Source organism: Actinomyces provencensis (assembly GCF_900155435.1).
Classification (GTDB): domain Bacteria; phylum Actinomycetota; class Actinomycetes; order Actinomycetales; family Actinomycetaceae; genus Pauljensenia; species Pauljensenia provencensis.
The window spans coordinates 1523154-1573814 of record NZ_LT700212.1 but is presented as its reverse complement, the minus strand read 5'-3'; the positions used below and the strand labels follow the sequence as shown (position 1 = coordinate 1573814).

Annotated in this window: 43 protein-coding genes, 3 tRNA genes and 3 pseudogenes; 28 read left to right on the top strand and 21 right to left on the bottom strand. The window is 69.9% G+C overall.

The window, feature by feature from the left end; all coding sequences use genetic code 11:
* Positions 1 to 176 precede the first annotated feature (176 nt).
* Positions 177 to 881: a YggS family pyridoxal phosphate-dependent enzyme gene (locus BQ9890_RS07000; protein ID WP_075890363.1), complete on the bottom strand. Its 705-nt coding sequence runs from the start codon at positions 879 to 881 to the stop codon at positions 177 to 179.
* A 510-nt stretch (positions 882 to 1391) separates the two neighbouring features.
* Between BQ9890_RS07000 and BQ9890_RS06995 the strand changes: the two genes are divergently transcribed.
* Both BQ9890_RS06995 and ybaK read left to right on the top strand, forming a co-directional pair.
* Positions 1392 to 1781: a YccF domain-containing protein gene (locus BQ9890_RS06995; RefSeq protein ID WP_075892866.1), complete on the top strand. Its 390-nt coding sequence runs from the start codon at positions 1392 to 1394 to the stop codon at positions 1779 to 1781.
* Between the two features lie 8 nt (positions 1782 to 1789).
* Positions 1790 to 2302: a Cys-tRNA(Pro) deacylase gene (gene ybaK, locus BQ9890_RS06990; protein ID WP_075890361.1), complete on the top strand. Its 513-nt coding sequence runs from the start codon at positions 1790 to 1792 to the stop codon at positions 2300 to 2302.
* Positions 2303 to 2619: 317 nt separating this feature from the next.
* On the opposite strand, the gene BQ9890_RS06985 is transcribed toward ybaK, so the two are convergent.
* Positions 2620 to 3627: a LacI family DNA-binding transcriptional regulator gene (locus BQ9890_RS06985; protein WP_075892864.1), complete on the bottom strand. Its 1008-nt coding sequence runs from the start codon at positions 3625 to 3627 to the stop codon at positions 2620 to 2622.
* A gap of 588 nt (positions 3628 to 4215) precedes the next feature.
* On the opposite strand from BQ9890_RS06985, the gene BQ9890_RS06980 reads away from it, so the two are divergent.
* The 4 genes from BQ9890_RS06980 (at position 4216) to BQ9890_RS06965 (ending at position 9590) form a co-directional block, all read left to right on the top strand.
* Positions 4216 to 6405, top strand: a complete 2190-nt coding sequence (locus BQ9890_RS06980; protein ID WP_230297863.1) for an alpha-galactosidase — start codon at positions 4216 to 4218, stop codon at positions 6403 to 6405.
* A gap of 86 nt (positions 6406 to 6491) precedes the next feature.
* Positions 6492 to 7760, top strand: a complete 1269-nt coding sequence (locus BQ9890_RS06975) for an ABC transporter substrate-binding protein (protein ID WP_078062292.1) — start codon at positions 6492 to 6494, stop codon at positions 7758 to 7760.
* Positions 7761 to 7841: 81 nt separating this feature from the next.
* A complete protein-coding gene (locus tag BQ9890_RS06970) occupies positions 7842 to 8768 on the top strand; it encodes a carbohydrate ABC transporter permease (RefSeq protein WP_078062291.1) in 927 nt (308 codons plus the stop codon).
* 3 nt (positions 8769 to 8771) lie between these two features.
* The gene (locus BQ9890_RS06965) at positions 8772 to 9590 is read left to right on the top strand and encodes a carbohydrate ABC transporter permease (RefSeq protein WP_075890355.1); all 819 of its coding nucleotides are present in this window, start codon (positions 8772 to 8774) and stop codon (positions 9588 to 9590) included.
* A gap of 258 nt (positions 9591 to 9848) precedes the next feature.
* On the opposite strand, the gene BQ9890_RS06960 is transcribed toward BQ9890_RS06965, so the two are convergent.
* The 11 genes and pseudogenes from BQ9890_RS06960 to BQ9890_RS15630 form a co-directional block, all read right to left on the bottom strand.
* The gene (locus tag BQ9890_RS06960) at positions 9849 to 11495 is read right to left on the bottom strand and encodes an enterochelin esterase domain-containing protein (protein WP_075890353.1); all 1647 of its coding nucleotides are present in this window, start codon (positions 11493 to 11495) and stop codon (positions 9849 to 9851) included.
* Complete coding sequence (locus BQ9890_RS06955; RefSeq protein ID WP_075890351.1) at positions 11492 to 12421, bottom strand: siderophore-interacting protein; 930 nt, start codon at positions 12419 to 12421, stop codon at positions 11492 to 11494. Before BQ9890_RS06955 ends, BQ9890_RS06960 begins: the two co-directional genes overlap by 4 nt.
* A complete protein-coding gene (locus BQ9890_RS06950) occupies positions 12418 to 13239 on the bottom strand; it encodes an ABC transporter ATP-binding protein (RefSeq protein ID WP_195907642.1) in 822 nt (273 codons plus the stop codon). The genes BQ9890_RS06955 and BQ9890_RS06950 overlap by 4 nt, the downstream gene beginning before the upstream one ends.
* A 253-nt stretch (positions 13240 to 13492) precedes the next feature.
* Positions 13493 to 14704, bottom strand: coding sequence for a FecCD family ABC transporter permease (locus BQ9890_RS06945; protein WP_230297862.1), 1212 nt, complete (start codon positions 14702 to 14704; stop codon positions 13493 to 13495).
* A complete protein-coding gene (locus BQ9890_RS06940; protein WP_075892858.1) occupies positions 14701 to 15732 on the bottom strand; it encodes a FecCD family ABC transporter permease in 1032 nt (343 codons plus the stop codon). The genes BQ9890_RS06945 and BQ9890_RS06940 overlap by 4 nt, the downstream gene beginning before the upstream one ends.
* Positions 15733 to 15949: 217 nt before the next feature.
* Positions 15950 to 16981 carry a Fe2+-enterobactin ABC transporter substrate-binding protein gene (fepB, locus tag BQ9890_RS06935; RefSeq protein ID WP_075890346.1) on the bottom strand — a complete coding sequence of 344 codons (1032 nt, stop codon included), beginning with the start codon at positions 16979 to 16981 and terminating at the stop codon, positions 15950 to 15952.
* A 332-nt stretch (positions 16982 to 17313) separates the two neighbouring features.
* A pseudogene (locus tag BQ9890_RS06930) lies at positions 17314 to 18580 on the bottom strand (IS256 family transposase).
* Positions 18581 to 18824: 244 nt separating this feature from the next.
* Complete coding sequence (locus tag BQ9890_RS06925; protein ID WP_075890344.1) at positions 18825 to 21554, bottom strand: DEAD/DEAH box helicase; 2730 nt, start codon at positions 21552 to 21554, stop codon at positions 18825 to 18827.
* A gap of 29 nt (positions 21555 to 21583) precedes the next feature.
* Entirely contained in the window at positions 21584 to 22054 is a 471-nt protein-coding gene (locus BQ9890_RS06920) for a hypothetical protein (protein WP_075890342.1), read from the bottom strand.
* Positions 22051 to 22209, bottom strand: a complete 159-nt coding sequence (locus BQ9890_RS15635; RefSeq protein WP_154671903.1) for a hypothetical protein — start codon at positions 22207 to 22209, stop codon at positions 22051 to 22053. Before BQ9890_RS15635 ends, BQ9890_RS06920 begins: the two co-directional genes overlap by 4 nt.
* Before the next feature lie 121 nt (positions 22210 to 22330).
* On the bottom strand, positions 22331 to 22504 hold the full coding sequence (locus BQ9890_RS15630) for a hypothetical protein (RefSeq protein WP_154671902.1): 174 nt from the start codon (positions 22502 to 22504) through the stop codon (positions 22331 to 22333).
* Positions 22505 to 22835: 331 nt separating this feature from the next.
* Here BQ9890_RS15630 and BQ9890_RS06910 point away from each other — a divergent pair, with 331 nt between their 5' ends.
* The 4 genes from BQ9890_RS06910 to BQ9890_RS06895 all read left to right on the top strand — a co-directional run bounded on the left by BQ9890_RS06910 (position 22836) and on the right by BQ9890_RS06895 (position 26957).
* Positions 22836 to 23612 (top strand): fumarylacetoacetate hydrolase family protein, encoded by a 777-nt coding sequence (locus BQ9890_RS06910; RefSeq protein WP_075890338.1) that lies wholly within the window; start codon positions 22836 to 22838, stop codon positions 23610 to 23612.
* 297 nt (positions 23613 to 23909) lie between these two features.
* A complete protein-coding gene (locus tag BQ9890_RS06905) occupies positions 23910 to 24182 on the top strand; it encodes a hypothetical protein (protein ID WP_143226267.1) in 273 nt (90 codons plus the stop codon).
* Between the two features lie 409 nt (positions 24183 to 24591).
* Positions 24592 to 26160 carry a purine-cytosine permease family protein gene (locus BQ9890_RS06900; protein WP_407638910.1) on the top strand — a complete coding sequence of 523 codons (1569 nt, stop codon included), beginning with the start codon at positions 24592 to 24594 and terminating at the stop codon, positions 26158 to 26160.
* The gene (locus BQ9890_RS06895) at positions 26157 to 26957 is read left to right on the top strand and encodes a purine-nucleoside phosphorylase (protein ID WP_075890334.1); all 801 of its coding nucleotides are present in this window, start codon (positions 26157 to 26159) and stop codon (positions 26955 to 26957) included. The genes BQ9890_RS06900 and BQ9890_RS06895 overlap by 4 nt, the downstream gene beginning before the upstream one ends.
* 326 nt (positions 26958 to 27283) lie before the next feature.
* Here BQ9890_RS06895 and BQ9890_RS06890 read toward each other — a convergent pair whose 3' ends face one another.
* Entirely contained in the window at positions 27284 to 28459 is a 1176-nt protein-coding gene (locus BQ9890_RS06890) for a MalY/PatB family protein (protein WP_075890332.1), read from the bottom strand.
* 47 nt (positions 28460 to 28506) lie between these two features.
* Between BQ9890_RS06890 and BQ9890_RS16880 the strand changes: the two genes are divergently transcribed.
* The gene (locus tag BQ9890_RS16880) at positions 28507 to 29361 is read left to right on the top strand and encodes a transaldolase family protein (RefSeq protein WP_078062289.1); all 855 of its coding nucleotides are present in this window, start codon (positions 28507 to 28509) and stop codon (positions 29359 to 29361) included.
* Between the two features lie 786 nt (positions 29362 to 30147).
* Here the strand turns inward: BQ9890_RS16880 and rpiB are convergent.
* A complete protein-coding gene (gene rpiB / locus BQ9890_RS06880) occupies positions 30148 to 30600 on the bottom strand; it encodes a ribose 5-phosphate isomerase B (protein ID WP_075890328.1) in 453 nt (150 codons plus the stop codon).
* Positions 30601 to 30830: 230 nt separating this feature from the next.
* On the opposite strand from rpiB, the gene gltX reads away from it, so the two are divergent.
* From gltX to BQ9890_RS06865, 3 genes are all read left to right on the top strand, one after another.
* Entirely contained in the window at positions 30831 to 32390 is a 1560-nt protein-coding gene (gene gltX / locus BQ9890_RS06875) for a glutamate--tRNA ligase (RefSeq protein WP_075890326.1), read from the top strand.
* 357 nt (positions 32391 to 32747) lie between these two features.
* Positions 32748 to 32819: transfer RNA gene (locus tag BQ9890_RS06870), tRNA-Gln, on the top strand.
* 39 nt (positions 32820 to 32858) lie between these two features.
* Positions 32859 to 32934, top strand: a tRNA-Glu gene (locus tag BQ9890_RS06865).
* A 388-nt stretch (positions 32935 to 33322) separates the two neighbouring features.
* Here the strand turns inward: BQ9890_RS06865 and BQ9890_RS06860 are convergent.
* A complete protein-coding gene (locus BQ9890_RS06860; RefSeq protein WP_075890324.1) occupies positions 33323 to 34462 on the bottom strand; it encodes a glycosyltransferase family 4 protein in 1140 nt (379 codons plus the stop codon).
* A gap of 86 nt (positions 34463 to 34548) precedes the next feature.
* Between BQ9890_RS06860 and BQ9890_RS16875 the strand changes: the two are divergent.
* Positions 34549 to 34908, top strand: a pseudogene (locus BQ9890_RS16875) (SdpI family protein); the annotation flags it as partial.
* Positions 34909 to 35095: 187 nt separating this feature from the next.
* Here the strand turns inward: BQ9890_RS16875 and BQ9890_RS06850 are convergent.
* Entirely contained in the window at positions 35096 to 35830 is a 735-nt protein-coding gene (locus BQ9890_RS06850) for an IclR family transcriptional regulator (protein ID WP_075890322.1), read from the bottom strand.
* Positions 35831 to 35953: 123 nt separating this feature from the next.
* On the opposite strand from BQ9890_RS06850, the gene leuC reads away from it, so the two are divergent.
* The 6 genes and pseudogenes from leuC to BQ9890_RS06820 all read left to right on the top strand — a co-directional run bounded on the left by leuC (position 35954) and on the right by BQ9890_RS06820 (position 42590).
* Complete coding sequence (leuC, locus tag BQ9890_RS06845) at positions 35954 to 37354, top strand: 3-isopropylmalate dehydratase large subunit (protein ID WP_075890320.1); 1401 nt, start codon at positions 35954 to 35956, stop codon at positions 37352 to 37354.
* Positions 37355 to 37384: 30 nt separating this feature from the next.
* Positions 37385 to 38044 carry a 3-isopropylmalate dehydratase small subunit gene (gene leuD, locus BQ9890_RS06840; protein WP_075890318.1) on the top strand — a complete coding sequence of 220 codons (660 nt, stop codon included), beginning with the start codon at positions 37385 to 37387 and terminating at the stop codon, positions 38042 to 38044.
* A 620-nt stretch (positions 38045 to 38664) separates the two neighbouring features.
* Positions 38665 to 39102, top strand: a pseudogene (locus BQ9890_RS06835) (ISL3 family transposase); the annotation flags it as partial.
* Positions 39103 to 39324: 222 nt separating this feature from the next.
* Complete coding sequence (gene murA, locus BQ9890_RS06830) at positions 39325 to 40659, top strand: UDP-N-acetylglucosamine 1-carboxyvinyltransferase (protein WP_075890316.1); 1335 nt, start codon at positions 39325 to 39327, stop codon at positions 40657 to 40659.
* The gene (locus tag BQ9890_RS06825; protein WP_075890314.1) at positions 40656 to 41690 is read left to right on the top strand and encodes a diacylglycerol/lipid kinase family protein; all 1035 of its coding nucleotides are present in this window, start codon (positions 40656 to 40658) and stop codon (positions 41688 to 41690) included. Before murA ends, BQ9890_RS06825 begins: the two co-directional genes overlap by 4 nt.
* A gap of 111 nt (positions 41691 to 41801) precedes the next feature.
* Positions 41802 to 42590, top strand: coding sequence for a lysophospholipid acyltransferase family protein (locus BQ9890_RS06820; protein WP_078062288.1), 789 nt, complete (start codon positions 41802 to 41804; stop codon positions 42588 to 42590).
* Between the two features lie 116 nt (positions 42591 to 42706).
* On the opposite strand, the gene BQ9890_RS16275 is transcribed toward BQ9890_RS06820, so the two are convergent.
* Positions 42707 to 43408 (bottom strand): AMIN-like domain-containing (lipo)protein, encoded by a 702-nt coding sequence (locus tag BQ9890_RS16275; protein ID WP_075890312.1) that lies wholly within the window; start codon positions 43406 to 43408, stop codon positions 42707 to 42709.
* Positions 43409 to 43813: 405 nt separating this feature from the next.
* Here BQ9890_RS16275 and BQ9890_RS06810 point away from each other — a divergent pair, with 405 nt between their 5' ends.
* Both BQ9890_RS06810 and BQ9890_RS06805 read left to right on the top strand, forming a co-directional pair.
* Positions 43814 to 44833: an NAD(P)H-dependent glycerol-3-phosphate dehydrogenase gene (locus tag BQ9890_RS06810; RefSeq protein WP_075890310.1), complete on the top strand. Its 1020-nt coding sequence runs from the start codon at positions 43814 to 43816 to the stop codon at positions 44831 to 44833.
* Positions 44834 to 45041: 208 nt separating this feature from the next.
* Positions 45042 to 46181: a D-alanine--D-alanine ligase family protein gene (locus BQ9890_RS06805; protein ID WP_075890308.1), complete on the top strand. Its 1140-nt coding sequence runs from the start codon at positions 45042 to 45044 to the stop codon at positions 46179 to 46181.
* Positions 46182 to 46227: 46 nt separating this feature from the next.
* Here BQ9890_RS06805 and BQ9890_RS14790 read toward each other — a convergent pair whose 3' ends face one another.
* Together BQ9890_RS14790 and BQ9890_RS16870 are read right to left on the bottom strand one after the other, a co-directional pair.
* The gene (locus BQ9890_RS14790; protein WP_195907641.1) at positions 46228 to 46377 is read right to left on the bottom strand and encodes a hypothetical protein; all 150 of its coding nucleotides are present in this window, start codon (positions 46375 to 46377) and stop codon (positions 46228 to 46230) included.
* Positions 46307 to 46648: a DUF2000 family protein gene (locus BQ9890_RS16870; RefSeq protein ID WP_195907640.1), complete on the bottom strand. Its 342-nt coding sequence runs from the start codon at positions 46646 to 46648 to the stop codon at positions 46307 to 46309. The genes BQ9890_RS14790 and BQ9890_RS16870 overlap by 71 nt, the downstream gene beginning before the upstream one ends.
* 181 nt (positions 46649 to 46829) lie before the next feature.
* On the opposite strand from BQ9890_RS16870, the gene BQ9890_RS06795 reads away from it, so the two are divergent.
* The 5 genes from BQ9890_RS06795 to BQ9890_RS15855 all read left to right on the top strand — a co-directional run bounded on the left by BQ9890_RS06795 (position 46830) and on the right by BQ9890_RS15855 (position 49429).
* Positions 46830 to 47348 (top strand): Lrp/AsnC family transcriptional regulator, encoded by a 519-nt coding sequence (locus BQ9890_RS06795; RefSeq protein ID WP_195907699.1) that lies wholly within the window; start codon positions 46830 to 46832, stop codon positions 47346 to 47348.
* Between the two features lie 46 nt (positions 47349 to 47394).
* On the top strand, positions 47395 to 48309 hold the full coding sequence (locus tag BQ9890_RS06790; RefSeq protein WP_075890304.1) for an ATP-grasp domain-containing protein: 915 nt from the start codon (positions 47395 to 47397) through the stop codon (positions 48307 to 48309).
* A gap of 42 nt (positions 48310 to 48351) precedes the next feature.
* A complete protein-coding gene (locus tag BQ9890_RS06785) occupies positions 48352 to 48702 on the top strand; it encodes a metallopeptidase family protein (protein ID WP_230297860.1) in 351 nt (116 codons plus the stop codon).
* A 245-nt stretch (positions 48703 to 48947) separates the two neighbouring features.
* Positions 48948 to 49023, top strand: a tRNA-His gene (locus tag BQ9890_RS06780).
* Between the two features lie 100 nt (positions 49024 to 49123).
* A complete protein-coding gene (locus BQ9890_RS15855) occupies positions 49124 to 49429 on the top strand; it encodes a hypothetical protein (protein ID WP_195907639.1) in 306 nt (101 codons plus the stop codon).
* A gap of 146 nt (positions 49430 to 49575) precedes the next feature.
* Here BQ9890_RS15855 and BQ9890_RS06770 read toward each other — a convergent pair.
* On the bottom strand, positions 49576 to 50661 hold a 1086-nt coding region (locus BQ9890_RS06770), incomplete at its 5' end, for a transposase (RefSeq protein WP_078062286.1).

Genomic DNA, 50661 nt, shown 5'->3' with positions numbered 1-50661 from the left:
GGGTGCACCGCCTGCCGTGACGCCCCTCCATTGACGAGGGCGACGCCCCTGGGTGAGGGGCACGTCGCGAGCGGCGGTGCCCCGGCGCGTGTGGGGGCGGAGCGGGTGCTCGGGGTGGACCGGAAGCACGGGCGCCCCGGGCAGGGCCCGTGTGAAGGGGAGGCGGTTCGGTCGGGTCAGGGGAGAGGTGGCCGGGGGCCGAAGACGGCGCTCCCGACGCGCACGATGGTCGCGCCCTCGGCGATCGCCCACTCCAGGTCGGCCGACATCCCCATGGACAGTGCGAGGTCACCATCGGTGGTGCACAGGCGTTCGGCCGCGCTGTCGCGCACGTGGCGCAGGCGCGCGTAGCTCTCCCGCACCGCGGACTCCTCCGCGGAGTGCAGTCCGACGGTCATGAACCCGTGCAGGTAGAGGTGCGAGGCCATCTCCACGGCCGCGACGATGCCGGGTATGTCCTGGGGCGCGCATCCGTGCTTGGAGGGCTCACCGGAGGTGTTGACCTGGACGAACACGGGGAAACGACGTCCCACGCGGTGGTCGAGGCGTTCCACCAGCTCCGTGGAGTCCACGGTCTCGATGAGGTCCACGGCTCCCAGCGCCTGGTTGACCTTGTTGGACTGGAGGGGGCCGATGAGGTGGATGCGGGCCCCGGGGACCTCCCGGATCGCCTCGGCGGTGGCCCGTGCCTCCTGGACGCGGTTGTGGCCCAGCAGCACCGGGAGCTCGCGCTCGGCGAGCAGGCGGGCGGCTTCACGGCAGGTGTCGGGGGTGCGGGTCTTGACGGCGAGCTCAAGGACGCACCGGTCCCTGCGCCCGCACGCGTCCATGGCTGCCGTGATCCGACCACAGGTGTGATCGATGCGCTGTGCCAAGGTCATCCGACGATGTTACGCGGAACCCGTGCACGCATGCGCATCACGCAGGTCGCAGTGCCCGAGGAGCCGCTCACGTTCCCGGAGGCGTCGCCCGGGTCGTGCGGGGAGGACCCGGCGGGTCCGTCGGGGAGAGCTGCGGGGGAGGGAGGGCGACCGTGCCGGGGAGGGCCAAGGGGGAGGGACGGCGACCGTGCCGGGGAGGGGCGCGGGAGAGAACTGAGGGGGAGGGAGGGCGACCGGGCTGGGGAGGGGCGTGGGAGAGAACCGAGGGGGAGGGACGGCGACCGGGCCGGGGAGGGCCGACGGGGGAGGAGCATCGATCCCGCCGGGACAGGTCTGCGGGCATGGCCTCTTGTATCGGGCCGGGCAACCCGGGACAGGTCTGCGGGCGTGACCTCCCGTATCGGGCCGGGCGACGTCCCCCCAGCAGTGGGCTCCGGGGATGGGACAATGGACCAGCGCGGTACGACACCGTCCGGTGCGAGTGACGCACCGGCAGAGAAGGAGATCCTGATGCGCACCCTGCTCAACGTCATCTGGTTCCTGTTCGCAGGACTGGAGCTGTTCATCGCCTACGTGTTCTTCGGTGTGATCGCCTGCGTGTTCATCATCACCATCCCCGCAGGTGTCGCCTGCTTCCGGATGGCGGGGTACGTGGTGTGGCCCTTCGGACGTGTGGTGGTGGACAAGCCGGGCGCCGGCGTGGGTTCCGCCCTCATGAACGTCGTGTGGTTCCTGGTGGCGGGCCTGTGGCTCTCCATCGGACACCTCCTCACGGCCTTCGCCCAGGCGATCACCATCATCGGGATCCCCCTGGCCATCGCGAACGTCAAGCTGATCCCGGTCACCTGCTTCCCCTTCGGCAAGCAGGTCGTCGAGTCCCCGGGCGCGCGCCTGTTCTGAGGTCCGTGATGGCGAAGAAGAACAAGACCTCCGGCCCCACCCACGCCATTGAGGCCCTCGAAGCCGCAGGCGTGGCCTACACCGTCCACGAGTACGTCCACTCCGCGCGCTCCCGGTCCTTCGGGGAGGAAGCCGCGGAGCAGATCGGTGGTGACCCGGGGCGGATGTTCAAGACACTGCTCGTGCACTGCGCGGGCGGCTCACCCCACGAGGAGTACGTCGTGGCCGTCGTCCCCGTCGACCACCACCTCTCCATGAAGGCGATCGCGCGGGCCGCGGGTCACAAGAGTGCAGAGATGGCCGAGCCACAGGTCGCCCAGCGGCGCACCGGCTACGTGGTCGGTGGGATCTCCCCCCTGGGGCAGACCACCGCCCACCGCACCTTCATCGACGACTCCGCGCTCGACCACGAGACGGTGATGGTCTCGGGTGGGAAGCGGGGGATGTCGGTGGAGCTCTCGCCCCTGGACCTGGCCGAGGTCACGGGTGCCGACACCGCGGACCTGCGGGCCCTCGACTGAGAGAAGCGTGTCCGCGGGCCCGGAGCGACCACCCCGACGGGATCCGGCCCCACCTCGGACTGGACATGCCGCACCCGCCACGTCCGAGCCCAGTGCTCCCGGCCCTCCCAGTCCGAACCCAGCCCGACCACCTGTGACGCAGGGCCCGTCGCCGTGTGCCCCACGCACCGGGGTCGCGCCGCGCACTGGTACCGCCCCACGGGCAGCCACGTCGCCTCCGCCCGCTCCCACACGACGGGGCGCGTCTCCCCCTCTCGTTACGGGCTGGCACCGGCTGTAGGGGCACCCGGGTCTCGAACGGGACCCCGTCCCCCTCCTCAGCACCCACACGAGGCGCGGATGATCAGCTCCATCGGGAGGATCTGGGACGCGGGCCTCTCCCCGGGATCGAGGAGGGTGTCCAGTGCGGTCGCTGAGACCGCCTCGAAGGGCTGCCGCACCGTCGTCAGGGCCGGCCAGGAGAACTGGGACTCGCTGGTGCCGTCGATGGAGATGACGGCGACGTCCTCGGGGCAGCGCCGTCCCATCTCGTGGATCGTCTGGAGTGCGCCGATGGCGATGAGGTCAGAGCCCGCCAGGATCGCGGTGGGCGGGTCCTCTCCCTCCAGGAGCCGACGTGCACCTTCCGAGCCCCCACGCCTGTCCCACGTCGTCAGCGCGTAGGCGTGCGCGGGGAGTCCCTCCCGGTTGAGCACGGACTCCCAGGCGATGCGCCTGAAGTCGATCCTGGGCGCGGGCATCGCTCCGCCGATGTAGGCGATGCGCCTGTGACCGTGGTCGATGAGGTGACGGGTCGCGGCCTCCGTGCCCTGGCCCAGGTCGGGCCCGACGATGGGGAAGGCGTGTCCGACCGCGGCCTCGTGGATGACCACCCGGGGGACCCAGGTGTCGGCGATCGTGTAGCTCCTCTTGTTGTGGAGGAAGGCGAGGACGAGCAGCCCGTCGACACCGTGGTCGACGAGGTTGGTGATCATCTCGTACTCGCGGTCCGGGTCCTTGTTCGTCAGGGCGAGGAGGACGGAGCGATCGCGGCTGTGGGCGGCTGCGTCGATCGCACCGACGAACTCCGCGTAGAAGGGGTTCTCGATGTCGGGGACGACGACCCCGAGGAGGTGGGTGGCTCCCCGCTTGAGGGCGCGGGCGCTGCTGTTGGGACGGTAGTCGAGGACCTCGATGGCCCGGAGAACCCTCTCCCGCGTGGCCGGGGCGACGCCCCTGGGGCCACCGTTGACGACGTAGCTGACGACAGCTGTGCTCACCCCTGCCAGACGCGCGACATCGGCACGCGTGGTGGGGCGGCTTCGATCAATCGGGAGGGGATCCATCATCGGCACGCTAACACGGTCGATGCGGCCGGGAGGGCACCGCGGTGGCCATGGCGTCCGGTGCCCGTGTCAATCGGCGGACACAGTCGGCACAGGGGCTCACGAGGCGCGTGAGCGCGCCGTGTGGGTCGCCCTGTGTGCTCTGCCGAGGGATGCGATGACTGCGGTGACCGCCAGGGGGTCGGTCGGCCCGATGGGGACGACGGGCCGGGACGGCGCGACCGGGCCGGGTGGGTCCGACGCGCGAGGGCGCGCCTTCCCGAGGATGCCTGCACGTGGGCGACAAGTGCCATCGTTCCTCCCCATGACCGGGTCGAGAATCCACGAGAAGTCCGACGGCCACCGTTGGCGCGCGGGTGTGGACGTACGCAGAAGTCTACACGAGGAGAACTGGAGATATCGACACCAAATCGTTATCCACCGGCCGCGCGTGTGCGCGGATCTATTGCAGTAGATTGACGAGCACCGGTCGATCGGAGGGTTCATCCGGGGGCAAGGACGTCCCCGGGGCCGGGGGAGGGACCAGAGTCGGTTCCACCCACCCACACACTGACGCGAGACGGAATTGGGGCGATGATGCAATCTGACGTGAGCCTGGTGCATGGACGTGCGGGAGGCACCTCGCTGGTGCTCGCCGTCGATCCTGACGTCGCACCGCAGGTCATCTACTGGGGACCGGACCTGGGCGAGCTCCCGGGCGCCCTCGTCGAGGCCGTGGCGATCGCGAACACCGAGGCCCTGAGCGGCAACGCCCCGGGGGTCCCCGTGCGCGTGCCCGTCATCCCCGAGAACCGCACCGGATGGAACGGCAGACCCGGGCTGGTCGGGCACCGTGGGGCAGGCCGGGCCTGGAGCCCACGCCTGCTCACCGAGGACATCGACCTCGGGTGCGACCACGTCACCCACGACGGCAACGGCGTCGTCACCACGGGCCCGGGCACCTGGCGGGTCCTCACCCGCGATCCGCGCAGTGCCCTCAGCGTCCTCACCGAGATCGACCTCATGCCGGTGGGAATGGTGAGGATCCGGGCCCGGGTCGTGAACGAGGGAACGGAGGACTACGAACTCGAGGAACTCTCCGTCGCCCTCCCCCTGCCCCTGGAGGCGAAGGAACTCCTGGACTTCTCGGGACGGTGGGGACGGGAGCGTGCGCCCATCAGGGTGCCCTTCGAACTCGGGTGCAGGCTGCACGAGCAGAGGCGTGGGCGTACGGGCTTCGACGCGCCGATGATGATGTTCGCCGGCGAGGAGGGCTTCGGCTTCCGGAGCGGACAGGTCTGGGGCATCCACGCCGCCTTCTCCGGCAACCAGAGGGTGTGGGCCGAGAAGTGCCCCGACGGGCGCCAACTCATCGGCGGCGGGGAGCTGCTGCTGGCAGGGGAGATCTCACTGGGCGACGGAGAGGCCTACTCCTCGCCCTGGGTCTACTTCTGCCAGGCCCAGGGACTCGACGCCGCGGCCGGGCGCATACACTCCTGGCTGCGTTCCCGACCCGGACACCCCGGTGTGGAGCGCCCGGTCACGCTCAACGTGTGGGAGGCGGTCTACTTCGACCACGAGGTCGACCACCTCCGCCACCTGGCGGACAGTGCCGCGGAGATCGGGGTGGAGAGGTTCGTCCTCGACGACGGGTGGTTCCACGGCCGCCACGACCCGACAGCGGGCCTGGGGGACTGGTACCCCGACGAGCAGCACTGGCCCGACGGCCTGCGTCCCCTCGCGGACCGTGTCCACGAGCTGGGCATGGAGTTCGGGCTCTGGTTCGAACCGGAGATGGTCAACCCGGACTCGGACCTGGCCCGTGCACACCCCGAGTGGATCCTCGCGGCATCCGAGGACTGGCCCGTCGAGTGGCGCCACCAACAGGTGCTCAACCTGGCCATCCCGGAGGCCTTCGACCACATCCACGCCCGGATGACCCAGCTGGTCGGGGAGTACGGGATCGACTACATCAAGTGGGACCACAACAGGGACCTGCTCGAACCCGGCAACCAGCTGGCCGGTGGCCGCGCCTGCGTCCACGAACAGACACTGGCCACCTACCGACTCATGGACCTCCTCACCCAGGAGCACCCGGGCCTCGAGATCGAGAGCTGCTCCTCGGGGGGTGCCCGCATCGACCTGGAGATGGCGCAGCACGCCGTGAGGTTCTGGCCGTCGGACTGCATCGACCCGCTGGAGAGGCAGTCCATCATGAGATGGACGGAGCAGCTCATCCCCCTGGAGATGCTCGGCAACCACGTGGCCTCACCCAAGTCGCGGACCACCGGGCGTGTCAGTGCGCTCTCCTTCCGGGCGGGGACCGCGCTGTGGGGGCACTTCGGCGTCGAGTGGGACGTCTCCAAGGCCTCGCCGGAGGAACGCGCGGAGCTGGCCGAGTGGATCAGCTTCTACAAGGACCACCGGCACCTCCTGTTCACCGGCACCCTGGTGCGCGGGGACTCCGCGGAGGACTCCTTGTGGGTCCAGGGCGTGGTCTCCCCGGACCGTCGGGAAGGTCTCTTCGAGCTGACCACACGTCACCGCTCGGCGATCTCCCCGCGCGGACGCTTCCGCCTGCCGGGCCTGGACCCCGACACCAGCTACCGGGTCTCACCCGTCATCGTGGCGCAGCCGCCCGAGGGCCTCTTCCCTCCTCCCTGGTTCGGGGAGGACGGCGAGGGCGTCGTCATGACCGGGAGGATGCTCGATCTCTTCGGTCTGCACACTCCGAAACTCTTCACCGACCAGGTCCTCCTCTTCTCCGTCACGGCCGTGACCGGACCGGACGAGGACTGACACCACACGACACGGGCGGACGTCCACAGTCCTCGATGACGAGGATGCGCTCCGTCCCCACCAGGAAACTCTGAGAGGAAAAGTTGATGAGAAAGTCAATTGCCACTGCGACCCTGGTCCTCATGACCAGCGGCCTGGTTCTGGGAGCATGCTCGGGAGGCGCGGAGAGCGGAGCATCCGGCGACGCCGGAGGCAAGCTCGACATCTACCTGAACATGACCACGGGCAGCCCGGCGTACACCGAGATGAAGGCCATCGTCGACAAGTTCGAGCAGGAGACGGGCACCGACGTCGAGTTCACCATCGACTCGGCCGACGTCTTCCAGAAGGAGATGACGGTCCGGATGGCCTCCAACAACCTCCCGGACGTCTTCTCGACGCACGGGTGGTCCGTGCAGCGGTACTCGCCGTTCCTGGAGCCCCTCAACGACCAGCCGTGGATGCAGTACATGGACTCCGGACTGGACACCGCCATGAAGGATGCGGACGGCAATGTCTACGCGCTGCCGTTGGAGTACACGGTCACGGGGATCAGCGTGAACTTCGACGTCCTCTCCGAGGCAGGCGTCGATCCGGACTCCCTCACGTCGTGGGAGGCGTTCACCGATGCCCTCGGCAAGATCAAGGAGGCGGGGAAGACCCCGATCACCTGCGCGGGCAAGATCAGCGCTCCGGGCAACCTCGCCGACTTCATCGCCTCGGGTGCCTTCTCCGAGGACGAGCGCGAGTCGTTCAGGACCGGGGACTTCCTGTCCGAGGCGTGGCAGACCCGAGTCCTCGACCTCGCCAAGGAATGGGCCGACGGCGGGTACTTCAACCCCGACTACTCCTCCGCCACGGCCGATGACATGGCGAGCCAGATCGGACAGGGCCAGGCGGCCTTCGCCTTCGCCCAGCCGACACTGCTCGCGACCGCGCTGAGCTTCAACCCGAACGCGAACGTCGGGTTCATCCCGATCCCCTCGGGCATCGCTGACCCCTACCTGGTCGGCGGTGAGGGCGTCAACGCCTACGGTGTCGCCAAGGACTCCCCCAACAAGGAGGCAGCCCTGAAGTTCCTCGACTTCGTCGCACAGCCCGAGAACGCCAGCGCCATGGCCGAGGCGATCGGTTCCTACTCCGGCCTGACCAACGCCACGCCCGACCTGGGCACCCTGCAGTCCAGCTACGACAAGTGGGTCAAGCCGGGCGACCTCGTCACCGAACCCTTCTTCGACCGGGTCTACCTGCCCAACGGCATCTGGGCGACCCTCATCACCACCACCGACGCCGTGATCACCGGTCAGTCGGATCCGGCCACTGCGACCAATGACCTCAAGGACCAGTACACGACGCTGGGCGGCAAGGCAGAGTGAACGTCCCGGACCTGCGCCGACCGACGGTGTCCGGGCCGGCAGGTGCGTCCGGGACGCGACGGAGGGGAGAGGAGCACACCAATGAGTGCAACCGTGATTGACGGTGCAGCCGTCGGTCGGCGCAGGAGGGGCAGGTCCTGGAGGGGCCGGTCGATCAACCTGATGTACCTGCCGGCCCTGCTCCTGTTCGGCGTGTTCATGGTCTACCCGTTCGTCAACGGCATCGTGTTGTCGCTGACGAACTGGAACGGCTACTCGCCCACCAGGGACTTCGTCGGTGCGGACAACTTCCTGAGGATCTTCAGGGACTCGAACTTCGCCGTCGCCCTGAGGAACACGTTCATCTACGGTGTCGGCTCGACCCTGATCCAGCAGGTCTTCGGACTGGGGTTGGCCGTCCTCCTGGATCGCAACATCCGGGGGAGGAACGCCTACCGGGCGATCGTCTACCTGCCCGTCCTGGTCTCCCAGGTGGTCATGGGGACCATGTACTACCTCGTGTTCCGCTACCACCAGGGTGCCCTCAACGACATCCTCGGTGTCTTCGGGGTCCCACAGGTCGCATGGCTCAGTGACGCGAACTTCGCGATCGGCGTCATGGTGATGATCAACTCCCTGCAGTTCATGGGGGTGTCGATGCTGATCTACCTGTCCGGGCTCCAGTCGATTCCCGAAGAGGTCAAGGAGGCGGCGGCCCTGGACGGGGCGGTCGGGCTCACGCGGTTCTGGAGGATCACGGTCCCGCTGCTCCTGCCCGCCTTCGCCTCCAGCTGCGTGCTCAACCTGATCGGTGGACTGAAGCTGTACGACATCGTGCAGGTGCTCACCGGAGGAGGACCGGGGTACTCCACGAACTCGGTGTCCACGCTGATCGCGCGGACCTACTTCGAGGACCAGTCCGCAGGCTATGCGGCGGCGCAGGGAATCATCCTCTTCCTCGTCATCGCCGCCTTCACGGTGGTCCTGAACATGTGGTTCGACCGGCTCCGCCAGAACCAGGAGGGCTGATCCATGACCGGCAAGAAGTTCGGAATCGGTGCCGTCCTGGCACTCTTCTGCGCCGTGCAGTTGGTGCCGTTCTACCTGGCGGTGACGACGGCGTTCAAGAAGCAGAGCGACCTGTCCTCGGTGTGGTCCTTTCCGTTCTCGGCGGCGACCACGGACAACTTCCGGATGGCCGTGGAGGAGGGTGGTGTGCTGCGGGCGATGACCAACTCGGCCATCGTCACCGTCATCGCGACCGTCCTGACATGTGTGATCGCTGCGTTGGCCTCGTACCCGCTGGCCCGGCGACGCAGCACGTTCAACCGGGTCATCGAGGTCGTGATCCTCACGATCATGATGATCCCGCCCCTGAGCATCCTGGTGCCCCTCTACTCGATGCTCAACCAGCTCAACCTGCTCAACACCTATGCGGGCCTGATCCTGCCCCTGGTCTGTCTGGAGCTGCCGCGGGCGATCTTCCTCTACACCCAGTTCCTGCGGGCGGTGCCCATCACCCTGGAGGAGGCGGGGCGTGTGGACGGGGCGAACACACTCCAGATCTTCTCCAGGATCGTCATCCCCCTGTTGAAGCCCGTGACGGCCACGGTCGTCATCCTCACGTCCGTGTACGTCTGGAACGAGTTCGCGCTGAGCGCCTACATCATGAGCGGCAACAGGATGAAGACGCTCGCACCTGCGATCGCCTCGTTCTTCGGCGAGCAGGGCTCCCAGGTCAATGCCGCAGTGGCGAGCTCGCTGCTGGGCGTGCTGCCCGTCATCATTGCCTACCTGTTCCTGCAGAGGTACTTCATGAAGGGGATGCTGGCCGGCGCCGACAAGGGCTGAGCAGCAGGGCAGTGCCCCCTCCCGGGCGGGACGCACACATCGTGTGTGTGCCACCCGGGAGGGGGCGTCTGCGTGTGAGAGGTGTGCCCGTGCCCGCCCGGGGTGGTGTGGGGTGTGCCCGTGCCCGTGCCCGTGCCCGTGCCCGTGCCCGTGCCCGTGCCCGTGCCCGTGCCCGTCCGGAGTGGTGAGGGTGGGAGGAGCGGTGGTCCGGGTGACGTGCAGCGGTGGCCCTGCTGCGGGACGGTGGTGGTCGGTGGCCTAGAGACCGGGCGTGGCCGGCAACGCATCCTCCAGCGCGGCGAGGAGGTCCTGTCTCCACCATGCCCAGTCGTGTCCGCCCTCGACCCCGCCGACGTCGACGCTCCGTCCCGCCAGGCGGGGGTCCTCCCCGAGCAGCGCCGCGAGGGAGTGGGCGTCCTCGAGCATCGATCCCTCGAAGGCGCCCGAGCGGATGCGGAGGCTGCGCCACGCCGGCTCTCCCAACAGGGGGCCGGCGAGGTCGAAACGCCACAGGGACGGGGACTGGGCGAGCGCGCGCCCGACCTCGCCGTCGCCCAGGGCCACGGTCCACAGCGCCGCCAGCCCCCCGAAGCTCTGGCCCGAGACCAGCGTCGACGTCCCCCGTGTGTCCAGCGGAAGGATCGCCCGCAGGCGGGGGAGGAGCACGTCGAGGACGAAGTCCACCTGTGCCGTGGGGACACCGAGCTCGTCCCAGCGGCGTGACTCCTCGTGGGAGTCGACCATCGCCACGTGCAGGGGCGCCACGGCACCGGCGCCGATCGCGGCATCGAGCAGGTCGGGCAGGTGGAGTCCACGGGCCCACACCTGCCCGTCGAACAGGATGAGGAGGGGGGTGCCGGGTGCGGCATCGGGGGAGGCGCCGGGCGGGCAGTAGACCCAGACCCGCTGCTCGCCGTAGGTGGGGCCGGCGGGGAAGGTCATCTCTCGCACCTGACCGTGGGGGAACCCACCACCGCGTGCCTCGCGACGCAGGCCCTCGCGCGCAGCCGTCGGCCAGGGGTCGGCGGGCGCATCGGGCCCACTGGCCACACTCGCGGCCAATCCCTCCCGAGGTTCGATGAGTTCGCCGCCCCTCGGGTCCGGGCCCCCGGCCTCCAGCGCCGCGAGCCTGATCCTGCGACGCCCCTGCGCCGTGCGCCACGGCGGGGGAGCGTCCTGGTCCCACACGGCGATGCGGTACGAGGCGCGCCATGAGCGCGGCAGCCGCAGGGTGAGCGTCCAGAGGTCGGAACCCTCCAGGTGCGTGAACTCCGAGGCTGCGACATCGCGGTGGTCGAAGAGGGCATTGGCCCACAGGAGCACCGTGGTCGCGCCCGGCGCCTCGACGATCCAGGTGTAGAGGCACTCCCCACGGCCGGAGAAGTCCCGACGGCCGGAGGCGTCCCGACGGGCAGAGGAGTCCAGACGGGCAGAGGCGTCCCGACGGGGAGCGGGCCCCTCACGGCCGGCGGACCCCTCGGTGCCGGGGACGTCCCCGGCGCCGCTGCCACGATCCGATCCGGGGTGTCCCTCGTCGACGTCTGTCACCAAGGGGTTGCGGCGCGCGAGGACCACGGAGGCGAGGGCGGCCCGGGAGCGGGCGCCCGTGGAGGCGTCCTGGTGGAAGGTCTCCGCCCAGGCACGTTCCAGCGGCCCGGTGACGCGTGGGACGGGGTGGTCACGGCCGGGAACGGCGGGGTGGCGCTCGCGGTGGATGGTGCCGTGCCGGTCCGTCCAGGAGCGGGGCTCGTCGGAGGGTGCGGTTGCCCGGGTGCCGGAGGACCCGTCAGGGGTCGCGGACGGACCGCCTGCCCCTGCCGTCCCGGTCCCCGGGGTCCCGCCTGCCGCCTGTGCCGATCCTGCTGTCCCGGCTGCTGCTGCTGCCCCTGCTGCCCCTGCTGTCACCGCGCGCCGCCGGAGAACAGGTGGGCCAGGGCGTCACCGGTGAGGGCAGCGTCCTCGGGCAGCATGACGGAGGACTCGTCACGGACCCGGTCGTGGTCCGAGGACACCGCGTAGGAGGTCTCGGTGCTGCCTGCGTGCCAGTACCCGATGACCAGCTGGCCACTCCTCGGCACTCCCAGCGCACGGACCTCCCGGCGCAGTCTGCGCACCACGTGGGACTCCGCCGAGACCCAGACGAAGGCCTCCTCCAGTGCCACGGGCACCGTCGCGAGCTCGGCGCGGGCCTCCTGCGTGAGCAGCCCCGAGAAGGCGGCGGGGGTGCCGTCGCGGTGCAGCCAGCGCACCGTGACCCCCTCGGGGTGCGTCAGTTCCTGTTCGTCCCCGGGGCCGTCGACCTCCAGCAGTGCCACGCCGCGCTGGTGGGCGGGCAGCTGCTCGAGGATGGCGGAGGCCCCGGGCAGGCCGGTGTCGTCGGCCACCAGGAGGATCCAGAAGCAGGGCCCGGGCAGGCGGCCGCCGCCTCCCAGAGCACCGAGCCGGTCGCCGGGGCGCGCGTCCTCCACCCAGGCCGAGGCCAGTCCCTCGCGGCCGTGGCGCACGAAGTCGACGTCCAGCGTCGCCGCGTCCACGTCGAAGTCCCGGACCGTGTAGGTGCGCACCCGCTCGCGCTGTCCGGGGGCGAAGTCGTAGTGGTGCCCGTCCCCGGGGGTGGGGAGGTCCGGCGAGGCGCCCTCGTGGGGGAAGAGGAGCTTGATGTTGGGGATGCGGGGCGCGCGCAGGTAGTCGGCGACGCCCTCGCCCGCGAAGCGCACCCGGCGCATGCTGGCCGAGACGTCGTGGACGGCGGCGACCTCGATGAGGGCGGGCAGCCCGTCGGTGTCGTGGCTGTGGCTGTGGCTGTGGCTGTGGTCGTGGTGGTCGTTCATGCGCTCCTCCTGGAGTCGGGTCCGCCGGTGGGGATGACCCAGGGCCGTCCGGTGACGGGGTCGGGCAGGCACAGGCAGGGCACGTCGTAGACCTCCTCGATGAGGGCGGCGTCGACGACCTCCTCGGGCCGACCCTGGGCGATGACGCGCCCCTGCTTCATGACGATGAGGTGGCTGGCGTAGCGGAACGCCAGGTTGAGGTCGTGGAGCACTGCGACCAGTGTGTACCCGCCGCCCTCGTGGAGACCGCGGCACAGGTCCAGGACCTCCAGCTGGTGGGTGAGGTCCAGGAAGGTCGTGGGCTCGTCGAGCAGCAGCAGGGGGGTCTCCTGGGCGAGCACCAGGGAGAGCCACACGCGCTGCCTCTGCCCGCCCGAGAGCTCGTCCACGCGTCTCCCGGCGAGGTCGGTGACGCCGGTCGCGGCGAGGGCGTGGGCGACCGCCCGGTCGTCCTCGGGCGACCACTGGCGCAGCAGGGACTGGTGGGGGAAACGCCCGCGCGCCACCAGGTCGTGCACGGTGATCCCACTGGGGCTGGTGGAGCTCTGGGGCAGCAGGCCCAGGCGCCGGGCGATGGTCCGGGAGGGAAGGTCGCGGATGTCGCGTCCGTCGAGGACGACGCTGCCCTCCTCGGGGTCCAGCAGGCGGGACAGGGCGCGCAGCAGCGTCGACTTCCCGCACGCATTGGGGCCGATGATCGCCGTGAAGGAACCGTCGGGCACCTCCACGTCCAGGTGCTCGCTGACGGGACCGCGCCCGTATCCCAGGGTCAGGTCGTGGCCGGCGAGGGGGGTGGGTGTGAGGGGTGAGTCCGTCATGAGGACCTCCTGCATGGGGGGAGAGGGGGTTCGCCCGGGCGTCGTGCGGCCACCGGGTGCAGCCGGGTCGTCCCGGCGCCACAGGGACGAGGGCGGGGCCGGGTCCCGACGGCGGGGAGTGGGTCCGGGGTGGTGCCCCGTGGACGAGGGCGGGGCCGTGGAGCACGTGTCCCGGACGGACCGGGGTCGCCGCGGTGTGCACCGCGGGGGCGGTGGGGGCACAGCGCCCGTCGGGTGGTCGAGCCCATGTGCCTCACACCTCCCGTGTCCGGGTGAGCAGCCACAGCAGGTAGAGGCCGCCCAGGGCCCCGGTGGTCAGGCCCACGGGGAGTGCGACGGCGACGGGCAGGTGCACCGAGACCACGTCGGCGGCCGTGAGCAGCACGGCGCCGGTCAGCGCCGAGGTGAGCACCTGGACGCGGGGGACGCGGGTGAGACGGGAGGCGACCTGGGGGGCCGCCAGGGCGATGAAGGCAATGGGCCCCGCGGCCGCCACGGCGGCAGCTGTGAGGACGACCGCGGCGAGCATGGTGACCACGCGGGTGCGTTCCGTGTCGACGCCGAGCTGGCGTGCCTGGTCCTCACCCATCTCCAGGGCATCCAGGCGGCGGGCCAGCATGGCCAGCAGCGGCACCAGGACCACGACGGCCACCAGGACGGGCCAGGCATCGGCCCAGGTGCGGGCGTTGAGGGACCCCGACAGCCAGATCCGTGCCCGTGTCGCCAGGTCCAGGTCGCCCTGGGCGAGGACCAGGGTGTTGAGGGCACCCAGGAAGGCGCTGACGCCGATGCCGACGAGGATCAGGCGGTACCCGCCGGTGGCGCCGTCGGAGCGCGCCAGGACGTAGACGACGACGGCGGTGACCAGGCCGGTGCCGATGGCGGCCAGTGAGGTGGCGGCGGGTCCTGCGTCGAGGACGACGATCTGGATGACGGCTCCCGTGGCCGCGCCGGTGGTGAAGCCGATGACATCGGGGGACCCCAGGGCATTGCGCGACACGGACTGGAACACGCAGCCGGCGGCCCCCAGTGCCATGCCCACTGCCGCTCCCGTGAGCGCACGGGGGAGACGGATGGTGGTGACCACCTGGGCGGCGCGCGGGTCGGTGGCGTGGCCCGTCAGCGCCGAGAACACCTCGGCGGGGGAGAGGGAGATCTTCCCCGACATCAGGGTGACGAGGGCCAGGGCCAGTCCCACCACGACCAGCACGGTGCTGACGAGCAGGGCGCGCACGGGGATGCGCAGGCGTGCCGGGCCCAGTGCCAGGCGGAACTCGCTCGGCCCCGCCTCCTCGTGCCGTACCGCAGTCCCGGGACGGGAGGCGCCGGGGACGGCAGCGTCGGGGACGGCCGGTCCGGGTGCGTCCGACCCCCATCCGTTCCGGGCGCCGGCGTCCGTCAGATCGGAGGGGGACGCACCGGGTCGTGCGGCGACACCCGGGAGTCCGGAGGGTGCAGTGGTCACAGCCCCACCACCCGCCCTCGTCGCACCAGAACCACGAAGAAGGGCGCCCCGATCAGAGCTGTCATGACACCGGCCCCGACCTCGCCGGGGTGGATGACGACGCGCCCCAGGACGTCCGCGAGGAGCAGGGCGAAGGCCGCCACCAGCGCAGAGCCCGGCAGCAGCCAGCGGTGGTCGGTGCCGACCATCGCCCGGGAGACGTGGGGAGCGGCCAGGCCCACAAAGGCGACGGGTCCGGCCACAGCGGTCGCGCCACCGGCCAGGACGAGGACGGCGAGGTTGGTCAGCGCCCAGGTGCGGCGCGTGTCCACACCCAGGGCGGCTGCGAGGTCCGGCCCCAGGGCCACGGAGTTCAGCGGTCCCGCGAGCACGACGGCCAGCACGGTGCCGACCAGGAGGCACACGGCGGCGACGGGAACCGAGTCCCAGCCGCGCCCCTGGAGGGAACCCGTGGCCCAGTTGCGGAAGGAGTCGAAGACGGTCTGGGGGCTGGAGAGGATGACCACCATCGTCACGGAGCTGAGCATGACGGACAGGCCGGCCCCTGCCAGGACCAGGCGCACCGGGTTGACACCGGCGTCACCGGCTCGTCCCAGGCGGTGCACGACCAGGGAGGCGATGCCGGCACCGAGGAAGGCGAACCAGACGTAGACGTTGACCGAAGCCGCCCCGGTGATCGCGAGTCCCACGACCACTCCCGCGGCCGCACCGGAGTTCACGCCCAGGGTGCCCGGCTCAGCCAGTGCGTTGCGGGTGAGTGTCTGCATGAGGGCGCCGGCCAGGCCGAGACACCCTCCCGCCAGCACCGCGATGAGCGTGCGGGGCACGCGGAGCTCCCGGATGACCAGGTGGGCGTCGTCCGTGGGGTCGAATGCCCGCAGCGCGTCGACGACGGTCCCGACCGGGACCAGTCGCGACCCGACGGCCAGGCTGAGTGCCGCCAGGGGGATGAGCGCCACGAAGAGCCCGAGGAGGAGGGCGCCGTGCGTGGGGACGGTGTGGGACCCGTTGGGGGGACGTGTGCCCACGGCTGGGAGTTCGCTGCCCGCAGTCCACTCCGAGGAACCCGGGGGGACCCGCGCACCTGTGGGCTGAGTGGAAGTGGAGGTCGCGTGGGAGGGGAAGCGGTCGGTGCCGAGCGGGGCGGAGGAGACGGGGAGCGCAGGGCCCACGGCCACAGGGGAGGACCCCGCGCCACGAGGGCCGGGTCCTCCCCTGCGGGACGTGCGACCTCCGGTCATCGCCTCAGCCCAGCGCCTCGACGACGGCGTCGACGAACTGCTTGCCGGAGTAGTAGTCGATGCGGAACGACGTCGGACCCAGGGGGTACACCTGCGAGGAGGTGACTGCGGGGACATTGGCCAGGACGGGCTCGGACTCGAAGGCCTTCACGGTGTCCTCGGTGCCGGAGAGGAGGAAGACGCTCTCCCCGCCGATGGCCTGGGAGAGGTTCTCCAGGGTGACGAAGGCGAAGTCGGAACGGGCCTGCTCGCTGGTGTCGAGGTCCTCGGGGGCCTCGTGGACCTCCACGCCGAGTGCCTCCAGGAGCTGGGCGTGGGGGCCGGTCTTCTTGGCGACGCCCTGGTCGGCTCCGGGGCCGTTGAAGGAGACGATCGAGGCGCCACCTGCCGGGGCCGTGATCTTCTCCGCCGCCTGGGAGGTGTAGTCATCGAAGTCGTCGATGGCCGCCGTGGCGTCCGCCTCGTGACCGGTGGCCTCACCGAGCTCCTGGGCGAGGTCCTGCCAGGTCTGCTTGGAGTAGTCCACGGCGATCGTGGGGAACTGGGCGGCGATCTGGTCGTAGTTGTCGACGGTGGAGTCCGCACCGGAGGTCGAGATGACCACGAGGTCCGGGTCGGCGGCGATCAGGGACTCGAGGTCGAACTCGAGGTTCGGGTAGAGGACCTCGACGCCGCGCTCATCGGCGACATCGGCCCACTGGGAGAAGAAGCCCTTGTCATCGGTGATGTCCGAGGGGGAGGTCGCTGCGGAGGCGACCACCGGCGCATCGATGGCGAGGAGGGTGCCCGTGGCCGAGATCGAGGTCGAGACGATGCGCTCGGGCTGGGAGTCCAGCTCCAGCTCGCCCTTCTCATGGGTGATCGTGCGCGGCCACTCCCCGTCGGTGGAGGCCGATCCGGACTGGGAGGCCGTACCCGACTCGCCGGCCGCGCCGGACTGGTCCGACGAGGAGGCACCTCCGGAACAGGCTGTCAGTGCGACGGCCGCGAGTGCGGCGGCGAAGGTGGTGAACAGGCGGGCGGGGCGGGCTCGCATGGGGCTCCTCTGGTCGATGCGTTGGCTCTTTGACCTGCCGGGACATCCTGGCAGCACTGATTAGGTTAGCAATGGCTTACCTAATTCAACCAGTCCTGTGACCCGCCTCACCCCCGCGAAGTCCGCTCTGTTCGGGTACTGAGGTCCGCTCTGTTCGGGCACTGAGGTCCGCTCTGTTTGGGCGCTGAGGTCCGTCCCGTCGAAGCCTCGAGGTCCGCCCTCGTGAAGGGCCGAGATCGGTACTGACGCCTCATGGGACGGACTTCGACCGATCAAGTCCCTGTTGGTGGTGTAAGTGTCTGTTGTTTCGTTTGGGCTGGTGGGGGTTGGTTTCAGGCTGTGAGGAGGTGGGTGGGGTCGGGGTGGTTGGGGTGGGTGAGTTGGTCAGTAAGGTCGCGCATGGAGGTCTCTGAGAGGTAGCGGCGTTCCCCGTATTGCCATTCCTCGTTTTGGTCTTGGAGGATGGCTCCGATGAGGCGGGTGGCGGAGGCGTCGTCGGGGAAGACTTGGACGACGTCGGTGCGGCGTTTGATCTCGCGGTTGAGTCGCTCGATGGGGTTGTGTGGTGCAGATCTTCTGCCAGTGGGGGCGGGGCTGGTCAGCGAAGGCGGTGAGGTCGACTTCGGCGTCGGTGAGCATCTGGGCGATCTGGGGGAAGGTCGGGGTCAGGGAGGCCACGACCTGGTGGTAGGCGTCCTTGACGGCCTCTGGGGTGGTCTGGGCGAAGATGGTGGCGATGAGGGCGTTGACGGGCTTGGAGCGGGTGGAGCCCAGGGTCTGGGTGACGTTGCGAGCGAAGTGGACGCGGCAGCGTTGCCAAGAGGCGCCGGTGAGGATGGCTTTGACGGCGTTCTTGATGCCTTGGTGGGCGTCACTGGTGACGACTTGCACTCCCAGTGGGTCAGTGTCGGTTGAGACCTTGAGGCCGCGCTCGCGCAAGGATCGTAGGAACTCCGTCCAGAAGTAGGTGGACTCACTGTCGCCGATCCTCATGCCCAGGATCTCACGCCTGCCCTGGGCGGAGACGCCGGTGGCGACCACGACCGCTTTGGACACGACATGGCCGGCGTGGCGGACGTCGACGTAGGTGGCGTCCAGGAACAGGTACGGGTACCACGTGTGGGACAGGGGACGGGTCAGGAACTCCTCGACCACGGAGTCGATGTCGGCGCAGATCCTTGAGACCTGGGACTTCGAGATGCCCGACTCGCATCCCAATGCCTTGACGAGCTCGTCGACCTTGCGGGTGGACACCCCGTTGATCCACGCTTGGCAGATGACGGCGTAGAGGGCCTTGTCGATCCGCTTGCGGGGGTTGAGGAGGCTGGGGAAGAAGGACCCCTCACGCAGCTTGGGGATGGCCACCACCACGTCTCCTGCCGGGGTGGACACCGTCTTGTCGCGACTTCCGTTGCGTCGGGTGAGGCGGGACTCGCTGCGCTCATAGCGCCCCGCCCCGATCTTGGTGGTGGCCTCAGCATCGATGAGGTCTTGGAGGCCCGCCTCCAACAGTCGACGGAACACGGCGTCTCCTGCAAGGCTCGGGTCGGACAGGACTTCACTGATCAAGGTGGACAGGGCAGACTGGTTGCGGGCCATCGTGGGAACACTCCTAGGATTCTTGGTCGAAACTCTGGACACCCACGATGGCCCACCAACACCCCAAGGATGCTCGCTGACCTGCAGGAATTGCCACCACCCTAAGGGACTCCGCCCTTCGACCCCAGAACTGAGCGGACTTCGAGGTCAGAACAGAGCGGACTTCGAGGTCAGAACAGAGCGGACTTCGAGGTCAGAACAGAGCGGACTTCGAGGTCAGAACAGAGCGGACTTCGGCGAGGGGTCAGCGGGGGGAGACGTCGATCATGCGCAGGACCACGGAGCCGGTGCGGTCGGACCCGGCCACGTCCACCAGTGCCACCAGGCGCCAGTCCAGGTTGTCGTCGGGGTCGAGCAGGGTCTGCTCCACCAACCAGAACGGCCCCGTCCCGGCGGCGGCCCCGTCAGCCCGCTCCGCCGCATCCTCCACTGCCTCCACCACGGCCTCGGGCACCCCGACCGCCAGCATCTCGGCGCGCCCGGGCGCCTCCACGATCCGGCACAGGGACGCCGAGCGCGCCCGCTGGTCGATGCCGATCCAGTCGTGCTCCGCCCAGTAGCGCCCCAGCACCCGGTCCCAACGCTCCTCGTCCCACCCCGACGGCCCGTCCAGACGCGCCAGGGCCGCCACGTTGTCACGGCTCATGAGCTCCACCCGGCGGAACACCGCAGTGCGGATGGCGGTGCGGAAGGCGTGCCGGTTCGCGGAGAAGGACACGGTCCCGTCCTCGTCCGCGCCGAAGGCCAGTTCCGCACCCGACGCACCACCGGAGCCGCCCTCGTCGGCGCTGAGCGCCTCCTCGACGCGCCCGGAGGACAGCGCCTCCCACTCGTCCAGCAGCGAGGAGTCCACGGCGCGGATGAGCCCGGCCAGCCAGGAGATGATCGCGCGGACCTCCTCGGTCATGGCCTCCTCGGGGACCACCTGGCGCAGCGCCCGGTAGGCGTCGGTGAGGTAGCGCAGGACGACGCCCTCGGAGCGCCCGACGTCGTAGCGGCTGACCAGCTCCGTGAAGGTCATCGCGTTCTCGACCATCTCGCGGACCACGGACTTCGGGGAGATCTCCAGGTCCCCGACCCAGGGGTTGGAACGCACGTAGGTGGCGAAGGCGGGCTCCAGCAGCTCCTCCAGCGGGCGCGGCCAGGTGACCTCCTCCAGGGCGGCCATGCGGTCGTCGTACTCCATGCCCTCGGCCTTCATCGCGGCCACGGCCTCCCCGCGGGCCACGCGCCGCTGCGCGAAGAGCAGGGGACGGGGGTCCTCCAGCACCGACTCCACCACGGAGACGACGTCGAGGGAGTAGGTGGGGGACTCCGGGTCCAGCAGGTCGAGTGCCGCCAGGGCGAAGGGGGACAGGGGCTGGTTGAGGGCGAAGTCGTCGGGCAGGTCGGCCACCAGACGCAGCCGGGGCAGCCCGTCCTCCGCCGCCTGGGCGGAGGGGACGTGGTCGACGACCTCGGCCTGGCGCATCGACTGGTAGATCTCCGCCAGCCGGCGCAGGTGCGGGTTGGACTCCCGCGGCGGGTCGTCGTTGTCGCGGGCCAGGTGGACGAGGTGCTCACCCGGATCGCGCGAGGGCGGACCCGCCAGCACGTTGAGCACCATCGAGTGGGTGAGGGCGAACTGGGACTGCAGCTGCTCGGGTGCCGCGTCACGGAGTCGCTCGAAGGTGGAGCGCGTCCAGGAGACCTGCCCGGCCCCCGCCGACTTCGGCGCGGACTTCTGCGCCTTCTTGCGGGCACGCTTGGCCTCGCGTTCGTCCTTCGCCGCCTCCTCCGCGGCCGTGAGGCGCGCACGCCGCCGCGCGTTCTCGACCTCGTGCTCCGGGGCCAGCACCCGCACGAAGCCGACCGTGTCATAGCCGGCCCGCCCCGCGCGGCCCGCGATCTGGTGGAACTCACGCGCGGAGAGGTGACGCATCCGCTCCCCGTCGAACTTCACCAGGGAGGTCAACAGGACCGTGCGGATGGGGACGTTGATGCCCACACCCAGGGTGTCGGTGCCGCACACGATGGCCAGCAGCCCCTGCTGGGTGAGGCGCTCGACGAGGCGGCGGTAGCGCGGCAGCATCCCGGCGTGGTGGACGCCGATGCCCTGGGAGAGCAGGTGGCGCAGGACCTGACCGAAACCGCGCCCGAACTGGACGGTCCTGAGGGCGGCGGCGATGCGTTCCTTCTGCTCGGGCGAGATGAGCTTGCGCCTGTCGAAGGACTGCGCGGTCTCCACGGCGTCGCGTTGGGCGAAGTGGACGATGTAGACGGGCCAGCGGCCCTCACCCAGCAGGCGCTCGACCGTGTCGTGGATGTCGTCGACGACGTACTCGAACTCCAGGGGGACGGGGCGCTCCGCGTCGTCCACCAACGCGACCTCACGCCCGGTGCGCTCCTCCCAGCGGGTGCGGAAGCGGGTGGTGTCGCCCAGTGTCGCGGACATGGCCACGTACTGGGGGCTGGTGAGCTCCAGGAGCGGGACCTGCCACGCCCAGCCGCGCTGGGGGTCGCCGTAGTAGTGGAACTCGTCCATGACGACCATGTCGGTGTCCAGGTCCGCTCCCTCGCGCAGTGCCTGGTTGGCGAGGATCTCCGCCGTGCAGCAGATGATGGGGGCGGCGGCGTTGAGGGAGACGTCCCCGGTGACCATCCCGACGTTGTCGGCGCCGAAGAGGGCCACCAGGTCGAAGAACTTCTCCGAGACCAGGGCCTTCAGGGGAGCCGTGTAGTAGGAGCGGCCCCCCCGGGCCAGCGACACGAAGTGCGCGGCGAGTGCGATCATCGACTTGCCCGACCCGGTGGGGGTGGCCGCGATGACGTGGTTCCCGTCGAGGATCTCCAGCAGCGCCTGCTCCTGGTGGGGGTAGAGGGGGCGGCCGGATCCCTCCGCCCAGCCGGAGAACGCCTCGAAGAGGGCGTCGACGTCCTCGAGCTGCCCGTGGTCCTCGAGGTTGTCGAGCAGGTCGTTGAGCATCGCCGTCATGGGGCCATTGTCCCCCATGGACGAGGGCGCTATCCGTCCTGTTGCGAGGAGAGCCCCGGGTTGACCTCGAAGTCGGGAGCGGGCTCGTAGCAGAAGGTGGCGGTGCCCCCCGAGCCGTCGCCGAGGGCGGAGGAGGCCGGCTGGACGTCTAAGAGGGTGAACGTCCCGGCCTCCGGGTCCGTCACCGACTCCCCGATCGTGAGGACCGTGGTCCCGAAGCCTCCGACCCCATCCGTGTCGACGCCTGAGAGCGCGGCCTGCATGACCCCCTGTTCGACACGCACGCCTCCGACGTCGTAGGCGGGGAAGGCCCCCGTGCCGGGACGGAACACCGCGGTGCCCGAGATGCTGACGCGATAGCCGTCCTCGCAGGACATGGAGTCGCCGTCGGTGGTGGGGAGTGGTTCGGAGGGGTTGGGGGCAGAGGTGGTGGTGCACGCCGGGAGCATGGAGGCGAGCAGGGCTGCCGCCAGGAGGGGGATCGCGCGCGCTCGGCTCATGTGTGGTCGCCTCCCATGCTCTCGCTTTGGTCACAGGTCTCGACGTCGTCCCAGGAGATGGTGAGGATCCCATCGAGGGGCATCAAGCCCTGGAGGGCGAACACCCCCGAGGGTTGGCTGGGCACGTCGCCCACGAGCCCCTCGAGCATTCCCATGGTGTCTGCCCTCCTGTGGTCGCAGTGACTGTGTTCGTCCGGGTCCCGCCGGTCCTGGCCCTCGGTCGCCGTGGAGTGGTTGCAGGTGCTCCGGGCACCAGTGGCCCGGGGCCGTGCCGCGTCATGTGGCGGCAGCGCGGAAGTGGTCGAAGGCCTCGGGGACCACGGGGAGCCCCAGGACAGCGACACCGGGACTGCCGGGAATGGATGTTCCCTCCAAGCGGGTGTCGGCGACCTCGAGGAGCAGGGCACGCAGGGAGTCCGTCCCGTCATGGTCGACCTCAGAACCGGGCATGGGCACCCCCGTCGTCGAGCGGCGTGTCCCAGGTCACTCTAGCAAGGAGCGACCGACTGGCCTCTGGTCGGGGTCACCGATCGGGGTTTCCTGGTCCTGGTCCTGGTCCTGGTCCTGGTCCTGGTCCTGGTGCTGGTGCAGGCGCTGCCAGCGGTCGGCTTCGGGTGCAGGGCCTCCTGCTCCAAGCCGGGCCGGGCCGGGTCGGGACCCGGGCCCGCGCGAGAGGGCAGAGTGCGAGCGCTCGCAGCTGGTTGTCAGCGCCCAGAACCACACGGGGACGCCCTCGTCGGGGGACCGCTGCGGCGCAGACCTCGCGGACTAGGCTGGTGGCATGCGAATCGTGCGCTTCTCCGATGGTGGCTCCCCGCGCTACGGCGCCCTGGAGGACGACTCGACCCGGGTGGTCGTGCTCAAGGGTGACCCCCTCTTCTCCCCGGTCGAGCCCTCCGGCCAGATCGTCGAACTGGAGGAGATCCGACTGCTCTCCCCGGTCATCCCGCGCTCCAAGGTGGTGGGGGTCGGCAAGAACTACGCCGACCACGCCCGCGAGATGGGCGGCGAGGCACCCGACCACCCGATCCTCTTCCTCAAGCCGAACACCTCCGTGATCGGCCCCGATGATCCGATCGTGCTGCCGTCCTGGTCCCAGGAGGTCCACCACGAGGCCGAGCTGGCCGTTGTCATCAAGACCTTGGCCAAGGACGTCGAACCCGACGATGTGGATGACGTCATCCTGGGGTTCATGTGCGCCAATGACGTCTCCGCCAGGGACGCGCAGCGCGCAGACGGGCAGTGGACGCGGGCCAAGGGGTTCGACACCGCCTGCCCGCTGGGGCCCTGGATCGTGGTCGATCCGGACCTGGACGTCACCGATCTGAGGGTGACCGCGTCCGTCAACGGGGAGCTGCGCCAGTCAGACACGACCGCGCACATGCTCACACCGGTGCGTGAACTGGTTTCCTACGTGTCGAGGGTCTTCACCCTGCTGCCCGGGGACGTCATCATCACCGGCACCCCGGCAGGTGTCGGACCGATCGTCGAGGGCGACCACGTCGACATCGCCATCCAGGGAGTGGGCACCCTGTCCAACCCCGTTGTTCGGAACTGAGTGGGCCTGAGCTCCGCTGGACCGCGCTGAATGGCGGTGTCGGTGTGACCCGCGGCAATGCAGTGTCGATGGTGCTGCGACGGCGGTGCTCTTGCCGGTCGCCCCTCACAGGTGGAACTGGTCCGGGATGACAGGAGATCGCTGGGTTGCCACCCGGCGCGCTTGCACCGACCACCCTCGTCGTGGAGAACTGGTCGTCCAGCGTTGGTGGAGCGCACTTCCGAGCTCCTGGGATCGGTTCGAGGCCCCCTGATTGTCGACGACCGATGGTGGGGACCGCGAACGGAGGGGACCACGGTGGGGAGGCTGGTGCGTGTGCTCGGTGAATGGCTCCTCGCAGTCGTCGGGTCCTGGCGGGTGTTCACCCCGGGAGGGGTCTTCTCCGACGAGGTCGCGATGGCGGACCTCTCCACCGGCGTGGCAACCGGGGGAGCGACCATGATCGGGGCCTTCCTCGTGGCGACAGTGCTGAGCGTGTACATGACTTCCCTCGCTGCCACTCACACCGCTGCGCTCCGGACCACGTTGTTCCTCGCTCGGCGGAACCCGAGGCCGACGACCTCCGTCTGATCGGTGGTGACCGCCGGCGCGAGGGGCGGGATGCCGGGACCCGAACCGGAGGCTCGGCCCGTCACATGTGGTCGCCCTCGTCAGTGACGCGCCCTCGTCACCGTGGTCGCCCTCGTCAGTGACCCACCCTCGTCTCCGTGGTCGCCCTCGTCAGTGACGCGCCCTCGTCCACGCGCGCACACACCACCGGGGCGCCGCGCGCACCCGACAAACCCTGGGCCGAGTACCCAGGCCCCCCGGGGCGCACACCCGACACCACGGGGCGGTCGAGCGAGGGGGCTGACGTCGGGCCACCTGCGTCGACTACGCTCATGAACACCGTCACACAGGAGGTCACAGCACCATGAGCACCGCTCCCTTCCCCACAGACCCCGGCCTCACACCCACCACCTCGACCCTGGCCGTGGAGATGGCCGGGCTCGACGTCATCCCCGAGTCCGAGCGCAAGGGCACGCCCTCGAACCTGTTCATGCCCTGGTTCGCCGCCAACATCTCCGTCCTGGGGATCTCCTGGGGCGCGTGGGTGCTCGGCTTCGGCATCTCCTTCTGGCAGGCGGTGGCCGCATCCGTCATTGGCGTCGTCCTCTCCTTCCTGGTCTGCGGGCTGATCGCGATCGCCGGCAAGCGGGGCTCGGCCCCGACCCTGGTGCTCTCCCGGGCGGCCTTCGGATTCGACGGCAACCGGATCTCGGCGGCGATCTCCTGGATGCTCACCGTCGGCTGGGAGACGTTCCTGTGCATCATGGCCGTCCAGGCCTCCGCCACCGTCATGGGGGCGCTGGGCTTCACGAACCACCTGGTCGCCCAGATCGTCGCCCTCATCCTGGTGGTGGCGATCGCCGGGGGAGCGGGCGTGCTCGGATTCGACACGATCATGCGCGTGCAGACCTGGATCACCTGGGCCACGGCCGTCCTCACCGTCATCTACGTCGTCCTGGTCATCCCCCACATCAGCTGGGAGGCCGTCGCCGCACTGCCCGCCGGACCCACGACCGCCGTCATCGGGGCGCTGTGCATGGTCCTCACCGGCTTCGGGTTCGGGTGGATGAACGCAGCCGCCGACTACTCCCGTTACCTGCCGCGCAGGTCCTCCACCGGTGGCGTCGTCTTCTGGACGACCTTCGGATCCTCCCTGCCCACGGTCCTCCTGGTCCTCCTCGGCCTGCTGCTGGTGGGTTCCGACCCGGCACTCGGTGACGCGATCAACCTCGACCCGATCGGCGCGCTGACCACGATCCTGCCGACCTGGTTCCTCGTGCCCTTCGCGGTGGTGGCGATCCTGGGGCTGGTGGGCGGCATCGTCATGGACATCTACTCCTCCGGCCTGTCGCTGCTGGCCACGGGCGTTCCGGTCATCCGCCCGGTCGCCACCGCCATCGACGGGACGATCATGCTGATCGGCACGATCATCGTCGTCTTCTTCACCGACTCCTTCTTCGAGCCCTTCCAGGGCTTCCTCATCACCCTGGGCACGGTCATCGCCGCCTGGGGCGGCGTCATGATCGCCGACATCCTGCTGCGCCGGTCCGACTACAACGAGCCCGACCTCTTCCGCCGCGGCGGCGTGTACGGGGCCGTGAACTGGGGGGCGATCGCCTCACTGGTGGTCGCGACCTTCGTCGGCTGGGGGCTGGTGGTCAACACGTATGCGCCGTGGCTGGCCTGGCAGGGCTACCTCCTGGGTCCCATCGGAGGGCGCGAGGGCGACTGGGCGTACTCCAACATCGGGGTGTTCCTGGCCCTGGTCATCGGCTTCGTCGGCTACCTGCTGACCTCGCGTGGGCGGGTGCGGCGCCAGGAGGAAGTGGGTGCGCGGCGCTTCGGGATCGACGGTGTGGACGGCGCGGATGGCGCACCCGGAGTTGGCGGTGCCGGGGGCGGTGTTGCCGGGGGCGGTGCTGCCGGTGCACCCGGTGCCGGAGGCGGCGCTGCCGGGCCGGGCGCCGCTGCCGGTGGGACGGGGGAGGGCCTGCGATGACGCCGGACCAGTTCCGCTCCACCCTGCTGCGCGCCGAGTCCGAGGAGGACGCCCACGCCATCGCTCAACTCTCCGGCGTCGACCACCACGACACCGTGGTGGTCCTCGGCTCCGGCCTGTCGGGCGCACTGGACGGATGGGGTGAACCCCGCGCCCGGTTCCCGCTCTCCGAGATCCCCGGCGTCCTGGAACCACGCGCCGACGGACACCTCGACGAGGTCCGCTCCTACCACCGCGGTGACCACGACGTCCTGGTGGCGCTGGGACGCACCCACCTCTACGAGGGCGTCGCCCCCTCCCACGTCACGACCTTCGTGCGTGCGGCCGTGGCGGCGGGGGCCGGGACGGCGGTCCTGTGCAACGCCAACGGCTGCCTGCGGGACTGGCAGCTCGGTGACGTCATGGCGGTGGAGGACCACCTCAACTTCTCCGGGCACTCACCCTTCGACGGGACGGTCTTTCTGGACACCACCGGTGTGTGGGACCCGGAGCTGACCGAGGCACTGGCCGGGGTCTGCCAGAGGCGCGGCGTGTACGCCATCCTGCGGGGCCCCGAGTACCAGACGCGTGCCGAGACCCGCTGGCTGGCGACCACCGGAGCGGACTGCGTGGGGATGTCCACGGTGATGGAGGCACTCACCCTGCACGCACTCGGCGTGCGCGTGTGCGGGATGAGCGTGGTCTCCGACCTGTCCTTCGCCTCGGCGCCCACCGACCCGGCAGTGGTGCTGGAGGCGGCGGCCCGGGCGGGGGAGACGGTGCGCCGGGGCGTGGAGACGGTCCTCGCCCTGCCCTGACCCGCCCCCTCCGGCGAAGTCCGCTCTGTTCCGGGGTCGAGGTCCGCTCTGTTCTGACGTCGAAGTCCGCTCTGTTCGGTGGTCGAGGTCCGTCCTTGTCCCTCGCGGAGGTCGCCTCCTCGGCGATCCCGCTTGAAGGATGACGCCAGGTGAGCCGTGGTCGCCCTCGTCAATGCGGCACCCCGACCCGACGGCCGGTCGACGGGCGGCAGAGCGCGCCCAGGGGGGACGGACCTCAAGTCCCGAACTGAGCGGACCTCACGGGTCGAACTGAGCGGACCTCACGGGTCGAAGTGAGCGGACTTCGGCGAGGGGAAAGTGGGGGATCAGGGGACGAGGGCGAGGGTGCGCCCGACGATCTCCTCGGCGCAGCTGTGGGAACACGCCAGGTTGAAGCGCGCCCACTGCTCCCACCCGGTGCCTAGCGTGCGGCCGGCGTTCACCGCGATGTGGGCACGTTCCCGCAGCGCGGCCGCGGGCGTGGGTTCGAGGCCCAGACCTTCAAACCCCCACCACGACAGGTAGGTGGCCTGGGGAACCGTGAAGTCGATGGGGGAGCCGCGGAGCGCGTCGGTGACGAGGGAGATGTTCGCCGAGATGTAGCGGCGGACCTCGCCCTGCCATTCCAGACCGTCGGTGTAGGCCGCGATCGTCCCCACCGCGCCGATCGTGGAGGCACCGTGGGCGACCTCGCCCCCGAAGGCATCCCAGCGTTCTCGCAGCTGCGGGTCCGGGAGGATCACCTGCGCGCAGGGGAGCCCCGCGATGTTCCAGCCCTTCGAGGCGGCCGTCGCGGTGACCGTGTGTGCGGCGAACTCGGCGCCGAGGCGGGCGTAGGAGAGGAAGGGCGTGGTGGGGTCGTCGAGGACGAGGGGGGAGTGGATCTCGTCGGAGAAGACGAGGGCGTCGTACTGCGAGACGAGTGCCTGCAGGTTGCGGAGCTCCTGTTCGGTGAGGACGCGCCCGGTCGGGTTCCAGGGGTTGCACAGGATCACCAGGCCGGCGCCCGCCTCGAGCCCGTCGCGGATCCCGTCGAGGTCGAGTGCCCATCCGAGCCCGCCCGCGGCCTCCCCGTGCAGGGACGGCACCTCGATGACGCCGTGGTCGTGTCGCCCGGGAATGGTCAGGAACGGCATGTAGGCGGGGGTTGGGACGATGACGGGCGCGCCCGGGCGCACCAGGTGGTCCAGGGTGGCGTGGAGGGCAGGGAGCACGGACTCCGCCAGGCGGATGTCGTCGGCGGGCAGGTCCCAACCGAAGCGGGTGTGCTGGTACGCGGCCAGTGCCTCGGCCACGCGGGGTGCGATCCACGACGGCTGGTAGCCGAGCAGACCGTCGTCGATGGCTCCTGTCATGGCGGCGGCGACCTCCGGGGCGGTGCCGAAGTCCATTTCCGCCACCCAGGCGCCGATGGTCGGACTGCCGTCCTTGGTGGTGATGCCTGTCCACTTGAGCCCACCGACGCGGCGGAGCTCGTCATCGGAGAAAGTGCGGATCGGCATGGAGGTCGTCCCATCGACGCAGGTTGTCCACAGGGACCGGAGTGACCATGACGCTCCGTCGGGTCCCCAGGACACGACGGAGAGCCCCGGAAAGACGTGACGCCGGTGCCCCCCCTGTGTGGGGGACGCCGTTCGCCCCGGTCAGTGGGCGCTTTCAGGACTGCACTGTACGACATCGGTGGGACCTGCCTCGCGGTCCCGTTCACGGAGTGTCCCGCACGTGGGGTGTTCCGGACTGTGCAGGGATCTCGATCCGGCTCGCTGACCTGTCCAGGAGTCGTGCGAGGAGCGGGAGCCTGGAGCGCCTTGTCCAGGAGCTCTCGCCGAAGGAGGTGACCCCGAACCCGACGGTCTTCGTGACGGTGCCCTCCGATGGGGCGGACCACGAGGGGCAACTCCCCGAGCCCGGAAGGGGTCCCTGCCGAGGTGGCGATCACCCGGCACAGTGCGCCACGGGTGCGCGTGACGCCTGCGACGAGTTCACGGAGAGCCACGGGGACTGCAAAGGATGTGACTCGCGTGTCCACCGTGGTGTCCCCACACTGGCGAGCGACGCCACGGGGGCGATCGAGGAGGCGGCGAGGCTGCACGAGCTCGTCGGGCGGGAGCACGTCCTGATCAGGATCCCGGACACTGGTGCCGGTCTTGGGGCGATCGGGTGCACGATCGCGGCAGACATCTCGGTGAACGTCACCACGGTCTTCCCCGTCCGTCGACACGTGCAGGTCATGGAGGCTTGTGCGCGGAGGCCCGAGCGGGACCCGGACCGGGGTCGTGACCTCAGTGTGATCCATTCAGCGGGATCCGTCCTCACCGTGCAGGTCGACCGTGGGACAGGCGGTCGTCCGGGCCCCCTCGGTCGTCCCGACCTGCGAGGGCGGGGGGAGGGGCCAACGCACTGACCTCACGCCCGAACGCGCACGATCATGCCCGACGTGGAGGCTCGATCACGAGAGCGTGAGAGCAGACGAGAAGCACGTGGTTCCGAACAATGGCATCCACAGCGATGGGATCCCTCCCGGGCGGTCGCCACGAGGGTGTCCGGTGGAGACATGGGGTCCGGAGTGGTCCGTGAGGCCGACGAAGCCGGCGTGGAAGACACGTGTCATGTCGCAGGCTCTCGGTGACGGTTCCGCATCGGGACTTCGGTGACACTTCGGGGGGTGGTGGTGACACCGGATGAGGGTGTCGTCGCGGGCTGAGTGCTGAGTGCAGAGTGCGTGAACTCGGGTCGACTCGGCTTCGGGTCCCCCCGCACCAGCGAGGACGTCAGGACCCGGGCCCAGGACGTGCGGGCCGCGTGGGAGGCCTCCGGTCGGACCGCGACCCAATCAGTGTGCTCGAGCGGATGCATCCCACGGACCTCGATGCCTCGCCCGTGGCGTCCTGGACGTGCCCGTCCGGACAAGGAGGGCTGGCCAGGTCGGAACCGAAGGAGCGTCGCGCTCCTCGTGCCGTCGCGCGAGTACAGGCAGTGTGTGCGAGGGCGCGCCCTCGTCCGCCCGGACCCCGCCCTGCCGCCCGCGGGACCCCCGACCCGCCCATGGAGGCCGAGGAAGGCGTGGGCCCGGGCCCGGTGCTGCCGGCCGCTGGTCATGGGTGGGCGCGGTGTGGTGCCTCCCGGTCGGGCCCCGCGCCCCGCTCCCCGTCAGTGGGCGCGCGGCAGGTTGTGGTCGGTGGCGGGGGGATCATTCGCCGGGTTCGACGGAGTCCAGCTCTGCCAGCATCGTCACCCGACGCCCGTGGCGTCCTCCCAGGAACTCCGTCGTGGTCCAGATGTCAACGATGTCCTCCGCGACTCCGGCTCCGATGACCCGGGCACCGATGGCGAGGGAGTTGGCGTCGTTGTGCTCCCTGGAGAGCTTGGCGGAGTAGGGGTCGGACACGATGGCGCAGCGGACGCCCGGCACCTTGTTGGCGGCCATGCCGATGCCCTGACCCGTGCCGCAGACGAGAATCGCACGGTCGGCCTCTCCGTTGGCGACGGTGCGCGCCGCCTTCGCGCCGTAGGTGGGGTAGTCCACGCTCTCGGTGCTGTGGGCGCCCACATCGATGACTTCATGGCCCTGGCTGCGCAGGTGCTCGGCGAGGTGGTTCTTCAGTTCGAACCCGGCGTGGTCACTACCCATGACGATTCTCACGGTGACTTCCCTTCGACGTTGACGGTCCCATTCTCCCGCATCGTCGTTGCCGTCGGGCCCGGACCGGACGGTCGCAGTGGGGGAGTCGGTCGGTCTGCCCCGTCCGGGCCGGGTCCGCACGCCTCGCGGCAAGGATCCTTTCCGCGCACGGCACGGAGGGTGCGCCGTGCCGCCATCGCCGACGCCGGGCAGCCGGGGCCACGCGCCCACCGCGATAGGATTTGCCCACCATGACTGTCACCACTGCCACCGGCTCCGATATCCGCGTCCGATTCTGCCCCTCGCCGACGGGGACCCCCCACGTCGGGATGGTCCGCACCTGCCTGTTCAACTGGGCCTACGCCCGGCACACGGGCGGCACCTTCGTCTTCCGCATCGAGGACACCGACGCCGCGCGTGACTCCCAGGAGTCCTTCGACCAGATCCTCGACTCCCTGGACTGGCTCGGCCTGGACTGGGACGAGGGCATCGGCAAGGGCGGCCCCCACGCCCCTTACCGCCAGTCCGAGCGCATGGACATCTACCGTGACGTCGCGGCGAAGCTCCTGGAGGGTGGCTACGCCTACGAGGCCTACTCCACGCCCGAGGAGGTCGAGGCCCGCCACCGCGCCCGCGGCGAGGACCCGAAGCTCGGCTACGACGGCTTCGACCGCGACCTCACGCCCGAGCAGGTGGAGGCCTACCGCGCTGAGGGGCGCCGCCCGGTCCTGCGCATGCGCATGCCCGACGAGGACATCACCTTCACGGACCTCATCCGCGGCGACATCACCTTCGGGGTGGGCTCCGTGCCCGACTACGTGATCGTGCGCGCCAACGGTGACCCGCTCTACACCCTCGTCAACCCCGTCGACGACGCGCTCATGGAGATCACCCACGTGCTGCGCGGGGAGGATCTGCTCTCCTCCACGCCGCGCCAGGTCGTCCTCTACCGGGCGCTGGAGGACCTCGGCATCGCGAAGTTCATGCCCCGCTTCGGCCACCTGCCCTACGTGATGGGGGAGGGCAACAAGAAGCTCTCCAAGCGCGACCCGGAGTCCAACCTGCTCCTGCACCGCGACCACGGGATGATCCCCGAGGGCCTGACCAACTACCTGGCGCTGCTGGGTTGGTCCATCAGCCCCGACAACGACGTGTTCTCCATGCAGGAGATGGTCGAGGCCTTCGACATCGCCGACGTCAACCCGAACCCCGCGCGCTTCGACCTCAAGAAGTGCACGGCCATCAACGCCGAGCACATCCGCCTGCTCGAGCCCGAGGACTTCCGCGGGCGCATCGTGACGTTCCTGCACCGCGAGGGCATGGTCTCCGCCGACTCCTTCGACGGCCTCGACGCCCACGAGCAGGACGTCCTCACCGCCGCCGCCCCGCTCATCCAGACGCGCATCCAGCTGCTGGGGGAGGCTCCCGGCATGCTCGGCTTCCTCTTCGTCGAGGACGGGGACCTGGTGCTGGACGACACCGCGGTGCGCAAGCTCAAGGCCAATGCCGTCGAGGTCCTCGACGCCGCGATCCCGGTGGTCGAGCACGTCGGCGGGGGCGTCGCGGGCAGCGCCGACGAGGGCGGCTCCCCGGCCGGTCCGGACGCAGGCTTCACTGCTGCGGCCCTGGAGGAGGGACTGCGGGCGGCCATCGTGGAGGGCATGGGCATCAAGCCGCGACTGGCCTTCGGACCACTGCGTGTGGCCGTGACCGGGCGTCAGGTGTCCCCGCCGTTGTTCGAGTCCATGGAGATCCTGGGCAGGGACTCGTCCCTGGCACGCCTGCAGGCCCTGCGCGACCGCCTGGCCTGACACCCCCCCAAGCGCGAAGTCCGCTCTGTTCAAGGGTCGAAGTCCGCTCTGTTCGGGGCTTGAGGTCCCTCTGTTTGGGGCTTGAGGTCCGCTCCCATCCGCACCGGAGGTCCGATCGTCTCGGGAACGATCGAGGAGGAAGTGCTGAGCGGATCATGCCCCTGGGACCGGCGACTGATCCCGACCACAGCAGATGGCAGGCTTCGCACCTCGAACAGATCATGCCTCGCAGATCGGCAGGCTGCGGAGGGGCCAGTGGGCATACTCACGCACTGGCGATTTGGCACACGGGGGGCGGTTCGGGTACTGTTTTCTTTCGTCGCCGAGGGCGCGCAAGCGTCTGAGGGGATACCACCATGGGGTATGGTGTAATTGGCAGCACGAATGATTCTGGTTCATTTAGTCTAGGTTCGAGTCCTGGTACCCCAGCGGTCAGCGGTCGGATGGACGACCGTGGTGATCAACAAGGCCCCCATCGTCTAGCGGCCCAGGACGACGCCCTCTCACGGCGTTAACACCGGTTCAAATCCGGTTGGGGGTACCACACAAATGGGATGGACCCCCCCGGGTCCGTCCCATTTCCCATGTCGTCCTGCTGCGTGCCGGGGTGCCCCACGACGTGCACCATGTCCTCGCGTGACCACGGTACGGGCCGGCCCATGTCCCCTCGTGCACTGTTGGAAGTCCGCTCTCGTCTGGGGTCGAGGTCCGCTCCCCGCCCCGCGGGCCGAGCAGGGCGGGGAGCGGACCTCACGCCTGGAACAGAGCGGACTTCGTGGGTCGAACTGAGCGGACTTCGAGGGTCGAACAGGGCGGACCTCGTGCCCCGAACAGAGCGGACTTCGAGGGTCGAACAGGGCGGACCTCGTGCCCCGAACAGAGCGGACTTCGACCCTCAAACAGAGCGGACTTCGCGGGGGGGGGGGGTGGGGTCAGCGGGCGTCAATGGCGGCGACCAAGCGGTCCACCAGGTGCGGCCAGGTCCACTCGGCCTCCATCCACTCCCGTCCCGCGTGACCCAGGCGCTCGCGCCGGGCGGGGTCCTGCAGCAGGTCCACGAGGGCGTCCACCAGCGCGTCCTCGTCGCGTCCCCCCACCACCGTGCCCGTGACGTCCTCCAGGACGGTCTCCGGGGCTCCTCCGGAGTCACCGGCCACGACCGGCAGGCCCGTGGCGGATGCCTCCAGGAAGACGATGCCCAGCCCCTCCACGTCGAGGCCGCCACCGCGCGTGCGGCACGGCATGGCGAAGACGTCGCCCATGGCGACGTGGCCCGGCAACTCCTCGAAGGGCACCTTCCCGGTCAGCAGGATGTCCCCACGCACCGGCGAGGAACGCTTCAGCTTCGCCAGCCCCCGTGCGTAGGGGCCCCACCCGACGATCACCAGGCGGGCACCCGGCACCGCGGCGGTCACCCGCGGCCACACCCTGATGAGCGTGTCCTGGCCCTTGCGGTGGACCAGTCGGGACACGCACACCACGGTGGGGGCGTCGCCCAGGCCGTAGCGCGTGCGCAGGCGTGTGCGCGCCTCGGGGTCGGGATGGAAGCGCTCCACGTCGATCCCGGAGGGCAGCTGCACCAGCTGCGTGGTGTCCGGGATCCAGGGACGCAGACGCCCCAGCGTGTACTGGGAGATGTAGGTGAGGACGTCGGCCTCTCGGAAGATGCGGCGCAGCGCGGAGCTGGTCCCCGGGAGCATCGACCAGCCGACCTCGTGGCCGTGCGTCGTGGCGATGACACGCGTGGCCCCAGCCCTCTTGGCGCGGGCCCCCAGCAGGCCCAGCGGAGCCGAGGCACCGAACCAGACGGTCTCGATGTCGCGCTCCCGGATGATCGCCTCCATGCGGCGTCCCACCTCCGGGGTGGGGAGGAGCACCGGGGTGGGGACCCGGTGGACCGTGAACTCGCGGGACGCGTCGAACGCCGCCACCGCATCCGCCGACTTCGGCGGTGTGGAGGCCAGGACGGTCAGGTCCTGCGCGGGCAACCGCCGCGTGTAGTCGTCCAGGTAGGACTGGATCCCGCCGACAGCGGGCGGGAAGTCATTGGTGACCAGCAGGGTTCGTCGCATACCCGCCAGTCTAGGCAGCCCCTCCCACCCCGCGTCGGCCCACCCCGGCGGGAGGGGACACCGAACGAAAGGGGGCGCCCTCGTCGGTGCACCGGGGGCACGGAGCGCGTACGAGGGCGACCTCGGAACTCCTGCACGGCGGTGCCGGTAGGGTGGCGCCCGTGGAGCAGCGCGTGGTCGTCCAGGTCCTGGTGGCCGTCGTGCTGGTGGGAGCGGGCATCCTGCTCGTGTGGCTGGCCCGTGCCACGGCGTCGGGGAGGCTGAAGCGGAACCCGGTCGCTGGCATCCGCATCCCCGCCACCATGGAGAGCGAGGAGGCCTGGCGTGCCGCCCACATCCGCGCCAGGCGCCCGACGGAGTGTGCGGGTGTCACATCCATCGTGAGCGGCCTCGTGGCGCTGCTCCCGCTCCCCGATGCCCTTCTCTGGTCGGCAGTGCTCGTGGACAGCGTCGTGATGCTCGCGTTGGTGCTCCACGGTGGCCGCGGGGGGAAAACTGGGCGGCCGAGGAGATCTCGAAGACCTCGGAGCCGTGGACCGCGGACTGCCACGGGGTGGTCGGTGCAGGCTGCAGGCTGCAGGCTGCGAGCCAGCGACCGGAACGTGCACGCTGCGGCGCCCCGCCCAGAGCTCCTCAGATGTCCAGGTCCTCCGCGGAACGCAGGAACTCCGAGAGTCGGTTGGCCGCTGCCACCACGGAGGGCCCGTGCTGGCGCCCGGGCTGGCGTCCCATCCGCTCGATGGGACCCGAGATGGAGATGGCGGCCAGCACACGCCCCGATGGGCCACGCACCGGGGCCGACACGGAGGCCACACCCGGCTCACGCTCACCCACGGACTGGGCCCAACCGCGGCGTCGCACCTGGGAGAGCATCGTGGCGTTGAAGGACGCGCCGTAGAGACCGCGGTGGAGCCGGTCGGGCTCCTCCCAGGCCAGGAGCACCTGGGCTGCGGAACCGGCCCTCATGGACAGCGTCGCGCCCACGGGAATCGAGTCACGCAGACCCATCTGGCGTTCCGAGGCGGCGACGCACACACGCACGTCGCCCTGGCGGCGGTAGAGCTGGGAGGATTCCTTGGCGTGGTCGCGCAGCGCGATGAGCACGGGCATCGAGGCGGCCAGCAGTCGGTCCTCACCCGCGGACGAGGCGAGTTCCTGCAGGCGGGGTCCCAGGACGAATCGACCCTGCATGTCCCGGGCCACCATGCGGTGGTACTCCAGGGCAACTGCGAGGCGATGAGCGGTCGGACGGGCCAGGCCCGTCGCCGAAACCAGCTGGGCAAGGGTGGCGGGACCGGCCTCAAGCGCACCAAGGACCAACGCCGCCTTGTCCAGGACTCCCACTCCACTGGATGTCGCGTCCTCCATGACACGATCCTTGCATCTCAACCCCTGAGATTCCAAATCTCCACATCGTGGAACTGGCGAACCATGGGGCGCAGAACTACGCAAGGGACCCACCAACCGGGGTGGAGTCGCACAGGAGGGGTCATGAGCGGCACGTTGGCCGAGAAGGTCTGGTCGGACCACATCGTCAAGCGGGGTGAGGACGGAGCGCCCGACCTGCTCTACATCGACCTGCACCTGGTCCACGAGGTCACCAGCCCCCAGGCCTTCGAGGGACTGCGCCTGGCGGGGCGCCCCGTGCGCCGCCCGGACCTCACCATCGCCACCGAGGACCACAACACCCCGACCCTGGACATCGACCTGCCGATCGCGGACGAGACCTCGCGCATCCAGATCAACACCCTGCGCTCCAACGCCGAGGAGTTCGGGATCCGCATCCACTCCCTCGGCGATGCCGACCAGGGCATCGTCCACGTCGTCGGCCCCCAGCTGGGGCTCACCCAGCCGGGCATGACCATCGTGTGCGGCGACTCCCACACCTCCACCCACGGGGCCTTCGGCGCACTCGCCTTCGGCATCGGCACCTCCGAGGTCGAGCACGTGCTCGCCACCCAGACCCTGCCGCTGCAGCCCTTCAGGACGATGGCGATCACCGTCAACGGCTCCCTGCCCGCGGGCTCCACCGCCAAGGACATCATCCTGGCGGTCATCGCCCGCATCGGCACCGGCGGGGGACAGGGCTACGTCCTGGAGTACCGCGGCCAGGCCATCCGCGAGCTCTCCATGGAGGGCCGCATGACGATCTGCAACATGTCGATCGAGGCCGGGGCCCGCGCCGGCATGGTCGCCCCCGACCAGACGACCTTCGACTACATCAAGGGCCGCCCCCACGCCCCCGAGGGCGAGGACTGGGACCGCGCCGTGGAGTACTGGTCCACCCTGCACTCCGCGGACGACGCGACCTTCGACGCCGAGGTGGTCCTGGAGGCCGCCGACATCGAGCCCTTCGTCACCTGGGGCACCAACCCCGGCCAGGGCGTGCCCCTGTCGGCCACCGTCCCCGACCCCGCAGACATCGGTGACGAGAACAAGCGCTCCGCCGCCTCCCGTGCCCTGGAGTACATGGGCCTGGAGGCCGGCACCCCCATGCGTGACATCCCGGTCGACACGGTGTTCCTCGGTTCCTGCACCAATGGGCGCATCGAGGACCTCCGCGCCGCAGCCGCCGTCATCAAGGGCCACGAGAAGGCCAAGGGCGTGCGCATGCTCGTCGTGCCCGGCTCCGCTCGCGTGCGCCTCCAGGCCGAGGAGGAGGGCCTGGACCGCGTCTTCAAGGAGTTCGGCGCCGAGTGGCGCAATGCCGGGTGCTCGATGTGCCTGGGCATGAACCCCGACCAGCTGCGCCCGGGCGAGCGCGCGGCCTCCACCTCCAACAGGAACTTCGAGGGACGTCAGGGCAAGGGCGGTCGCACCCACCTCGTCTCCCCGCTGGTGGCAGCGGCGACCGCCGTGCGCGGCACGCTCTCCAGCCCCGCGGACCTCTGAGCGACCGGTACGGAAGGAACGGACAGGACCATGGAGAAGTTCACCACCCACACCGGTATCGGGGTGCCCCTGCGACGCTCGAACGTCGACACCGACCAGATCATCCCCGCCGTCTACCTCAAGCGCGTCACCCGCACCGGCTTCGAGGACGCACTCTTCGCAGCCTGGCGCAATGACCCGGACTTCGTGCTGAACCAGAAGTCCTACACCTCCGGCTCCGTGCTGGTGGCGGGCTCCGACTTCGGGACCGGATCCTCGCGTGAGCACGCCGTGTGGGCACTGAAGGACTACGGGTTCCGCGTGGTCCTGGCCCCGAAGTTCGCGGACATCTTCCGCGGAAACGCCGGAAAGCAGGGCTTGGTCGCCGGGATCATCACCCCGGAGGACTGCGAGTCCCTGTGGAAGGTCCTGGAGACCGAGCCCGGCACCGAGGTCACCGTCTCCCTGGAGAACCGCTCCGTGACGGCGGGCCCCCTCACCTGCCGCTTCCAGATCGACGACTACACGCGCTGGCGCCTCATGGAGGGACTCGACGACATCGGCCTGACCCTGCGCGACGAGCAGGCGATCACCGACTTCGAGGCGACCCGGCCCGCGTTCAAGCCCAAGACCCTCCCGGCGAAGACCCTGCCCAAGGAGACGGTCACGCCCGCGCGTCCGGTGACGTTGGGACTGCCCGCCGTCCGGTGACGTTGGGACTGCTCACCGTCCGGTGACGCCGCAGGTCGGGTGGCGGGCGGGCACTCCGACCGCACTGGGCTCCGACGTCCTGCCACGCCCGGCCCGCCCACGATCCGCCGAGAGCTGAGAGACGAGAGCCTCGGACCGTGGGAGATCCTCTTCCCCGTGCCCTCCGGGAGGGGGACTGGGGATGGGTTCGGCCGATCCCTGTGCAGGAATGCACCCAGTTTTCACCCGGTGACGAATGGCAGCGAGCGGAGCTTCCTGCGTCGCCGCAGCTCAGAGGGGTGCGGCCATCCACCAGAGGCACGGCTCCGGCGACTTTCCCGGGAAACTGGGCTCTTGTGACTCTTCCGTGGGTGGTTGGGCGGGTCTGGACGGGTGCACGCCGTTCTCTCGTCTATGTTCCTGGCTTGTCGAGAGTCAGTAACGAAACAGGGAGAACGGCGTGCAGGAAACCACCCTATGGCGAGGGCTGCTGGGAGTCGAGAAGACCACGGTCGTCGAGCAGGTCGAGTATGACGCGGACGAGGGCATCGTGGTCGCGTCGGTGCGTGCGTCGGGGAAGCTGAGGCCTCGGTGCGGGAGGTGCGGCAGACGTGCTGCCCGTTACGACCTCGGTGAGGGGNGCCCGCAGGTTGAAGAACTCACGCTACGCGCTGTGGAAGAACCCTGAGGATCTCACCGAGAGGCAGACCGAGAAGCTCGCCTGGATCGCGCAGACCGACCCCAGGTTGCACCGCGCCTACCTCCTCAAAGAAGGACTACGGGTCGTCTTCAAGCTGCCCTACGAGCAAGCCATCGACGCACTGGAGCGGTGGATCTCCTGGGCCAGGCGATGTCGTATCCCCGCCTTCGTGAAACTCCAACGCTCGATCGTGAAACACCGCGAGAGGATCCTCGCCGCGATCGAGCACGGACTCTCCAACGGGCGCATCGAGTCCGTCAACACCAAGATCCGACTCATCACCCGCGTCGCGTTCGGGTTCCGCTCACCCGACGCACTCATCGCCCTGGCCATGCTCACCCTCGGCGGCCACCGCCCCACCCTCCCCGGCCGACCATGACCCACGGAAGAGTCAGAAGCGCCGGAAACTGGGTGCATTTCAGCACACAGGCGTGGGGGTGAAGGGCGAAGGAGGGGCGTCCCGGGCACGCTGGGCCCGGAACCCGTACGCCGCCCGCCCCACGCGCCCCCACAGTGACGGGTATCGCCCGGACCGTGCACCGGTGCTGCTCTATTGTGGGACCAACTCATTTCCTCTCCACAGCCCAGGAGCACCCACCACATGACGTCGGTCCTGCGAGTCGAGGGCGGCCATCCGTTGATCGGGACGATCACGGTGCGCGGCGCCAAGAACTTCGTCCCCAAGGCGATGGTCGCCGCCCTCCTGGGCGACACCCCCTCCGAACTGCGCAATGTGCCCCTCATCCGCGACGTCGACGTCGTCTCGGACCTCCTGGGTCTCCACGGCGTCCACGTCGACTTCGACCAGTCGCGCGGCGTGATGAGCCTGGACCCGACCAATGTCGAGCTCGCCCGGCGCTCCGACATCGATGCCCTCGGTGGCGCCTCACGCATCCCGATCCTCTTCTGCGGGCCCCTCCTGCACCGCCTCGGCGAGGCCTTCATCCCGGAGCTGGGCGGGTGCAACATCGGTGGGCGCCCCATCGACTTCCACCTCGAGATCCTGCGCAAGTTCGGCGCCAACGTCGAGAAGCGTCCCGACGGCATCCACATCTCACGCCCCGCCGAAGGCCTGCGCGGCACCGTGGTCGACCTGCCCTTCCCCTCGGTGGGGGCCACCGAGCAGACCCTGCTCACCGCCGTGCGCGCCGAGGGCAACACGACCCTGCGCGGGGCGGCCGTGGAGCCCGAGATCATGGACCTCATCAACGTGCTCCAGAAGATGGGCGCGATCATCGCCGTGGACACGGACCGCACCATCCGCGTCGAGGGCGTCGACCACCTCCAGGGGTACCGCCACACCTCCCTGCCCGACCGCATCGAGGCGGCCTCCTGGGCGTCCGCGGCCCTGGCCACGGGCGGGGACATCCACGTGCTGGGCGCGCACCAGCCCGACATGACGACCTTCCTCAACACCTTCCGCAAGGTGGGGGGTGCCTTCGACATCGACTCCGAGGGCATCCGCTTCTACCACCCGGGTGGCGAACTGAAGTCCATCGCCCTGGAGACCGCCGTCCACCCCGGCTTCATGACCGACTGGCAGCAGCCCCTGGTCGTGGCACTGACCCAGGCCAGCGGTCTCTCGATCGTCCACGAGACCGTCTACGAGAACCGCTTCGGCTTCACCAAGGCGCTGCGCAAGATGGGCGCGAAGATCCAGGTCTACAAGGAGTGCCTGGGCTCCACCCCGTGCCGCTTCGGGCAGCGCAACTTCCTCCACTCCGCCGTGATCTCCGGGCCCACCCCGCTGCACGCGGCCGACATCACCGTGCCCGACCTGCGCGGCGGGTTCTCCCACCTCATCGCGGCCCTGGCCGCCGAGGGCACCTCCAACGTGGCCGGCATCGACGTGATCTCACGCGGGTACGAGCACTTCCTCACCAAGCTGCGCCAGCTCGATGCGCGGGTGGAGTACACCGAGTCCGTCCGGGCATGAGCCTGGGACCGCTCGGTGCCGCGATCTCGCGGCGCCACCTCCACCTGCTCGTCTCCTCGATGTCGGCGCGTGGCCGCGCGATCTCCGTGGGTCCGCGGGTGGTGCGGATCCTGCGCGAGGGCGGCTGGGACGTCCAGGTCACCGTGACCACCCCGGACGACGACCCGACCTCGGTGGCCCACCGGCTCGGGGACGGAGCCAGCGGTGACCCGACCGATCCGTCCTCGGCCCGGACACGTCCGCCCGTGCCCGAATCCGGTCCTGCCCTCGTCGGCGCCCTCGGTGGGGACGGGTACATCTCCGCCGTCGCCGAGGGGCTTGCCGGGACCGGGGGCGTCCTCGTCCCGCTGCCCGGTGGTCGCGGCAACGACCTGTGCCGGGCCATCGGCGCCGGCGCCGACCCCGTGGCGCGTGCGCGCTCGCTGGCGGGACTCGGCCTGCTCGGGGCGGGGGAAGGGCAGTCGGACCTGCCCGCGGAGCGCCTGCGGGGGCTCGACGGGATCTGGGTCCAGGAGGCGGACGCGGACGAGGGCGACCCCCGTCGTCTGGTCCTCGGTGTGATCTCCTTCGGGCTGGAGGCCTGGGCGAACATCATCGCCAACGGGTCCCGCCTGCGCTCAGGTCCCCTCGCCTATGCCTACGGTGCCCTGGCCGCTCCCATCCGGTTCCACCAGGCAGACTTCCGGGTGCTGCTCGACGGCGTTGCCCACGACATGGGCGGGTGGGCGCTGTCGGTGTCCAACTCCGGGTGCATCGGTGGTGGGATCCGGATCGTCCCCTCCTCGGACCCTTTCGACGGGGTGCTGGAGGCCTTCCACGTGGGACACATGCTGCTGCGTGCCGCGCTCCCGATCCTCGCGCGCGTGGTGGCCAAGCGTGATGCGCAGGACCCTGCCGTCGAGGTCCTGCCCGTCCACGACATGGTCGTCACCGAGCCCGTGGGGATGCCGGCCATGGCGGACGGTGACCAGGTGGGCACGATCCCGCTGAGGATCAACGTCGCGCCGGCCGTGGTGGACGTCCTCATCTGACGTCGGTCGCGGTGCCACCCGCGACGCCCTGGCACGCCGCTCCCGCCCTCCACGCCCACGCGCACCCACCACGCCACGGGAGGGTGGCGCCACCGGCTACACTCGGCCCTCGTGAGCAAGTCGGTCAAGGGGTTCTACCGGGTGATGCTGGGCATCGTCGCCCCGGTCATGCGCGTGTGGACGAACATGCACGTCACGGGGCTGGAGAACCTGCCCAGGCACGGCGGGTTCCTCATCACACCGAACCACATCTCCAACTTCGATCCCCTCTGCATCGCCTACTTCCTCGTCTCCCACGGCTATCCCGTGCGGTTCATGGCGAAGTCCGAGCTGTTCAAGGTGCCGGTCCTGGGCAGCGTGCTGCGCAGTCTGCAGATGGTCTCCGTCGACCGGAAGTCTCCCCACCCGGACGGTGCGCTGGCACCGGCGCGCATGGCCCTCAACAACGGTGAGTGCGTGGCGATCTACGTCGAGGGCACGCTCACCCGGGACCCCCAGTACTGGCCCATGCGTGCCAAGACGGGAGCTGCCCGCCTCGCCCTGGACACCGGTGTCCCGGTGGTCCCCATCGCCCAGTGGGGGGCCCAGGAGGTCCTGCCGCGCTACACCAAGGTGCTCAGCCTGCGACCCCGTCGGGACATCTGGATCTCCGTCCTGCCCGCCGTCGACCTCGCCGACCTCCAGGGACCCGACGGTTCCGACGACCATGCCGCCGTGGCGGAGGCGACCAACCGGATCCAGCGCGCCATCACGGCTGGTGTGGAGGAGCTGCGCGGTGAGCCGGCCCCGGAGCAACCCTGGGACCCGGACCGCATGAGTGGGCCGGACAAGAAGACCCTCGGTCGCTTCTCGATGTGGCGTCGTTCCCTCGCGCGGCGTGGTGGACCCTCCGCCTCCTGACGTCACGCCTCCCGGCGTCCCGGGGAGTCGCCGGTGTCAGTCCCTCCCGACCCTCCCGATGGCTGCCCCGACCCGCACCTGTGCACGCCCCGGGCACTGACGACCCCGGTCCGCTCCTACTTCTTCACGTCGACGACGACCCGGGCCGGGTCCTCCAGCGTCCCGATCTGGAAGTCTCGCACGTCGTCCATGCCGATGACGACGTGGGTCTGGTCCTCGAAGGTGCCGTCCTCCACGACGTTGATCGGGCCGACGGTCACCGAGGGCGGACCGGAGTAGTACTGCTCGGGCTGTCCCTCCATGACCGGCATGGTCGTGCCGGTGATGCGCAGGTCCAGGAATGCGGTTCCCTGGACGTCCAGGGGCAGTCCCCGCCCCTGCTCGACGGGCTGGTCCGACCAGGACGTGTCCCAGCCGGGCTCGCCCGTGCCGGCGAACTCCAGGACCACCCGGTAGAAGCCCTCGTGCTCGGCCACGCGCATGGCGTGGAAGACCAGACCGTCCCCGTCGGGATCGCGCACCGGTTCCTGGGAGCTCGCGGACTGCGTCCACCTGTCCCCGAGGATGGGGGACGTGGCAGCGGCCTCCTCGGCCTCGGGATCAGCGCTGGGGGTCGGGGTGGGCGCGCTGCCGGTCGGCGTGGGCGAACCGATCACCTGTGGGGGGGTCGACACCGAAGGCGCAGGGCCGGGGCTCCCGGACACCTGGTTCCCCGACTGCGAGGGTTCACCCGTGCAGGCGCTCGCGCCCACCGCCAGGCAGGAGACCAGGACGAGCGCCCATGCCGTGCGCCGTGCGGGGTGTGCGGGATGTGACATCTGTCCTCCTCGGCGGGGTTCGTGCTGTGGCGCCATCCTACCGGCGAAGGGCCCGCCGAGCGGGGAGGAGGGCCCGCGCAGGGGAGCGGGGTGGGGTCCTCCGGGCGCAGTACGGGACAGGGGATCCGGGAACGAGGGCGCTTCCCCCCGACGCGTCGATGCCCTCGAACGACAGCTGCGCGGTCCCGGACGCACCGGCACACCCGACACACGTGATCTGCTCGGAAGGCAGAGGAGGCAGCATCCGTGTGGGAGCCTGCCTGTGGCCTGGTGGCCTGGTGGCCTGGTGGCCTGGTGGCCTGGTGGCCCCGAGCGCCGGATCCTGGTTCGCTGCGTCCCACCGTCCCACCGTCCCACCGTCGTACCCGTGACCAGCTTGCCAGCGTCCCGTCGTAGAGTCGTGCCATGGGCATGACACACGCTGCAGTGCTGGGTACGGGAGCCTGGGGAACGACGTTCGCACAGGTGCTCGCCGACGCGGGGATGACGGTGCGCATGTGGGGGCGCAACCACTCCGTGGTCGACTTCATCAACTCCCACGAGAACTCGACGTACCTGCCCGACATCCACCTCTCCGACACCGTCACCGCGACGACGGACCTGGGCGCGGCCGTGGACGGCGCGGAGCTGGTCGTGGTGGCAGTCCCCGTCTCCGCCGTGCGTGCGACGGTCGCGGCCGCGGCCCCCGACCTGGCAGACGAGGCGGCGCTGCTCTCCCTGGCCAAGGGACTCGAACTGGAGACCCGCCGCACGGTCCACGACGTCATCCGGGAGGCCTCGGGCCGGCCCTCGGAGTCCATTGCCGTCCTGTCCGGACCCAACCTGTCCCGCGAGATCGCCGAGCACAACCCGACCGCCACGGTCGTGGCGTGTGAGGACGCCGAGTTGGCCACTCGCATCGCGATCGCCTGTCACAACCCCTACTTCCGGCCCTATGTCTCCACCGACGTCATCGGGTGCGAGATCGCAGGTGCCACGAAGAACGTCATCGCCGTGGCCATCGGCGCCGCGGAGGGCATGGGCCTGGGTACCAACACCCGCGCGACCCTCATCACCCGAGGTCTGGCCGAGATGACCAGACTTGGAACCACACTCGGCGCGCAGTCCGAGACCTTCGCGGGACTCGCGGGCATCGGGGACCTGGTGGCCACCTGCTCCTCGAAGCTGTCGCGCAACTACTCCCTGGGGCTGCGCATGGGACGTGGGGCGAGCCTGGATGAGGCGCTCCACCTCTCTCCCGGGGTCGCCGAGGGTGCACGGTCCGCAGTGCCGATCCTGCAGGTCGCGCGCGAGCACGGTGTCGACATGCCCATCACGGAGGCCGTGGTCAGGGTGGTCCACGAGGGTGCGACCATTGACGAGATGGGGGAGATGCTGCTCTCCCGACCCCAGAAGATGGACGGCTGGCGCATCGAGTTGCTGTAGGAGGCAGGCAGGGCGACGGACCCGGGGCAGCTGTCGGCGACGGCGTGCGGGATGGGGACGGTTGCGGGCCCGTTCGGCCGGGTCGCGGGTGTCGACCCCACACCTGGTTGTGGTGATGGCGGAGGCAGCCCCAGGCAGCTCTGCCGCGTCTCGCGGGGTGTCCGCGTGCCGCCGGGGACGGGCAGGGCCAGGGTCTAGGGTGGACGCCATGACCGACACCCCTCGTTCCCGCGTCCTCATCGTCTTCGGGGGACGCTCCGGCGAGCACGAGATCTCCTGTGCCACGGCGGCCGGGATCCTGCGTGCCATCGACCGCACCAAGTGGGACGTGCTGCCCATCGGGATCACGAAGGACGGGGAGTGGGTGCGAGTCCCCGACGACCCGTCCCTCTTCGAACTGCGCGACGGGAAGGGGCAGTCCGTGCAGGCCGGCGACACGCGCGTGACGCTCACCGAGGGTGGGGCGCGCCTGCTGGAGGTCTCCTACGGACGCGCCGCCGACGGCGGACTCGGTGAGGCCGGGGACGTCACCGACCTCGGCCCGGTCGACGTGGTCCTGCCGCTGCTCCACGGGCCCTACGGCGAGGACGGCACCATCCAGGGACTCTTGGAGATGGCGGACGTGCGCTACGTCGGCTGCGGGGTCGCCGCCTCGTCGATCTCCATGGACAAGCACCTCACCAAGACCGTCCTGAAGGCGGCCGGCATCGAGGTGGGGCGGTGGGAGCTCATCACCCCGCGCCAGTGGGACGTGGACCCACAGGGCTGCCGGGAGCGGGTCGCGGCCCTCGGGTTCCCGGTGTTCGTCAAGCCCTGCCGGGCCGGTTCCTCCATCGGCATCTCCCGGGTGGACTCCGTCGAGGAGCTGTCCGTCGCGGTCAAGGAAGCCCGCAACAGTGATCCCCGGGTCATCGTGGAGGCAGCGGTGGTCGGCCGGGAGATCGAGTGCGGCGTCCTCCAGGGGCGAGGCGACCAACCCCCGCGCACCGCTCCGCTGGGGGAGATCGTCCTGTCCGAGGGCGCCTTCTACGACTACGACTCGAAGTACATCGACACCGAGGCTGTCGGACTGGTCTGCCCCGCTGACCTGCCCGAGGCGGATGCCGCACGCCTCCACGAGGCCGCCGCGCGCACCTTCGAGGCCCTGGAGTGCGAGGGCCTGGCCCGAGTGGACTTCTTCTACGTGCCCGGCACCCACGAGGTGATCGTCAACGAGGTGAACACCATGCCCGGCTTCACGCCGTACTCGATGTTCCCCCTGATGTGGGCACAGGCGGGGACCGAGTACGCCGACCTCGTCGACGAACTCCTGGAGGGCGCCCTGCAGCGGGACCTCGGGCTGCGCTGAGCCGGGACGCCCCGTCGGAGGGACGCCCGTGTGAGGGGCGCAACCGTCAGTGCAGGAGACCCAGACTGCCGGTCGATGAGCGCACCCAGCGTTCGGGTCCGATCAGGCCCAGGCCGGCCAGTGGCTCATCCTTCAGATGACGTTCCGTCAGGGAGTCCCGGTACTCCTCGAAGGTGCGGATCCTCCGGGCGAACACTGGGAAGGGCGCGACGACCCCGCCCCCCCGGTGTCGGCAGTGCCCCTCGGAGCGCATTTCCCAGGACACTCTGACCGGCCCCGAGGACCGGGACGCCGCGCTCGGAGACAGCGTGGACCTGTTGGTGGTCGCAGTCCTCGAGTGGCTCCCCACCGGAGATCGGCGAGGCGGCCCCCAGACCGATACTGATCGCTGCGACGGTGTCGGCGAGGACGCCGCGGGGGAGTCCTGCATCGACGACCACCACGACGTGCTGAGGGACTGTCTCCATGGATGCCCTGCTTCTCCTCCGGACCGCGTTCTCCTCCGGACCACCAGTGGCGGGCCCGGGACGCGGGCGACCAACTGGAGGATGGGGATCCGATCGTGCGGGTGAACGGTCGTACCCGGTACATGGCAGAAAACACGTCGGAGTGTGCGTCTGCTGGACGGATTGGGGCATGATCGACTGAATCAATCGCCCCGAAGGCGAATCCAAGCCCCCTGCTCCCGATGACATCGACCGACGGCTGATCGCTGCCCTCCAGGTCGACGCCCGGGCCTCCGTGTCGAGTCTGGCCGCGGAGGTCCAACTGTCCACCTCTCCCACCTGGAGGCGGATGCGCCGTCTCGAACGCGAGGGGGTGATCTCCGGATACACCGCGCGACTGGACCGCCGTGCGTTGGGGTGGGGAGTCATGGCCTTCATCTCGGTGTCCATCGGGGAACACCGGGAGTCCGAGGCCCGGGCCTTCGAACGGGCCGTCGACGACCTGCCGGAGATCGTGTCCTGCTGGAGCACGGCAGGTGACTCCGACTTCGTCCTCCAGGTCGTCGCCCGTGACCTCGACCACTATGCCGACTTCGCCATGAACACCGTGCGGCGCCTGCCCGGCATCCGCTCGATGCGCTCCGTGATCACGCTCAAGGACATCAAGGTCGCCCCGTCCTGGCCACTACCGGGGTCGCCCTCGTCGACGGAAGGCGAGTGACCGCGGGACGCCCGGGGGTGCGGGCGCACAGGGTAACGTGTAGGGCATGACGAAACCGAGGATCACGCTGGTCACGTCGGCGGAGATGCCGAACCTCTACAAGGACGAAGCGGGGCTGCTCGACGCGCTCTCGGACCGGGGGGCCGACCCGCGCATTGCGATCTGGAACGACCCCGCCGAGGACTGGTCGCAGGCCGGGGTGTGCGTGGTGCGCTCCGTGTCGGACTACGCGAGCGACCGTGAGGGGTTCCTGCGGTGGGCGGACTCGATCCCACGCCTGCTCAACCACGCCGACATCCTGCGCTGGAACTCCGACAAGCACTACATGATGGACCTGGCGGAACGTGGCCTGCCCGTCATCCCGACCACGTGGCTGGAGCCGGACCAGCACCTCTCCAAGCAGCAGGTGCACTCCCGCTTCCCCGCCATGGGTGACTTCGTGGTCAAGCCGGCCGTCTCCTCCGGGGTGCGAGACATCGGCCGCTACACCGCCAATGACACGAACCAGCGCCAGTCCGCGATCCTCCAAGCCGCAGCCGAGCTGGGGGAGGGGCGCTCGGTCATGGTCCAGCGCTACATGGAGGAGATCGACGTCCACGGCGAGATCTCCATGGTCTTCTTCAACGGCCTCGTCTCCCACTCCGTGGAGAAGCGCGCCATGCTCCACCCCGCCACCGTCACCGAGGACTCCGTCCACGAGGCCGTGGTCACCGCCCAGCAGGCCACCGAGGAGCAGTGGCGCTGGGGCGAGGAGATCCGCGGGATCCTCCACTCCTACGTGCGCGACCGCATGGGGCGTGACGAGCAGTTCCTGTTCAACCGTGTCGACCTGGTGCCTGACGGCAAGGGGTCCTTCATGGTCATGGAGATCTCCATGGTGGATGCCGACCTCTACCTGTCGGCCACCCCCGAGGCACTGGGCAACTTCGCCGACGCCATCACGGTGCGCGCCTTCTGGTGAGGCCGGGCCCGGGCTCGCAGGCAGTGCGGACGGAGGGTTGACGTGCCCGTGGAGATGAGCCGCGAGGACTTCGAGGAGCTCGTCGACCGTGCCATGGAGGCCGTCCCGGAGGAGTTCTGGGACCTCGTCGACAACCTCGCCGTCATCGTCGAGGACGACCCGCCCGCCGACCAACCCGGGCTCCTGGGGCTCTACGACGGCGTGCCCCTGACCGAGCGCGGGGACTATGCCGGCGTGCTGCCGGACAGGGTCTTCGTCTACCGCAACCCGACCCTGCGGATCTGCGAGACACCTGAGCAGGTGGCGGAGGAGGTCGGGGTGACCGTGGTGCACGAGATCGCCCACTTCTTCGGCATCGACGACGAGAGGCTCGAGGAGCTCGGCTGGGGGTGAGGGGGCGCGTGCCCGGCGTTCGTGCCCCCCAGCACACAGTTCCGGGCTCCCCGGACGAGGGCGGGGTCCCGGGCTGCGGCGACACGCAGCGACTCGACCTCGACCCTGTGGGTTGTGCGTCGGCGTGCCGGGCGGGCCCCGGGGCGTGGTGGATGCCACGTGGTGGGTGCGTGGACCGATTTCATCGACGGCGTGCCCACATGCTAGAGTCGTCATCCGTTGAACTGCCGTGCAGATCGACGATGGTGGCTGTAGTTCAGCTGGTAGAGCACCTGGTTGTGGTCCAGGATGTCGCGGGTTCGAGTCCCGTCAGCCACCCCAAACGGGTCAGGTGTGAACTTGCGACCAAGGGTCCGCCCTTGGTCGCGGTTCGCCCCTGGCCCATCTTCTTTGTCCCGGCGGCCCAGCTCAGGGCGTCGGTATGGAGGCCGGACAGGCTCAGCCCGTCATACGGGTTGCGGTAGCCGACGCGCACGTCGTTGTCCTCGTCGATGTAGATCGCCTTGAACAGCGCTTGGTTGCACAGGCGGCGGTTCGGGTCGTCGGCGTGCTCGTAGAGGTCCGCGGCGTTGGACAGCAGCTTCAGGGAGTCGTCGAGGTTCTCTCGCGCTGCGGCGTAGTGGCCGTGGTGCGCGGTGATCCGGTGTTCGATGGTCTCCAGCGACGCGGTGATCCGGTCCTGCTCGCGCTTGTGAATATTCGCTTCTCTGAGGAGGCTGTCGCGTGAATGTGTGGCGGGGTGGTGTGGTCAGTGGGGCGTCGGTCCCGACGCTCGAGCGGGCGGCGGTCTCGAGGGGCCGATGAGCGTCGTGCGCGCTGGTTGAGGACGCGTGTTGGACGCGGTCAGCTCGTTGGCTCCGCCGCGTTGGCCGGTCAGATCGCAGTGATCGGGGCGGCGGCTGTGGCGAGCAGGTGGCGGTGGAGCTTGCGGAGGTTGTGGGTCGCGGCGATGAGCTTCCACTCGGCTGCCGCGGCGTCGAAGCCGCGGCGGGTGAAAGAGCGGATTCCTCTGCCGGTCTTGATCTGACCGAAGACAGGCTCGATGATCCACTTGCGTTTGTCGTAGTGGACCCGTCCGGCCTTGCGGGACACCTTCCGGTCCATCTTGTCCATCAGCGTCGCGCCCGCGGGCAGGCGTCCGCGGGATCCGACGCGGGGCTTCCCGTGACGCATGTTGCGTGCGGCGAGGTAGTAGTCCGGCCCGTCGTCGGGCAGGCCGGCGAGGACGGCTTCGGTGCAGTATCCGGCGTCGCCGAGCACGACCCCGATGGGCTCGGTGACACCGGCTGCGTCTAGCTCTCGGTTAGCGGCGGCGATCATCGGGGTGAGCTGGGCGGTGTCGCTGGTGTCCTGGGTGACATCGCACGCGATGATGATCTGCGACTCGGTCGCGACCGCTTGCGCGTTGTAGCCCTGCACCCACCCGTTCCGGATCGGCATCATCCGTGACTCTGGGTCGGTCGTGTTCACTTTCGGCGGGTTCGTCGCTGCCGCGAGCCGGGCGCGGCGGCTGGTGCGGTCGCGGAGATCGGCGGGGACCTCGTCACCGCGCACCCCCGCCCCGAACACCTCATCCTCGCCGGCGTCGGCAGCCTCGGCGGCGGCGATCAGTTCCTCGACCTGCTTCATGATCGCCTCACGCGTCCTGTTCGCATCCCGCGACGCGGACACGGAGATCTTCGTCCCATCGACCGCGATCGTGCCGACCTTGACCAGCCCCGCCTCGGCGCACATCGCCAGCACCTGCGTGAACAGACCCGCCAACGCGTCCGCATGGGTCGCGCGGAACCTCGCGATCGTGGTGTGATCGGGGACCAAGTTGCCAGCGATGACACGGAACGCGACATCGACCTGGCACGCCGCCTCGATCTTGCGGGACGACACCACCCCGGTGCAGTACGCATACAGCAGCAGCCCGGCCATCATCGACGGGTCATGTACCGCGCCGCCGCGACCATC

Excerpts from the sequence above, each read along its gene's own strand:
- BQ9890_RS15635 (WP_154671903.1), bottom strand. The coding sequence starts at position 22,209 with ATGGGAATGCTCGAGGGGCTCGTGGGCGACGTGCCCAGCCAACCCTCG.
- BQ9890_RS06985 (WP_075892864.1), bottom strand. The coding sequence starts at position 3,627 with ATGGATCCCCTCCCGATTGATCGAAGCCGCCCCACCACGCGTGCCGAT.
- ybaK (WP_075890361.1), top strand. The coding sequence starts at position 1,790 with ATGGCGAAGAAGAACAAGACCTCCGGCCCCACCCACGCCATTGAGGCC.
- BQ9890_RS06825 (WP_075890314.1), top strand. The coding sequence starts at position 40,656 with ATGAGCCTGGGACCGCTCGGTGCCGCGATCTCGCGGCGCCACCTCCAC.
- BQ9890_RS06920 (WP_075890342.1), bottom strand. The coding sequence starts at position 22,054 with ATGAGCCGAGCGCGCGCGATCCCCCTCCTGGCGGCAGCCCTGCTCGCC.
- gltX (WP_075890326.1), top strand. The coding sequence starts at position 30,831 with ATGACTGTCACCACTGCCACCGGCTCCGATATCCGCGTCCGATTCTGC.
- BQ9890_RS06850 (WP_075890322.1), bottom strand. The coding sequence starts at position 35,830 with ATGGAGGACGCGACATCCAGTGGAGTGGGAGTCCTGGACAAGGCGGCG.
- leuD (WP_075890318.1), top strand. The coding sequence starts at position 37,385 with ATGGAGAAGTTCACCACCCACACCGGTATCGGGGTGCCCCTGCGACGC.
- BQ9890_RS06965 (WP_075890355.1), top strand. The coding sequence starts at position 8,772 with ATGACCGGCAAGAAGTTCGGAATCGGTGCCGTCCTGGCACTCTTCTGC.
- BQ9890_RS15630 (WP_154671902.1), bottom strand. The coding sequence starts at position 22,504 with ATGCCCGGTTCTGAGGTCGACCATGACGGGACGGACTCCCTGCGTGCC.
- BQ9890_RS06790 (WP_075890304.1), top strand. The coding sequence starts at position 47,395 with ATGACGAAACCGAGGATCACGCTGGTCACGTCGGCGGAGATGCCGAAC.
- murA (WP_075890316.1), top strand. The coding sequence starts at position 39,325 with ATGACGTCGGTCCTGCGAGTCGAGGGCGGCCATCCGTTGATCGGGACG.
- leuC (WP_075890320.1), top strand. The coding sequence starts at position 35,954 with ATGAGCGGCACGTTGGCCGAGAAGGTCTGGTCGGACCACATCGTCAAG.
- BQ9890_RS06910 (WP_075890338.1), top strand. The coding sequence starts at position 22,836 with ATGCGAATCGTGCGCTTCTCCGATGGTGGCTCCCCGCGCTACGGCGCC.
- fepB (WP_075890346.1), bottom strand. The coding sequence starts at position 16,981 with ATGCGAGCCCGCCCCGCCCGCCTGTTCACCACCTTCGCCGCCGCACTC.
- BQ9890_RS16870 (WP_195907640.1), bottom strand. The coding sequence starts at position 46,648 with ATGGAGACAGTCCCTCAGCACGTCGTGGTGGTCGTCGATGCAGGACTC.
- BQ9890_RS15855 (WP_195907639.1), top strand. The coding sequence starts at position 49,124 with ATGGAGGCCGGACAGGCTCAGCCCGTCATACGGGTTGCGGTAGCCGAC.
- BQ9890_RS06805 (WP_075890308.1), top strand. The coding sequence starts at position 45,042 with ATGACCGACACCCCTCGTTCCCGCGTCCTCATCGTCTTCGGGGGACGC.
- BQ9890_RS06970 (WP_078062291.1), top strand. The coding sequence starts at position 7,842 with ATGAGTGCAACCGTGATTGACGGTGCAGCCGTCGGTCGGCGCAGGAGG.
- BQ9890_RS06995 (WP_075892866.1), top strand. The coding sequence starts at position 1,392 with ATGCGCACCCTGCTCAACGTCATCTGGTTCCTGTTCGCAGGACTGGAG.
- BQ9890_RS06810 (WP_075890310.1), top strand. The coding sequence starts at position 43,814 with ATGGGCATGACACACGCTGCAGTGCTGGGTACGGGAGCCTGGGGAACG.
- BQ9890_RS06890 (WP_075890332.1), bottom strand. The coding sequence starts at position 28,459 with ATGCCGATCCGCACTTTCTCCGATGACGAGCTCCGCCGCGTCGGTGGG.
- BQ9890_RS06955 (WP_075890351.1), bottom strand. The coding sequence starts at position 12,421 with ATGAACGACCACCACGACCACAGCCACAGCCACAGCCACAGCCACGAC.
- BQ9890_RS06860 (WP_075890324.1), bottom strand. The coding sequence starts at position 34,462 with ATGCGACGAACCCTGCTGGTCACCAATGACTTCCCGCCCGCTGTCGGC.
- BQ9890_RS06900 (WP_407638910.1), top strand. The coding sequence starts at position 24,592 with ATGGCCGGGCTCGACGTCATCCCCGAGTCCGAGCGCAAGGGCACGCCC.
- BQ9890_RS06895 (WP_075890334.1), top strand. The coding sequence starts at position 26,157 with ATGACGCCGGACCAGTTCCGCTCCACCCTGCTGCGCGCCGAGTCCGAG.
- BQ9890_RS06975 (WP_078062292.1), top strand. The coding sequence starts at position 6,492 with ATGAGAAAGTCAATTGCCACTGCGACCCTGGTCCTCATGACCAGCGGC.
- BQ9890_RS06925 (WP_075890344.1), bottom strand. The coding sequence starts at position 21,554 with ATGACGGCGATGCTCAACGACCTGCTCGACAACCTCGAGGACCACGGG.
- BQ9890_RS06950 (WP_195907642.1), bottom strand. The coding sequence starts at position 13,239 with ATGACGGACTCACCCCTCACACCCACCCCCCTCGCCGGCCACGACCTG.
- BQ9890_RS16275 (WP_075890312.1), bottom strand. The coding sequence starts at position 43,408 with ATGTCACATCCCGCACACCCCGCACGGCGCACGGCATGGGCGCTCGTC.
- BQ9890_RS16880 (WP_078062289.1), top strand. The coding sequence starts at position 28,507 with ATGACGCTCCGTCGGGTCCCCAGGACACGACGGAGAGCCCCGGAAAGA.
- BQ9890_RS07000 (WP_075890363.1), bottom strand. The coding sequence starts at position 881 with ATGACCTTGGCACAGCGCATCGATCACACCTGTGGTCGGATCACGGCA.